54 protein-coding genes (2 of these 54 cut by a window edge) are annotated in these 57,671 nt (G+C 48.6%); 21 read left to right on the plus strand and 33 right to left on the minus strand.

Annotated elements, in window-relative coordinates; translation table 11 throughout:
* The 6 genes from H9Q13_RS15355 to H9Q13_RS15380 form a co-directional block, all read right to left on the minus strand.
* Positions 1-359, minus strand: partial view of a four helix bundle protein gene (locus H9Q13_RS15355; RefSeq protein ID WP_191184687.1) — the 5' portion only. It extends 7 nt beyond the left edge of the window; the window shows 359 of its 366 coding nt (coding positions 1-359); its start codon is at positions 357-359; the stop codon falls past the left edge of the window.
* A 30-nt stretch (positions 360-389) separates the two neighbouring features.
* Positions 390-1,568: an acetyl-CoA C-acyltransferase gene (locus H9Q13_RS15360; RefSeq protein ID WP_191184688.1), complete on the minus strand. Its 1,179-nt coding sequence runs from the start codon at positions 1,566-1,568 to the stop codon at positions 390-392.
* Positions 1,569-1,662: 94 nt separating this feature from the next.
* On the minus strand, positions 1,663-1,959 hold the full coding sequence (locus H9Q13_RS15365) for a GIY-YIG nuclease family protein (protein ID WP_191184689.1): 297 nt from the start codon (positions 1,957-1,959) through the stop codon (positions 1,663-1,665).
* A 98-nt stretch (positions 1,960-2,057) separates the two neighbouring features.
* Positions 2,058-4,460: a 3-hydroxyacyl-CoA dehydrogenase/enoyl-CoA hydratase family protein gene (locus H9Q13_RS15370; RefSeq protein WP_191184690.1), complete on the minus strand. Its 2,403-nt coding sequence runs from the start codon at positions 4,458-4,460 to the stop codon at positions 2,058-2,060.
* Positions 4,461-4,486: 26 nt separating this feature from the next.
* The gene (locus tag H9Q13_RS15375; RefSeq protein WP_191184691.1) at positions 4,487-4,921 is read right to left on the minus strand and encodes a MarR family winged helix-turn-helix transcriptional regulator; all 435 of its coding nucleotides are present in this window, start codon (positions 4,919-4,921) and stop codon (positions 4,487-4,489) included.
* A gap of 211 nt (positions 4,922-5,132) precedes the next feature.
* Positions 5,133-6,890, minus strand: a complete 1,758-nt coding sequence (locus tag H9Q13_RS15380) for an AMP-dependent synthetase/ligase (RefSeq protein ID WP_191184692.1) — start codon at positions 6,888-6,890, stop codon at positions 5,133-5,135.
* A gap of 244 nt (positions 6,891-7,134) precedes the next feature.
* Here H9Q13_RS15380 and H9Q13_RS15385 point away from each other — a divergent pair, with 244 nt between their 5' ends.
* From H9Q13_RS15385 to murQ, 4 genes are all read left to right on the plus strand, one after another.
* Positions 7,135-8,283, plus strand: coding sequence for a formimidoylglutamase (locus tag H9Q13_RS15385; protein WP_191184693.1), 1,149 nt, complete (start codon positions 7,135-7,137; stop codon positions 8,281-8,283).
* Between the two features lie 126 nt (positions 8,284-8,409).
* Entirely contained in the window at positions 8,410-8,667 is a 258-nt protein-coding gene (locus H9Q13_RS15390) for a cytochrome b5 domain-containing protein (protein ID WP_191184694.1), read from the plus strand.
* A 62-nt stretch (positions 8,668-8,729) separates the two neighbouring features.
* Complete coding sequence (locus tag H9Q13_RS15395) at positions 8,730-9,596, plus strand: BadF/BadG/BcrA/BcrD ATPase family protein (RefSeq protein WP_191184695.1); 867 nt, start codon at positions 8,730-8,732, stop codon at positions 9,594-9,596.
* A gap of 49 nt (positions 9,597-9,645) precedes the next feature.
* Positions 9,646-10,467, plus strand: a complete 822-nt coding sequence (gene murQ / locus H9Q13_RS15400; protein ID WP_191184696.1) for an N-acetylmuramic acid 6-phosphate etherase — start codon at positions 9,646-9,648, stop codon at positions 10,465-10,467.
* Between the two features lie 72 nt (positions 10,468-10,539).
* Here the strand turns inward: murQ and H9Q13_RS15405 are convergent, their stop codons facing one another.
* Positions 10,540-11,622: a TPR end-of-group domain-containing protein gene (locus H9Q13_RS15405; protein ID WP_191184697.1), complete on the minus strand. Its 1,083-nt coding sequence runs from the start codon at positions 11,620-11,622 to the stop codon at positions 10,540-10,542.
* Positions 11,623-11,843: 221 nt separating this feature from the next.
* On the opposite strand from H9Q13_RS15405, the gene H9Q13_RS15410 reads away from it, so the two are divergent.
* Positions 11,844-12,413, plus strand: a complete 570-nt coding sequence (locus H9Q13_RS15410; protein WP_191184698.1) for a hypothetical protein — start codon at positions 11,844-11,846, stop codon at positions 12,411-12,413.
* Positions 12,414-12,475: 62 nt separating this feature from the next.
* On the opposite strand, the gene H9Q13_RS15415 is transcribed toward H9Q13_RS15410, so the two are convergent.
* From H9Q13_RS15415 to era, 4 genes are all read right to left on the minus strand, one after another.
* Complete coding sequence (locus H9Q13_RS15415; RefSeq protein ID WP_191184699.1) at positions 12,476-12,655, minus strand: hypothetical protein; 180 nt, start codon at positions 12,653-12,655, stop codon at positions 12,476-12,478.
* A gap of 195 nt (positions 12,656-12,850) precedes the next feature.
* The gene (locus H9Q13_RS15420; RefSeq protein WP_191184700.1) at positions 12,851-13,027 is read right to left on the minus strand and encodes a hypothetical protein; all 177 of its coding nucleotides are present in this window, start codon (positions 13,025-13,027) and stop codon (positions 12,851-12,853) included.
* Between the two features lie 71 nt (positions 13,028-13,098).
* Positions 13,099-14,412, minus strand: a complete 1,314-nt coding sequence (gene der, locus H9Q13_RS15425; RefSeq protein ID WP_191184701.1) for a ribosome biogenesis GTPase Der — start codon at positions 14,410-14,412, stop codon at positions 13,099-13,101.
* Positions 14,413-14,475: 63 nt separating this feature from the next.
* A complete protein-coding gene (gene era / locus H9Q13_RS15430) occupies positions 14,476-15,363 on the minus strand; it encodes a GTPase Era (protein ID WP_191184702.1) in 888 nt (295 codons plus the stop codon).
* A gap of 158 nt (positions 15,364-15,521) precedes the next feature.
* Between era and H9Q13_RS15435 the strand changes: the two genes are divergently transcribed.
* Both H9Q13_RS15435 and hemH read left to right on the plus strand, forming a co-directional pair.
* Positions 15,522-16,049, plus strand: coding sequence for a hypothetical protein (locus tag H9Q13_RS15435; protein ID WP_191184703.1), 528 nt, complete (start codon positions 15,522-15,524; stop codon positions 16,047-16,049).
* Positions 16,050-16,151: 102 nt separating this feature from the next.
* Positions 16,152-17,180 carry a ferrochelatase gene (gene hemH / locus H9Q13_RS15440; protein WP_191184704.1) on the plus strand — a complete coding sequence of 343 codons (1,029 nt, stop codon included), beginning with the start codon at positions 16,152-16,154 and terminating at the stop codon, positions 17,178-17,180.
* 169 nt (positions 17,181-17,349) lie between these two features.
* On the opposite strand, the gene H9Q13_RS15445 is transcribed toward hemH, so the two are convergent.
* The 3 genes from H9Q13_RS15445 to glmM all read right to left on the minus strand — a co-directional run bounded on the left by H9Q13_RS15445 (position 17,350) and on the right by glmM (position 20,684).
* Positions 17,350-17,931, minus strand: coding sequence for an LOG family protein (locus H9Q13_RS15445; RefSeq protein ID WP_191184705.1), 582 nt, complete (start codon positions 17,929-17,931; stop codon positions 17,350-17,352).
* 85 nt (positions 17,932-18,016) lie between these two features.
* A complete protein-coding gene (locus H9Q13_RS15450) occupies positions 18,017-19,159 on the minus strand; it encodes a cysteine desulfurase family protein (protein ID WP_191184706.1) in 1,143 nt (380 codons plus the stop codon).
* A gap of 133 nt (positions 19,160-19,292) precedes the next feature.
* Positions 19,293-20,684 carry a phosphoglucosamine mutase gene (gene glmM / locus H9Q13_RS15455; protein ID WP_191184707.1) on the minus strand — a complete coding sequence of 464 codons (1,392 nt, stop codon included), beginning with the start codon at positions 20,682-20,684 and terminating at the stop codon, positions 19,293-19,295.
* Positions 20,685-20,901: 217 nt separating this feature from the next.
* Here glmM and mazG point away from each other — a divergent pair, with 217 nt between their 5' ends.
* From mazG to H9Q13_RS15495, 8 genes are all read left to right on the plus strand, one after another.
* On the plus strand, positions 20,902-21,711 hold the full coding sequence (gene mazG / locus H9Q13_RS15460) for a nucleoside triphosphate pyrophosphohydrolase (RefSeq protein WP_191184708.1): 810 nt from the start codon (positions 20,902-20,904) through the stop codon (positions 21,709-21,711).
* A 570-nt stretch (positions 21,712-22,281) separates the two neighbouring features.
* Positions 22,282-23,157, plus strand: a complete 876-nt coding sequence (locus H9Q13_RS15465) for a MotA/TolQ/ExbB proton channel family protein (protein ID WP_191184709.1) — start codon at positions 22,282-22,284, stop codon at positions 23,155-23,157.
* An 18-nt stretch (positions 23,158-23,175) separates the two neighbouring features.
* Positions 23,176-23,781 (plus strand): ExbD/TolR family protein, encoded by a 606-nt coding sequence (locus H9Q13_RS15470; RefSeq protein ID WP_191184710.1) that lies wholly within the window; start codon positions 23,176-23,178, stop codon positions 23,779-23,781.
* Positions 23,782-23,798: 17 nt separating this feature from the next.
* Positions 23,799-24,326, plus strand: a complete 528-nt coding sequence (locus tag H9Q13_RS15475) for an ExbD/TolR family protein (protein ID WP_191184711.1) — start codon at positions 23,799-23,801, stop codon at positions 24,324-24,326.
* Positions 24,327-24,329: 3 nt separating this feature from the next.
* A complete protein-coding gene (locus H9Q13_RS15480; RefSeq protein ID WP_191184712.1) occupies positions 24,330-25,154 on the plus strand; it encodes an energy transducer TonB in 825 nt (274 codons plus the stop codon).
* A 248-nt stretch (positions 25,155-25,402) separates the two neighbouring features.
* Positions 25,403-26,245 carry an energy transducer TonB gene (locus tag H9Q13_RS15485; protein ID WP_191184713.1) on the plus strand — a complete coding sequence of 281 codons (843 nt, stop codon included), beginning with the start codon at positions 25,403-25,405 and terminating at the stop codon, positions 26,243-26,245.
* Between the two features lie 368 nt (positions 26,246-26,613).
* A complete protein-coding gene (locus tag H9Q13_RS15490; RefSeq protein ID WP_191184714.1) occupies positions 26,614-27,576 on the plus strand; it encodes a PstS family phosphate ABC transporter substrate-binding protein in 963 nt (320 codons plus the stop codon).
* 38 nt (positions 27,577-27,614) lie between these two features.
* Positions 27,615-29,219 carry a tetratricopeptide repeat protein gene (locus H9Q13_RS15495; protein WP_191184715.1) on the plus strand — a complete coding sequence of 535 codons (1,605 nt, stop codon included), beginning with the start codon at positions 27,615-27,617 and terminating at the stop codon, positions 29,217-29,219.
* A 90-nt stretch (positions 29,220-29,309) separates the two neighbouring features.
* On the opposite strand, the gene H9Q13_RS15500 is transcribed toward H9Q13_RS15495, so the two are convergent.
* The 14 genes from H9Q13_RS15500 to H9Q13_RS15565 form a co-directional block, all read right to left on the minus strand.
* The gene (locus tag H9Q13_RS15500) at positions 29,310-30,347 is read right to left on the minus strand and encodes an RluA family pseudouridine synthase (RefSeq protein ID WP_191184716.1); all 1,038 of its coding nucleotides are present in this window, start codon (positions 30,345-30,347) and stop codon (positions 29,310-29,312) included.
* An 81-nt stretch (positions 30,348-30,428) separates the two neighbouring features.
* Positions 30,429-31,037, minus strand: coding sequence for an OmpH family outer membrane protein (locus tag H9Q13_RS15505; RefSeq protein ID WP_191184717.1), 609 nt, complete (start codon positions 31,035-31,037; stop codon positions 30,429-30,431).
* Between the two features lie 31 nt (positions 31,038-31,068).
* Positions 31,069-31,737, minus strand: coding sequence for an OmpH family outer membrane protein (locus tag H9Q13_RS15510; RefSeq protein WP_191184718.1), 669 nt, complete (start codon positions 31,735-31,737; stop codon positions 31,069-31,071).
* 9 nt (positions 31,738-31,746) lie between these two features.
* Positions 31,747-34,224, minus strand: a complete 2,478-nt coding sequence (gene bamA, locus H9Q13_RS15515; protein ID WP_191184719.1) for an outer membrane protein assembly factor BamA — start codon at positions 34,222-34,224, stop codon at positions 31,747-31,749.
* Between the two features lie 8 nt (positions 34,225-34,232).
* The gene (locus H9Q13_RS15520; RefSeq protein WP_191184720.1) at positions 34,233-34,976 is read right to left on the minus strand and encodes an isoprenyl transferase; all 744 of its coding nucleotides are present in this window, start codon (positions 34,974-34,976) and stop codon (positions 34,233-34,235) included.
* A 60-nt stretch (positions 34,977-35,036) separates the two neighbouring features.
* Positions 35,037-35,807: a type IX secretion system protein PorG gene (porG, locus tag H9Q13_RS15525; protein ID WP_191184721.1), complete on the minus strand. Its 771-nt coding sequence runs from the start codon at positions 35,805-35,807 to the stop codon at positions 35,037-35,039.
* A 49-nt stretch (positions 35,808-35,856) separates the two neighbouring features.
* A complete protein-coding gene (locus H9Q13_RS15530; RefSeq protein ID WP_191184722.1) occupies positions 35,857-36,858 on the minus strand; it encodes a DUF6089 family protein in 1,002 nt (333 codons plus the stop codon).
* Between the two features lie 124 nt (positions 36,859-36,982).
* On the minus strand, positions 36,983-37,870 hold the full coding sequence (locus H9Q13_RS15535) for an NAD kinase (RefSeq protein WP_191184723.1): 888 nt from the start codon (positions 37,868-37,870) through the stop codon (positions 36,983-36,985).
* Positions 37,871-37,883: 13 nt separating this feature from the next.
* The gene (locus tag H9Q13_RS15540; RefSeq protein ID WP_191184724.1) at positions 37,884-39,284 is read right to left on the minus strand and encodes a BamA/TamA family outer membrane protein; all 1,401 of its coding nucleotides are present in this window, start codon (positions 39,282-39,284) and stop codon (positions 37,884-37,886) included.
* Positions 39,281-39,946: a CBS domain-containing protein gene (locus H9Q13_RS15545; RefSeq protein ID WP_191184725.1), complete on the minus strand. Its 666-nt coding sequence runs from the start codon at positions 39,944-39,946 to the stop codon at positions 39,281-39,283. The genes H9Q13_RS15540 and H9Q13_RS15545 overlap by 4 nt, the downstream gene beginning before the upstream one ends.
* The gene (locus H9Q13_RS15550) at positions 39,943-40,719 is read right to left on the minus strand and encodes an alpha/beta fold hydrolase (protein WP_191184726.1); all 777 of its coding nucleotides are present in this window, start codon (positions 40,717-40,719) and stop codon (positions 39,943-39,945) included. The genes H9Q13_RS15545 and H9Q13_RS15550 overlap by 4 nt, the downstream gene beginning before the upstream one ends.
* 42 nt (positions 40,720-40,761) lie before the next feature.
* Positions 40,762-41,334, minus strand: coding sequence for an anthranilate synthase component II (locus H9Q13_RS15555; RefSeq protein ID WP_191184727.1), 573 nt, complete (start codon positions 41,332-41,334; stop codon positions 40,762-40,764).
* 180 nt (positions 41,335-41,514) lie between these two features.
* Positions 41,515-42,033, minus strand: coding sequence for a CvpA family protein (locus tag H9Q13_RS15560; RefSeq protein ID WP_191184728.1), 519 nt, complete (start codon positions 42,031-42,033; stop codon positions 41,515-41,517).
* 105 nt (positions 42,034-42,138) lie between these two features.
* A complete protein-coding gene (locus tag H9Q13_RS15565; protein WP_191184729.1) occupies positions 42,139-42,600 on the minus strand; it encodes a GatB/YqeY domain-containing protein in 462 nt (153 codons plus the stop codon).
* Between the two features lie 168 nt (positions 42,601-42,768).
* Between H9Q13_RS15565 and H9Q13_RS15570 the strand changes: the two genes are divergently transcribed.
* The 6 genes from H9Q13_RS15570 (at position 42,769) to H9Q13_RS15595 (ending at position 47,963) form a co-directional block, all read left to right on the plus strand.
* The gene (locus tag H9Q13_RS15570) at positions 42,769-43,482 is read left to right on the plus strand and encodes a pyridoxine 5'-phosphate synthase (RefSeq protein ID WP_191184730.1); all 714 of its coding nucleotides are present in this window, start codon (positions 42,769-42,771) and stop codon (positions 43,480-43,482) included.
* 2 nt (positions 43,483-43,484) lie between these two features.
* Positions 43,485-44,513: a tRNA 2-selenouridine(34) synthase MnmH gene (gene mnmH / locus H9Q13_RS15575; RefSeq protein ID WP_191184731.1), complete on the plus strand. Its 1,029-nt coding sequence runs from the start codon at positions 43,485-43,487 to the stop codon at positions 44,511-44,513.
* A gap of 4 nt (positions 44,514-44,517) precedes the next feature.
* Complete coding sequence (gene selD, locus H9Q13_RS15580) at positions 44,518-45,570, plus strand: selenide, water dikinase SelD (RefSeq protein WP_191184732.1); 1,053 nt, start codon at positions 44,518-44,520, stop codon at positions 45,568-45,570.
* A gap of 60 nt (positions 45,571-45,630) precedes the next feature.
* Entirely contained in the window at positions 45,631-46,254 is a 624-nt protein-coding gene (locus H9Q13_RS15585) for a hypothetical protein (protein WP_191184733.1), read from the plus strand.
* Positions 46,255-46,300: 46 nt separating this feature from the next.
* The gene (locus H9Q13_RS15590; protein WP_191184734.1) at positions 46,301-47,071 is read left to right on the plus strand and encodes an alpha/beta fold hydrolase; all 771 of its coding nucleotides are present in this window, start codon (positions 46,301-46,303) and stop codon (positions 47,069-47,071) included.
* Between the two features lie 175 nt (positions 47,072-47,246).
* Entirely contained in the window at positions 47,247-47,963 is a 717-nt protein-coding gene (locus tag H9Q13_RS15595) for an SAM-dependent methyltransferase (protein WP_191184735.1), read from the plus strand.
* A gap of 143 nt (positions 47,964-48,106) precedes the next feature.
* Here the strand turns inward: H9Q13_RS15595 and H9Q13_RS15600 are convergent, their stop codons facing one another.
* From H9Q13_RS15600 to H9Q13_RS15620, 5 genes are all read right to left on the minus strand, one after another.
* Positions 48,107-49,612, minus strand: coding sequence for a SusD/RagB family nutrient-binding outer membrane lipoprotein (locus H9Q13_RS15600; RefSeq protein WP_191184736.1), 1,506 nt, complete (start codon positions 49,610-49,612; stop codon positions 48,107-48,109).
* Between the two features lie 34 nt (positions 49,613-49,646).
* Positions 49,647-52,712 carry a SusC/RagA family TonB-linked outer membrane protein gene (locus H9Q13_RS15605; protein ID WP_191184737.1) on the minus strand — a complete coding sequence of 1,022 codons (3,066 nt, stop codon included), beginning with the start codon at positions 52,710-52,712 and terminating at the stop codon, positions 49,647-49,649.
* Between the two features lie 683 nt (positions 52,713-53,395).
* The gene (locus tag H9Q13_RS15610) at positions 53,396-54,679 is read right to left on the minus strand and encodes a hypothetical protein (RefSeq protein WP_191184738.1); all 1,284 of its coding nucleotides are present in this window, start codon (positions 54,677-54,679) and stop codon (positions 53,396-53,398) included.
* Positions 54,680-54,898: 219 nt separating this feature from the next.
* The gene (locus H9Q13_RS15615) at positions 54,899-56,365 is read right to left on the minus strand and encodes a SusD/RagB family nutrient-binding outer membrane lipoprotein (RefSeq protein ID WP_191184739.1); all 1,467 of its coding nucleotides are present in this window, start codon (positions 56,363-56,365) and stop codon (positions 54,899-54,901) included.
* A gap of 10 nt (positions 56,366-56,375) precedes the next feature.
* On the minus strand, positions 56,376-57,671 hold the end of the coding sequence (locus tag H9Q13_RS15620; protein ID WP_191184740.1) for a SusC/RagA family TonB-linked outer membrane protein. It continues 1,929 nt past the right edge of the window; 1,296 of the gene's 3,225 nt are visible here — the last part of the coding sequence; its start codon lies beyond the right edge, outside the window — the gene reads right to left on this strand; the stop codon is at positions 56,376-56,378.

The following is a 57,671-nucleotide window of genomic DNA, read 5'->3' on the forward strand; positions in this document are numbered from 1 at the left end:
TTAGATTTTTTATACACAGCAGTTTTGAAACTATTGATCATTTTTTGGATCTGTTCTAATTGACTCAATACTTCTTCAAGCTGTGTCGTTTTTAATAAACCAAATGAGTTCGCTAAGATTAGCTGTGTTTCGAGCTCAAATGCTGAGCCCAATGCAATGCTTAGAAACTGGCCAAATTCTTTATTAGAATTTCTTCCAGCACCCTCGGCAATATTCGATGGTATTGAAACAGTTGCCCGATTGATTTGGGATGTTAGTCCATATTTCTCGTTAGATGGAAAAGTTGCTGTTATCTCATAAACAGTTTTAGCTAACTCCATGGAACGCTGCCAAATTTTCAAGTCTCTAAAATTGTGCATGAAATATATCTAACATCTAAAATCTAGCATCTATTTCAACAACTCAAATACACCTGCCACACCTTGTCCACCGCCAACGCAGGCCGTGACAAGGCCATGCTTGCCACCGGTACGGCGCAGGTCGCTGAAGAGCTGCACACTCAGCTTGGCGCCAGAGCAACCCAGTGGGTGGCCGAGGGCAATAGCACCTCCGTTAATATTTAGTTTCGCCGGGTCAAACTCGAGGTGACGCATTACAGCGATGGACTGTGCTGCGAAGGCCTCGTTCATCTCGATCAGGTCGATATCGTTGAGTGTCATACCTGCCTGCTTCAATGCTTTCGGAACAGCAGCGATAGGTCCCATACCCATGATGCGCGGGTCTACACCGCCTGTACCGTAGCTTATCAACCTGGCAATCGGCTCTAGGTTCAGCTCTTTCACCATGCGTTCGCTCATCACAATCACAAAAGCAGCCCCATCGGAAGTTTGCGAAGAGTTACCGGCCGTTACAGAACCGCCTGCTGCAAACACGGGCTTCAGACGGGCCAATGCCTCCATCGAGGTATCAGCACGCGGGCCTTCGTCGGTATCGACTACATAAGAGCGGGTTTTCTTCTTGCCATTGTCGTCAATGTAATTCTCCTCTATCGTGATTGGCACGATCTGGTCTTTGAAGTAGCCACTTTTGATGGCGTTGATCGCTTTCTGGTGTGAGTTAAAAGCGAACTCATCCTGGTCTTCGCGCGTCACCTTATAGTCGGCGGCCACCGCCTCGGCAGTTAGGCCCATGCTCAGGTACCAGTTCGGGTTGTTTTTGGCGATGTTATAGTTAGGTACGGTCTTCCAACCAGCCGTCGGCACCATCGACATCGACTCGGTACCGCCAGCGATGATACAGTCGGCCATACCTGCCGCTATGCGGTTGCTGGCAATGGCGATGGTCTCCACACCCGAGCCGCAATAGCGGTTCACGGTCATACCTGACACCGACATTGGCAGCGCCAGCAAGGACACCATACGGCCGATCTGAAGACCTTGCTCCGCCTCCGGCACGGCATTACCCACGATCAGGTCGTCTACGCGCTCGGGATCCAGGGCAGGTACAGAAGCCAGTAGATGTTTAATGACGTCAGCGGCCAGGTCATCGGGTCTGGTGAACCGGAAGCCTCCGCGCCCGGCTTTGCCTACTGCGCTACGAAATCCGGCTACGATATATGCGTTGTTCATTTTGATGCTTTTTATAGTTTATACTATCAGCTATGTTTCATTTTTATTTTGTCATCCTGTAAGGATCTTGGTAGCTAGGGTATAAAGCTGTAATTCAAGGATCAGCTTTCAGAAATCGCAGGTATGGATTTTCACTTTTAATCAGCTCCATTTTCTTTTCGCGACTCCACTCCTTTAACTCTTTTTCTCTATCAATTGCGTGCTGCACATAGGTATAGCGTTCATAGTAGAGAAGCCTGTAACAGAAGTAGCGCCCTGCAAAAGTTTCAGGTTTGCCTCTGTTTTCCCTGTGCTGCTCAAGCCTGTATACTAGGTCATTGGTCATCCCCACATAAAGCACCGTTTTGCTTGGGTTAGTGGTGATGTAAACAAAGTAATTATGGCTTTTCATAGCTGAGGCTTAACCTCCCGGGGGTAGGGGCCCTCTTTTTCTACCAAGTTTCTTTCAGAATGACAAAGAACAAACAGCGAATGCTGCGTTAAACTTCCTTAATTTCTCAGCGGCTTACCCGTAGTCAGTATACTCTGGATACGCTCAAGTGTCTTGCGCTCACCAGTCAGTGACAGGAAGGCTTCGCGTTCCAAATCCAGCAGGTACTGCTCGCTTACCTCGGTTGGGGCAGACAGATCGCCTCCACACATTACGTAAGCCAGCTTATGCGATATTTTCTGGTCGTGCTCCGAAATGTAGCGCCCGCGCACCATGGCGTTGGCCCCTGTCAGGAACATACCCAAAGCGCCTTTGCCCTGCACCTTGATGTTGGTCTTCTTGGCTGGTTGCGTATACCCTGCCTCTGCCAGTCTGATCGCCTGTGCCTTGGCATCCGCAATCAGTCGGTTGTTGTTCAGGGTAATGGCGTCGCCCTGGCGCATAAAGCCCAGATCAAAGGCCTCTTTTGCCGAAGTGGACACCTTGGCCATACCTATCGTCAGGTAGATGTTCTTGAGTGTGTTGTACTCAATGTCGCCTTCCTCATACAGCTCGGCTGCACGAAGCGTCATTTCCTTGGTACCGCCACCGCCAGGTATAAGACCCACGCCAAACTCCACCAGACCCATGTAAGTCTCAGCGGCAGCCTGCACATGGTCGCAATGCAGATTGAGTTCGCAACCACCGCCCAGTGTAAGGCCATGCGGAGCGCCTACCACAGGTATAGCCGAGTAGCGCATGCGCATCATCGTGTCCTGAAACTGCTTGATCATGAAGTTGATCTCGTCGTACTCTTGCTCCAGCGCATACATATAGATCAATCCCACATTGGCCCCGGCAGAGAAGTTGGCGGCATCGCTTCCGACCACCATGCCCCGAAACTCTTTCTCGGCGATCTCAATGCCTTTGTTCAGGCCCTGCACTACATCGCCTCCGATGGTGTTCATCTTGGTATGGAATTCCACGTTCAGGATGCCATCGCCCAAGTCGATAAGCGTTGCGCCAGAGTTTTTCCAGACCACCTTATTGCTGCGCAGGTTATCCAGTATGATGAAGTTCTCTGCGCCAGGTATAGCTTTGTACTCTTTGCTCTGGATGTCATAGTAGCGTCGTTTGCCATTCTCCACAATATAGAAAGACTCTTTGCCGTGGTTCAGCATATCCTCTACCCAGGCTGCTGGTTGGTAGCCTGCTTCTGTCATGCGTTGCACCGCCTCACGGACACCGACCACATCCCAGTACTCAAACGGCCCCAGCTCCCAGCCAAAACCGGCACGCATGGCATCGTCTATACGGTATAGCTCATCGGAAATTTCAGGTATGCGGTTGCTCACATACTGGAACAGGCCGTAAAGCGATTCGTTGAAGAATTGCGCCGCTTTGTCGTTTTGCTTCGAGAAGGTTTTGATTCGCTTCTTCAGGTCATCGATCGGCTTGAGCATTTCCAGACTCTGGAATTTCGGACGCTGCTTTGGCCCATACTCCAGTGTGTTCAGGTCGAGCGTCAGTATCTCCGTCTTGCCTTTGGCGTCTTTGGTTTTCTTGTAAAAGCCCTGACCAGTCTTGTCGCCCAACCATTTGCTCTCCACCATCTTCTGCAGGTAGTCCGGTAACATGAACAGTTCACGCGACTCGTCTTTCTCCCCTGTCTGGTATAGGCCATTGGCCACATTCGCCAAGGTATCCAAACCCACCACGTCCAATGTGCGGAAGGTTGCTGACTTCGGGCGGCCGATGATCGGCCCTGTAATGCGGTCTACCTCGTCCACATTCAGGCCGAGTTTGTTCATCACCTGTAGCCCTTGCATGATAGCGTATATACCTACTCGGTTGGCGATAAAAGCTGGTGTATCTTTGGCGAGCACGGTGGTCTTGCCCAGGTATAGGTCGCCGTAGTGCATCAGGAAGTCAATAACTTGCTGATCTGTCTCCGGTGTAGGTATAATTTCGAGGAGCTTGAGGTAGCGCGGCGGGTTGAAAAAGTGCGTACCGCAGAAGTGTTTCTTGAAGTCATCGGAGCGACCGTCCAGCATCATGTGGATCGGGATACCGGAAGTGTTGGAAGTGATGAGAGTGCCTGGCTTGCGGTGCTGCTCTACCTGATCAAACACCGTCTTCTTGATTTTCAGGTTCTCCACTACCACCTCAATGGTCCAGTCGGCAGTGGCGATGTCCTTCATGTTGTCGTCAAAATTACCGGTCTGGATGAGGCGGGCATCGGCCTTGCGGTAGAGCGGCGACGGATTGGAGTTGATGGCCGTTTGCAACGCACTGTTCACAATGCGGTTTCGGACGTTCTTGTTCTCCAGCGTCAGCCCTTTCTTCTCTTCGTCCGGCGTCAGTTCACGTGGCACGATGTCGAGCAGCAGTACCTGCACACCAATGTTGGCAAAGTGGCAGGCGATGCGGGAGCCCATTACGCCAGAGCCCAGCACGGCTACTTTCTTAATAATTCTTTTCATAGAAAAAGCTTGATGGTCTACTATGGTTAGAAAATTTCTTTGTTTTCGATCATGTTGATAATACGGCCTGACACCCTGAAGAATACATCCAGCTCCTCCTGTGGAATGGCTTCCTGCATTTTGTGATTGAATTGGCGCACGGTCTGCCGCGACACCTCTTTCTTTTCCAATCCCTTCTCTGTCAGAAAAATGCGCACCAGGCGCTTGTCCCGGTCATCAGACACCTTATAAATCAGGCCTTTCTCTTCCATGCTCTTCAATATACGGGTCAGGCTGCGCGCCTCTAAGCCAAGCAAAGGAGCTATTTTGGTAGCAGGCGTACCTGTTTCCTGGTTGATGTTGAGCAATACGAACCCAATGGAAGTGGTAATGTCGTTTTTGGCCGCCTCTGTGTTATACATACGGGAAATGGCATGCCAGCATACTTTTACATTATAGTCTACAGTTTCTTCAGGCTTCATGCTTTACAGTGTTTATACCAAATATAGAAAATAATGTTATGCTTGCATACTATTTTAACGAAAAATTAATCTCCGCTCCCGTCTCTTATCAAATAGAGGGGAATCGCAGTAAAGTACCGTTTGCTATAGTTTATGTATAATCGCCAGAATGGTTACAAACAAAAAACCCTTTCCGGATAGGAAAGGGTTTTGATACTCAGTTGAAACCGTTTTAAAACATGCTGTCGATCTCTTTTTGATAATTGGTCGTGATGTTTTTACGCTTCACTTTAAGGGTTGGCGTTAGCTCTCCGCTCTCTACAGTCCACATGTTAGGTATAAGCTTGAACTTTTTGATGGTTTCGTATTGCGCCAGTCCTTCGTTCGCCTTTTCCACTTCACGCTTATATTTATCAAGAATCTCCGGCTTAGTAATCATCTCGGCATCGGAGGTATACTTTATACCTTTGTGCGAGCACCAGTCCTGTAGCCCCAGGAAGGCAGGCACGATCAGAGCGGCAGCGTACTTCTGTCCGGCTCCTACCACCATGGCCTGCTCTATTACAACCGATTCTTTCAATTTATTTTCGATTGGCTGCGGAGCCACATACTTACCACCCGAGGTCTTGAACATCTCCTTCTTGCGGTCAGTAATCTTCAGGAACTTGCCCTCCACCAACTCGCCGATGTCGCCGGTATGGAACCAACCGTCGGCGTCAATCACTTCAGCAGTCAGGTCAGGCTTCTTGTAGTAGCCTTTCATCACGTGCGGTCCGCGAGTCAGAATCTCCCCGTCTTCGGCTATTTTAACTTCCACGCCGTCGATAGTCATACCTACCGTACCGATCACGTTGTTCTCCGGCTCGTAACGGTTTACGGTGATCACCGGCGAGGTTTCCGTCAGGCCGTAGCCTTCCATCACCCGGATATTGGCCGACCAGAATACACGGGCCAGTCGTGGCTGCAGCGCTGCGCCACCCGATACGATTGCAATCACGTTGCCGCCCAGCGCCTCGCGCCACTTGCTGAAAATGATTTTATTGGCCAGTTCCAGCTGTTTGTTGTACCACCAGCCCTGGTCTTCCCGGGTATCATATTTCAAACCGAGGTCCAGCGCCCAGAAGAAGAGCTTGCGCTTCACGCCGGTCAGTTCCATGCCCTTGGCCACAATCTTGTCATATACCTTCTCGAGCAGGCGCGGCACAGTGGTAAACACATGCGGCTGCACCTCTTTCAGGTTGTCGGCCACCTTCTCGATACTCTCAGCATAGTAGATCGACACCCCGATACGCATGTACAGGTATAGCAGCATGCGCTCAAAGATATGGCAAAGCGGCAGGAAGCTCAGGGCACGGTGCGAGCTGTTCACCGGCACGTAAGGCAAAGTGCCGGTTACGTTGCTCACAATGTTATTGTGTGTCAGCATGACGCCTTTCGGGTTGCCGGTCGTGCCAGAGGTATAAATAATGGTCAGGATATCGTCCGGGGATACGCCTGCTTTCATCGGCTCCAGCTTTGCCACGTCTTCGCCCTCAGCCATTTTCACTACTTCCTTCCAGTGTGCGGCGCCATGTATCTCGTCGAAGGTATAAATCTCCTTGATGCTCTCCATGCCCTCCGTGGCTGCCACTACTTTGTTGTACAGCTCACTATCGGACACAAACACCGCCTTCACCTCCGCATCGTTGAAAATGTAGCGGTAGTCCTCTATGGTAATGGTTGGGTACATCGGTACACTGATTGCCCCGATTTGCTGTATGCCAAAGTCGGCAAACACCCACTCCGGGCGGTTCAGGGAAATGATGGCCACTTTGTCGCCCTTTCCTATACCTAGTCTCAGCAGCCCCAAACTTACCTGGTTGGCGATGTCCTGCACGTCCTGCGTGCTATATTTTACCCACTGTCCATTTATTTTGGAGGCCAGGCAATCTGGCTTCGGCGAGTTCTGCAACTGAAAGGGCAGCAGATCAAGAGTACGGGTTACGTTCATTGTGCTTGCTAGTGTTAGTGTGAGTCCTCTTATTTATAAAACCGTCCGATGTCGGAACATGGGAGTTAACGGCTGTATATAACTGCATTTTAATTATTTTTTCCTGAAATCTCTACTCCCAGGCCTACAAATATTTACTATATATTATATTTATAAGACTTTTTACGATAAAAAGTGATGCGTGGCTTAGGGCTGCCCACAACACCTGCATTTTTGTTATATTTGAATTTTCAGCTGTGACCTTATGAATCTCTCTATCTTCTTTGAGCCTCTTAACGAGGACATTTTCGCCTTGCTGGACAAACCCCGTACCTTGGGCGCCTACATCGGCCGCTTCACGGGCAAGTTCCCGGATTGGCGGTCGGCAGATATCGCCATCCTGGGGGTAAGCGAAACCAGAGGCCGGGAGGAGGAACCACACGAGACAGCCCCGGCCCGTGCCGTGCGCAAAAAACTCTATAGCCTGCACAAAGGCGCCGGTCGCTGCCATATCGTGGATTTGGGTAACCTTAGACCGGGCATCACGCTCGAAGACACTTATCTGCGGATTAAAGAGATAGTGGAGGTTCTGATCTCACACAACACCATACCTGTGATCATTGGTGGTTCGCATGACCTGGAGTACGGGCAGTACATGGGCTATGAGCACATGGATCGTGTGGTGAACATGGTGACAGTAGACAGCAGCGTGGATATGGCCGAAGACCCTGAAGTGCCGGCCAACAAGAAACAGCTGCGCCAGATCCTGATGCACGAGCCGAATTACCTTTTCAGTCTGGGCCAGATCGGTTACCAGTCCTACCTGGTTGACCCGGAGGTGATGGCTACACTCGAAAAGCTGCATTTTGAAGCCTACCGTGTGGGCGAAGTGCACCGCAACATCCAGGAGATGGAGCCAGTGGTGCGCATGGCCGACCTGCTTACGTTTGATATCTCCGCCATACGACATCAGGATGCCCCGGGCTATGAGCCCGCCAATCCTTTTGGGATTACTGGCGAAGAGGCCTGTCAGCTGTGCTGGTACGCTGGCCTAAGCGACAACATGACCTCCATGGGATTTTATGAGTACAACCCGGCGCTGGACGCGCATGAACTGACGGCAGCCACCATGGCCACCATGATCTGGTACTTCATCGAGGGTTTTTATCATCGTAAGAACGAGACGCAGTTCAATACCAGCAAATTCACTAAGTATGCGGTGGCCTTTAACGACAACCCAGACCGAATGATATTTTATAAGAGCAGGCAGAGTGAAAAATGGTGGCTGGAGGTGGAGGCGCTCTCCAATGAAAAAGGTGCCCGTATCGTGCCCTGCAGCTACGAGGATTACCTGCAGGCCATCAAAGGCGAAGTGCCTAATCGCTGGATCCTGACCCAGGCCCGCATTGGCTGATGGACGGGTTTTTTCCCTTATCCGTAGCGCGGGCAGCAGCAAGAAACAATCCTGAATCCTTATCGTTTGCCCCAATCACTGGGGCGCTATGCTTATATTTGTAATCTTGTCCCGAAATTCGACAGCATGATGGAAAATCTCCCGGAGTATACGCTGCAGCAACTGGCTTCCCGCAATGGGCAGGACCGGGACGAAGTATGGGTGGGCTACAAAGGCCTGATCTATGACGTAAAAAAGTCGAGGCTGTGGCGGAGCGGCAACCACTACGAGCACTGGGCCGGGCAAGACCTGACCGAGGAGCTCAAGGACGCACCGCACACCGAATATGTTTTTGACAAATTTGAAGTGATCGGTTTGATCAAAAATTCAGTATACCGAAAATAAAGGCTCAGAGCAAGGCGCATGTTTTCTTGCAGACTCTCTGATTAACTAATAACACAAACACTATGATTCTGATAGCTGATAGCGGCTCTACTAAAACAGACTGGCGTGTGATCAATGCCAACCAGGAGTACGAACAGGTAAACACCACCGGCATTAATCCGCAGTACCTCGAAACGGAGAAGATATACGCCATATTTGAAACAGAGCTTTTGCCGCAGCTGAAAGAGAAGAACATCAGCACAATCTACTACTATGGGGCAGGCTGCAGTTCCCCTGAGCGTAACAAGCGGGTGGAAGACGCCCTGCGCCGCGCCTTCCCTGGCAGTGTCATTTTTGTGGACCACGACCTATTGGCGGCGGCCCGTGCCATTTGCGGCCATCAGCCAGGTATAGCCTGTATCCTGGGGACCGGCTCCAACTCCTGCCTCTACGACGGGAAGAATATTGTGGACAATGTGCCATCGTTGGGTTTCCTGATGGGGGACGAGGGCAGCGGCGCTTACCTGGGCAAGCTCCTAATCAAAGCATACCTGTACCGCGAACTCCCCGACGAGTTGGCAACTTCACTGAAAAACAAATACAGCCTTACCAAAGATGGCATACTGGATACGGTATACGGCTCGGATATACCAAGCCAATACCTGGCCACCTTCGCCAAGTTCGTGTATGAAAAGCGCAAGAACCCAGTGATCAAGGAGATGATCTACGAGAACTTTGAGGAGTTTTTTGAGCGCCATGTGAGCAAGTACGAAGGCTTTGGGGAACTGCCCGTAAACTTTGTGGGCTCTATCGCGTTTCATTTTGCCGACACCCTCAAACTGGTCGCCAAGAAATATGGGGCGCATATCGGCACCATTATATCAAGCCCAAGCGAAGGGCTGATCAAATACCACCAGGAACTCCTGAATATGCAAGATGCCCAGGCCTGATTTTCAGGCGAGAACCAAATTTTTGAAATCAACTTATTTTTGAATAGCAGTGTCCACTACCACCGAATCTGAATCAAACTATGACAGCCTGGAGCGAATGCCCGTGCTGAAACTTCTGCAAAGTATAAACCAGGAGGACAAAACCGTTCCCTTCGCCGTGGAGCGTGCCATTCCCCAGATCGAGACACTTGTAAAAACCACCGTTGATCGCCTGAGCCGGGGTGGACGTTTGTTTTACATTGGGGCCGGGACGAGCGGGCGCTTAGGCATAGTGGATGCATCCGAGTGCCCTCCTACCTACGGCGTGCCACACGGCATGGTGATCGGTATCATAGCCGGGGGCGATGGGGCCATACGCAAGGCAGTAGAGTTTGCCGAAGACGACACGACCCAAGCTTGGAAAGATTTACAGGAACATCATATAACCCCCAAAGATATTGTCGTGGGTATTGCGGCATCTGGCAACACGCCTTATGTGGTTGGCGGACTCGAAGCATGCCGACGCCAAGGTATAGCTACTGGCTGCATCGTATGCAACGCTAACAGCAACGCCGCTGCCACTGCCGATTGCCCGGTAGAGGTAATCACAGGGCCGGAGTTCGTGACAGGCAGCACCCGCATGAAGGCCGGTACCGCACAAAAGCTTGTTCTGAACATGTTGACGACGGCTACCATGGTGCAGTTGGGACATGTGAAAGGTAACAAAATGGTGGACATGCAACTCTCTAATACCAAACTGGTGGAGCGGGGCATTCGCATGGTTATGGAAGAGCTACAGCTTGCCAAACCGGAGGCCGCAGCGCTTCTCAAAAAGTATGGCAGCGTTAGGGCCGCTATTGAGGCTTACCGAAACGGAGACTACCAGGTATAGCAGCATCCTGCAGAAACTAAAGCGGCGCATCAGGTATAAAATCTGATGCGTCGCTTTAGTTTGTACCCTCCTCTACTCCACTGCTACCAAAGATTCCGTCAGCACCTTGGCGGCCTCCTTACTGGGGACTTTGTAGTTTATAACGGCCCAATCATAGCCTAGCTTGAAACGTCTGTCTTCCAACGCATATCGCATTTTGTTTCTATAATCTGCGATGCTCTCTAGCCCCAGGGCGGCTCGCCGTTCGTTCACTTTTTCCTCTTCTTCCTGGCTTATCTTGTGGGTTAGGTAACGGCTGGCCATACCTGCCAACTCCTCATCCTCCTCACACTCTTTTGGTTTGTCGCAACTCACCTTGGCAAGCACTTTGGAACGGTACAAGTTTTTGCCCTGCTGCTGGTCTATCAGGTAGGCAGCGGCATGCGGATCCAGCTTGCCCTCATGCACGGCTTGAACCAACACAGGCGTAAAGTCGAAGCCGTTTCGGGCCGCTGTCTGGCGCTGTATCACGATGCTGAAGCGTGGCAACTGCTCTAATGTGTCGGGCACCCCGATCAGTCTCTCGCCCGGATAGCCATGCTGACTGATCCAAGCCAGCAGGTTTTTCACATTGTCGGCCTCTATCTTGCGAAGCGTGTCGCCGTGTACTTTTAAGCCTCCTTTTGCTTGCCGGAAGTACTGATCACGGGCCCACAACTCGTCCAGGTCCGCACGTAGATCTATGTTCGTCTTCTTTCTGAACTCTTTGCGGCGCTTCGGGTATTTCTTCACGAATTTCTTCCATACCTTATGCTCGCGCAATGGGGCAAACACCTCCTGCTGTTCCAGGTACTCCAAGCTCACGCCGGTCTCAACCAGGTTTTCAAGGTAGCCTATAGCCTGCTTCTCGTTATTGGTCAGCGTGGCGCATATGGCTGCATTGTAATAGTCCCGGGCAAAGCCGTGCGGCACCGCTCCGAAAGCATGCCGGTAAGACTCCAGCGCACCTGCATAATCCTGCGCCATAAGGAGGGACTCGGCTTGATTGATATGCGGATGGTACGCTTTCACATAATCTGCGTTTGCCTGCGCCTTAGCGCCAAGACTTAGCATGAAAAACAGCAGCAAGGCTGGCAAAAAACATTGGGGGATGCGTGATCTAAATTGAAACTGCATAGGATGAAGGGTATTTTCAGAAAGAAAGTGCTATGTTATAACGTGCCACGGAAGCACTTAGCATGACTAGGCCACAATTTGTACCCGCTTATACCTGTAACAGGCAAACAGAGTTGAGAAACAGGCAGGTTTCTTCCTGAAATATAGCCAACTTTGTCCATATTCTTTGAGTAGATAGACAAAAGCCGCCCGAATGCGCAGGCAGCTGAATCAATTGACTTATGCATACCATCGAACCGTTTTACAATTGGCTGGAACTGTACTCTGCTACGGACGACCCGCGCTCCCCACTCTATGGCGCCGAAAACAGCCTGATGCAATACACTAACACCATCTACGGGTACTACATTCACCCGCAATGGGACGACATAGACTCTGAGACGCTTTTTCTGAAGATACTCTATGTCGACTATGAGCTGGGCTTCGTCGTGATTGAGTTTATCGGGGAGTGGAACGACACGCTCAATAACGACATCATGAAGCTGAAGCGCAACATCATCGACCCACTTATACAGGAAGGCATCAAATATTTTATCCTGATCGGCGAGAACGTGTTTAACTTCCACGGCTCGGAGGACGACTATTACGAAGAATGGTTTGATGATGTGGAGGACGGCTGGATCGCCGCCCTCAGCTTCCGGGACTTTGTGCTGAGCGAAATGCGCAGCTATAACCTCGACTACTACATTAACTCAGGCGGTACTCTGGATGACCTGCACTGGCGCACCTATACGCCGAAGCGGCTCTTTGCGCTGGTGAACAGCATGATCCAGAAACGGCTTGGGCCTTAGATATAATAAAAATGGCAGGCCTGTAAACAGACCTGCCATTTTTATTATGGTCATTTGAAGGATTACTGCACTACTACGGTCGTGTCGTCTTCCATATCATCTGCCATGTCTTCCATTTCGTCAGCTCTATCTTCGGCAGCGTCTTCCATCTCTTCCGCTCTGTTTTCCTGCGGAGAGTCGCATGATGCGAAAGTGAAAGTAAACAGACCGGCTGCTAATAATAAGTAAATTGGCTTTTTCATGATAAAACAGTTAAGGTTGTAAAAGAACTTTTAGTTTGAAATTCCATCGGACTGGGCAGCAACCGCCACCCTAAGTATGAAGTCCAATACGGCAGCTACATGTATAGGTTTTGGCATATATAAAAAAAGCACTCCGAAGAGTGCTTTTTTTATTAGCCCGGCCATGCGCCAGGTAGTACTAGGTACTGCTGTTGACTACTGGATGTTAGTAGTGTCAGGAGTAGCAGTAGTATCAACTTCCATTTCAGTCTCAACTTCTACTTCTTCTACAGTTTCAGTAGTTTCAACTTCAGTTGCAGTTTCTTCAGTGTTGTTGCATGAAGCAAATGCGAAAAGACCTGCAACGAATAGTAAACCGAATACTTTTTTCATGATGTTATAATTTTTTATAAAATGAAGCCTCAAATATACCACTATATTTAAATATACGAATGCCGAGGCCTCTATTTTTTCTTAAATAAAACTTTAATCGGCACTCCGTCAAACCCGAAATGCTTACGGATGCTGTTCTCCAGGTAACGCGTATATGACTCTTTTACGTACTGCGGCAGGTTGCAGAAAAACGCAAACGTCGGGTTGTGCGTCGGCAGCTGCGTCACGTATTTGATCTTGATGAACTTGCCTTTAACAGATGGCGGTGGATAGCGCTCGATATCCGGAAGGATCTTGTCGTTGAGCTTTGAGGTAGGGATTTTACGCGTTTTCTGCTCGTATACCTCCATTGCCGTCTCAACCGCCTTGTGCACACGCTGTTTCGTCACTACCGAAGTAAAGATAACCGGCACGTACTTGATCGGAGCGATGGCTTCAAAAATTTTCTCCTCAAATTCCTTCGTCGTGTTCGTCTCCTTTTCCACCAGATCCCACTTGTTCACCAGGATGACAATACCTTTTCTGTTCTTCTCGGCCAGTGAGATAATGTTCACGTCCTGCGACTCAATCCCTCGGGTGGCATCCAGCATTACGATGCACACATCAGCATCCTCCAGTGCACGCACAGAGCGCATCACTGAGTAAAACTCGATGTCCTCGCTCACTTTGCTCTTACGGCGTAGTCCGGCCGTGTCGACAATGATAAACTCTTTGCCGAAGGCGTTATAGCGCGAGTCGATGGCATCGCGGGTAGTACCGGCAATATCGGTTACGATGTTACGCTCCACACCCAGCAGCATGTTCACGAAAGAAGACTTACCTACGTTCGGGCGACCCAGTACGGCCAGTCTAGGTATACCTACATCCGGGTCTTCCGTACCTTCCGTTTTGAAGTGCTTCACCACCTCATCCAGTAAATCGCCGGTACCGGAACCGCTCTGCGACGAAACCGGGAAAATGTCTATGCCTATACCTAGCGCATAGAACTCGCCCATCTGGTGCGCACGCGCATTGGTATCGGCTTTGTTGGCTACCACATAAATAGGTTTGTCGGTACGGCGCAGCACGTTAGCGAATTCCTCATCGAGGCTGGTTACGCCAGTTTCTACATCTACCATAAACAGAATCACATCGGCCTCTTTAATGGCCAGCTCTACCTGTTTGTTGATCTCTCCTTCAAAAATATCGTCGGACCCGTGCACATAGCCACCCGTGTCGATTACGGTATAGTACTTGCCGGTCCAGTCGCCGTGCCCGTAGCTACGGTCGCGGGTTACGCCGCTCTCGTTGTCCATGATGGCTTGGCGGCGCCCTACAAGGCGATTAAAAAGTGTAGACTTGCCCACGTTCGGGCGACCTACGATTGCAATGATGTTGGTTGACATCTAATAAAAATAAAATAGTTAAAGTGCCCCCGGAGCACCTTGCCCCGAAGCTTTAATAGTGCGCTACTCGCTGTAGCCGAATCGGCGTAACAGCTTCTGGTCGGTTCGCCAGTTCTCGTTCACGCGCACGTATAAATCAAGAAATATCTTTTTCTGGAAAAACTGTTCCATATCCAGGCGGGCCTGCGTGCCTACTTTTTTCAGTGCCTCGCCTTTGTGGCCGATCACTATACCCTTCTGGCTTTTGCGCTCCACACTGATCTCAGCACGGATACGAATAATGTCCTCTTCCTCTTTAAACTCCTCTACCACCACTTCGCAGCTATAGGGAATCTCCTTTTTGTAATTGAGGAAAATCTTCTCGCGTATGATTTCCGACACAAAGAAACGCTCAGGCTTGTCAGTCAGTTCATCTTTGGGATAAAAAGCCGGGTGCTCTGGCAACAAAGCCATCAGACGGGCAAACAATGGCTCCACCCCGAAGTTATGCAAAGCCGAAATCGGGTGGATCTCGGTCGGGTTCATCTTCTCCTGCCAGTAGGCTACTTTCTCGTTCACCTCCTCCTCTGTCGCTTGGTCGATCTTGTTGATCAGTAGCAGAATAGGTACCTGTGCATGCTGCAGGCGTTTGATCACATCGTCTTCGTCGTGCTTCTCATAGATGTCCGTCACAAACAGGATAATATCAGCGTCCTCCAACGAGGTGCGCACAAAGCTCATCATCGACTCATGCAATGCATATTGCGGCTTAATGATACCGGGCGTGTCAGAGTAAACGATCTGGAAATCGTCTCCGTTGAGGATGCCCATGATGCGGTGACGTGTGGTCTGCGCCTTAGAAGTAATAATCGAAAGCTTCTCGCCCACGAGGGCGTTCATGAGCGTGGACTTCCCTACGTTTGGCTTCCCTACTATACTTACAAAACCGGCTTTGTGCGGAGCTTGAGACATACGCTAAAATTTGAGGTTGCAAAATTACTCCTTTTTTACGACACTCAGCCGGAATATGTAAATATTTGTAAATGAGCCATTGGCACAATCAGTCGGCTACCGATAGAGGTAGTTGCCCGATTTAGTCTATATTTATCCCTAAATGAATGACTTCTGTTATGAAAAAGAAAATGCTCCTGCTTCTTATCCCGGTCCTTGTTTTGCCAATAGCCTATCTTATACTGCACAGTCCTAACCAGATCAGGCAAGGATACAAAGGTGCACTTCTAGGAGCTTATCCGGAAGATATCTCCGGCATGGAGCTTTCATGGGAGGATGAAGAAGATATAAATTTCCCAAAGTTCTATCAAAGAAAGCAGGATAATACAAGAAGCGCTGATGGATCCCAGCACATCCAGTACATCTTTTTTGATAACCGGCTTTACCTGATCAGTATGGACATAGAGACATTGCCTGCCACTGACACTGTCTATACCTGGCTTCATAATACGTATGGAGCCCCGTCTGAAGGTTCGAATGCGCTGAGCACACATCAAATTCAGGTATGGGAGCAGGACCACTACGAGCTAAGAGTTTTGCAGGAAAGACTCGATGAGGGCAATGTTTTAAGATACAGTATAGAATACCGCGACAAAAATTTAGAAAAGGAAGTACATTCCTACGAAAAGAAGAGACGGGAAGAATAATTCCGCTTGAACATTGTACCTCTATTATGGTATAGAAATTATCAATCTTAACAAAAGGCTTATACTTCGTATCTTTGTAAGGCAACAGCACTATTGACATAAATGAGTAAGAAGACCAATGGAAAGATCGGCGTCTTGCTGGTGAACCTGGGAACCCCGGACTCGCCTGAAACGCCTGACGTAAGAAAATACCTCCGTGAGTTCCTCTTGGATCCACGTGTAATTGATATGAACGCAGTGGGCCGTTATGCCTTGGTAAATGGCGTGATCGCTCCTTTCAGAGCGCCAAAATCGGCTAAGGTATACAAGCAGCTATGGACAGAGCGTGGCTCGCCTCTCCTTTTCCACGGACTGGACCTTCAGAAAAAACTGCAGGAAGCCCTGGGCTCAGGTTACCACGTCGCCTTTGGCATGCGCTACCAAAGCCCTAGCATAGCCAGCGCCTTGGAGGAACTGCGCGAAAAAAGCGTGGATCGTATTATCGTGCTCCCGCTGTTCCCGCAATACGCCGCCGCCTCTACCGGCTCAGTGCAGGACAAGGTGATGGAGATCGTAAGAGAATGGTGGGTTATCCCTAGCATTAACTTTATCTCCTCTTTCTGCGACGACCCGGGCTTTATCAACGCCTTTGCGGAGTTGGGCAAGCAGCACATGGCGCAGGACAACTACGATCACGTAATCTTCAGTTACCACGGCTTGCCGGAGCGTCAGGTCCTCAAAGGCAGCGACAAAGGTTACTGCCAGCTGGGTGCCTGCTGCAATTCTTATAACAAACGCAACAAATACTGCTACCGCGCTGCCTGCTTCGCCACATCGAGGCTATTGGCCGAAAAACTTGGCCTGCGCGAAGACCAGTACACGGTTTCCTTCCAATCGAGGCTCCTGAAAGACCCGTGGCTGCAACCGTATACTGACGAGGTGCTGAAAACCCTTCCAGCTAAGGGCATCAAAAAAGTGCTGGCATACAGCCCTGCATTTGTTGCCGACTGCCTTGAAACCACGATAGAAGTTGGCGAGGAGTTTAAGGAAATGTTTGAGCACGCCGGTGGAGAGAAATGGCAGTTGGTAGAAAGCCTGAACTCCAATCCAATGTGGGTGGAAGCTGTAAAAGAGATGATTCTCCAACATTAGAACTTAAAAATTTGAAGTCGTGAAGATTTGAAGAAGTCTTCGCAGGTTTAAAACAGAAGCGCCGCTGCAACTATGCAACGGCGCTTCTGTTTTGAGTTAGACTTGTTTATTCGCTATACCTAAAATCAATTTATACCTGGATCAACAAGTAGCAATTAATAGCCGACAATTAAATCCGCTTAAAATCTACCCAGTAATCTGACGTGGCATCGGCATAGCTTTGCAGTTTTTGCAACAGCATTTCAGGATCGCTTTCAACAATCAGGTTCTCGCGCTGGTCGAATTTCACAAAGCCTTCGGCCACGGTATGGTCTATCATTTCGAAGAACTTGTCCCAGTAGCCGTTGATGTTGTAGAATGCCACTGGCTTTTTGATAATACCAAGCTGATTCCAGGTGATGATCTCGCAAATTTCATCGAAGGTACCGAAACCACCTGGCATGGCTACAAAAGCATCGGAACGGGCCGCCATAATTGCTTTGCGCTCGTGCATACTCTCCACCACGATCAATTCCTGCAAACCGGTATGCGCCACTTCCCTATCGACCAGGCTCTGCGGAATCACGCCTATCCCTATACCTTGAGCAGCTAGCACCGCATCCGCAATTATGCCCATCAAGCCTACGTTGCCACCGCCGTATACCAGCTGTATACCTTGTGCGGCCATCTTTTGGCCGAGTTTAGTTGCCCCTTCGCTATACGTTGGGTTTACACCGGCATTGGCTCCGCAAAAAACGCCTATACTTCTCATTGCTATACCTTGATTTTTATTGATAAAGAAAGGCTTCAACATTACTGCTGAAGCCTTTTTATAATGTTACTAAACCCGGCTATACCTAGGCCAGCTCTTTTTTATACATTTTAGCAAGGGTCTCGGCCACATAATCGATTTCAGCTTCCGTGTTATACTTGCTGAACGAGAAGCGAACCGAACCACGGCTTGGGTCTACACCCAGCGCACGCAGCACATGCGAACCAGCGTTGGCACCACTGCTGCAGGCGCTTCCACCGGAAGCAGAAATTTTGGCGATGTCCAGACTAAACAGCAACATCTCGTTGATGTCGGAGGCTGGCAGACTCACGTTTAGCACAGTATACAGACTCTTGCCACTGAACTCCGACATGCCGTTAAAGCGCACATCTTCTATCAGCTCGCGTAGCCTGTAAACCATACGATCTTTCAGACCCTGCATATGTTTTTGGTGCTCCTCCATATCGCGATAAGCAATCTCCAAGGCTTTGGCCAGACCGATGATTCCGTACACGTTTTCGGTGCCGCCACGCATGTTGCGCTCCTGGGCCCCTCCGTGAATCAGCGGCTGAATTTTGGTGCTTGCATCGCAGTAGAGGAAGCCTATACCTTTCGGACCGTGAAACTTGTGCGCTGAACCGATGATAAAATTTGCCCCCAACTTCTGCACATCGTGCTTGTAGTGGCCCATCGTCTGCACCGTGTCAGAGTGAAAAACGGCATCATACTTTCTACAGATTTCTCCTATTTTCTCGATATCATTCAAGGTGCCCATCTCATTGTTGGCATGCATGATGGAAACAATCGTGCGGGGCTGATTCGCAAGGATCTCCTCCAGATGTTCCAGATCGAGATTGCCACGCTCGTCGTGACGCAGGTAGCTCACCTGCATGTCGCCGTTCTTCTCCAGCACTTCCATGGTATGCAATACCGCATGGTGCTCGAGCTTTGTCGTCACGGCATGCTTTATACCCAGGGAGCGGCAGGTACAGACAATGGCTGAATTATCGGCCTCTGTGCCACCAGAGGTAAAAAATATCTCGGCAGGCGACGTGTTTAGTAGGGTAGCAACAGTCCGGCGTGCTTTCTCAATGGCGGACCTCACCTCACGCCCATGCGAATGGATGGACGACGGGTTACCGAAATGCTCCAGCATAAACGGGGCCATGGCGTCAAAAACCTCTTTGTCTAGAGGCGTGGTAGCTGCATTATCTAAATAAACACGCATGATATTTTTGTTGTATTCTCTTAAACGAACTACTAAAGTATAAAAAAAAGTTGCGCCAAGGGAGAAAAAGGCTTCATTTCTCCTTTGGCGCAACCTCAGTCTGCAACTGGCAATATGCTACAGCAACAACACATTATGCTTTGGCCGAGATGACCTCTTTGATGTCAGCAATGATTTTGTTGGCCAAATGCTCGGCCGTGGCGTTGCTCTCCGACTCTGCATAAATCCGAATGATCGGCTCGGTGTTAGACTTGCGCAAATGCACCCATTCTTTGTCAAACTCAATTTTCACACCGTCAATCGTATTGATGGGTTGCTTGGCATAGCGCTCCTGTATCTGCGTCAGCACGTTGTCCACATCGATACCTGGTGTAAGCTCGATTTTGTTTTTAGAGATATAATAGTTCGGATAGCTGGCACGGAGTTGCGTCATGCTCATGTCTGACTTGGCAAGATGCGTTAAGAACAGCGCTATACCTACCAGGGCATCGCGACCGTAATGCAACTCTGGATAGATAATACCTCCATTGCCTTCTCCACCGATAATGGCGTTTTCAGCCTTCATCATGTTCACCACATTCACCTCGCCCACGGCTGCAGCATAATAGCTCCCACCCGCCTTCTCGGTCACATCGCGAAGTGCTCGGGTCGACGACAGGTTCGAGACGGTATTGCCTACCTGGTTCTTGAGCACGTAGTCTGCCACGGCCACCAAGGTATACTCTTCGCCGAACATGCTGCCATCTTCGTTGATCAGCGCCAGGCGATCCACATCCGGATCCACCACTATACCCAGGTCAAACTTGCCTTTCTCGATGAGGCGGGAAATATCGCGCAGGTTCTCTGGCAGCGGCTCCGGGTTGTGCGGGAAATTACCATCTGGCTCACAAAACAGCTTTTCAACTTTGTTGACACCGAGGGCCTCCAGCAGCATAGGCAAAGCTATACCTCCAGTGGAGTTTACACAGTCGATCGCCACACTGAAATCTTTAGCTTTGATGGCCTGCACATCAACCAAAGGCAATGCTAGTATGGCATCGATGTGCTTTTGAAAATAAGTATCGTCGATTGTGTAGTTCCCCAGTTCAGTTACCTGAGCAAAATTGAAAGCTTCTTCCTGGGCAAGTTCCAGTACCAGTTTGCCTTCCACATCCGAAATAAATTCTCCTTTCTGATTGAGGAGCTTTAGGGCATTCCACTGCTTCGGGTTATGGCTAGCCGTTAGAATAATACCGCCACCGGCTGCGTAGTCCGGCACGGCCATCTCGACGGTTGGCGTCGTAGACAAGCCCAGGTCGATTACGTTTATACCTAATCCTTGCAGAGTAGCGCAAACCAGCTTGTTGACCATATCGCCCGAAATACGTGCGTCACGGCCCACCACAATATTATTATTGTTAGTTGTCTGCAATACCCAGGTGCCAAAAGCGGCGGCGAACTTCACCACATCCAACGGCGTAAGTGCTTCACCTGCCTGTCCCCCGATCGTACCCCTTATTCCCGAAATTGATTTTATTAAAGCCACTTGATCTCTGTTTTTTTCAGCTGCAAAAGTAATAATTTAGATCGAAGGTAAAGCGGATAATCTATTTTTCAATGTCACTCTTCCTGTAAGCTGGGTATTGGTTGCGCTTTAAAGTTTGCAAAGTGCCTCTCCGGTCAATCATGGCGCCTAAAAAGCCATTTGTATATCATAATTCCTATACAACACTCTCACAGAGGAATTTATTATATTTGCCCTTATGGATAATCCGAATTTTGAAGACACCCCCCGTGGACGGCAACTCCAGGCATTCAACCGTGTGCTGGACGTAATGGATGAACTCCGCGAAAAATGCCCCTGGGACAAGAAGCAGACAATCGAAAGCTTACGCCACCTTACCATTGAGGAAACATATGAACTTTCTGATGCTATCATCCGCCAGGATTTGCCGGAGATAAAGAAAGAAATTGGAGACATTATGCTCCACATGGTGTTTTATGCCAAAATCGCCTCTGAGCAGGACCACTTCGACATAGCCGATGTACTTAATTCTCTTTGCGAGAAACTCATTTTCCGCCACCCACATATCTACGGCGATGCGACAGCCAACACAGAAGAGGAGGTAAAACAAAACTGGGAGCGCCTCAAGCTAAAGGAAGGCAACAAGTCTGTACTTGGTGGCGTGCCCACATCGCTTCCGGCATTGGTTAAAGCCATGCGCATACAGGAGAAAGCCCGTGGTGCCGGGTTTGACTGGGATGACAAGACACAGGTATGGGAAAAGGTACAAGAGGAACTAAATGAGTTCGAATCAGAGTTTAACATACTGGACACCAGCAAAATAGACCACCGAAAGGCAACAGATGAGTTTGGCGATCTGTTGTTCTCGCTCATTAATTTTGCCCGTTTCATAGAGATCAATCCGGAGGAAGCTCTGGAGAAAACGAACCTGAAATTTATTGACCGGTTCCAGTACATTGAACAAGAGGCGGCCAAAGCAGGCAAAAGACTACAGGACATGACCCTAAAAGAGATGGATTTTTACTGGAACGAATCAAAAAAAAGGTAGGCATACATACAAATTCGCGTTTGATCCAGTATATTTAAGCCTTTATTCGCCACAATCGCCCACCAAACAAGCTTAACGCAGATTTCGATCATTAATTTAAGCAGTCTGGATGGCATGTTCCTTTCACGTTGCTATTGCCGGCTCTCGTAGCCAAGACGGTTCGCCCAGCTTTACATGTTACCTTATCAGCATCATCTCGTATGACGATAGGCATATGACATCGGCCGGCCAGATCGCTCTTTTTGCGATTACTTCGCGTGAAACAGAATAATGGACGAGAGCAAAGTTTAAACTTTGATAAAAATCAAAAATAAAATATATTTGTAAAGGCCAATTTTTCGTCTCAAATGCTCTACCGGAAAATTGATTTTAAAAAGACTATTAGGTATTACGGATAGAATTTTGAAAATTTAAAGCTTCAAAGCATTTGAAAATTGAAGAAAAAGCAGAAATTGCAAAACCATATAAGAACTAAATCCGAAACAATTACATTCTTATATTACACAAACATATATTACACAAACATTTTTATTACAACACAAACAGCTAAACTTTAAACTTTTAAACAAAATGGAAAAAAAGACTGCAGTAGTGAGCAAAGATGCTAATGTAGAAAAGAAGAGCGGTACCACATCCTCTTTATTTGCCACTATCGTAATTCCGGTAGCATTCATTGCGTGTGTACTTATCTATATGTTCGTATTTGGCAACCCTGCCAACTTTGAAGGCGGCGACAACGCGAACCATCCACTTCCTGAGAACTACTTGGGTATCGTATACAAAGGTGGTTGGGTAGTGCCTATCCTATTGACATTGGTGTTATTGGTATTCATTTTCTCAATTGAGCGCTCTTTGACTATCAGCAAAGCAAAAGGAAAGAAGAACATTGCCAACTTCGTTCGCTCTATTTCTCAGAAACTGAACCAGCGTGACATCAACGGCGCTATCGCTGCCTGCGACGCACAGCAGGGTTCTGTTGCCAACGTGGTGAAGTCTGGATTGATCAAGTACAAGGAGATGCTTCACGAGCCAGAATTGCTGAAGGCTGAGAAAGTAGCCGCTATTCAGAAAGAAATTGAAGAGTCTACATCACTGGAGCTTCCAATGCTGGAGAAAAACCTGGTGATTATCTCAACAATTGCTTCGATCTCTACACTGACTGGTTTGATCGGTACGGTACTAGGTATGGTGAAGGCGTTCTCGGCTCTTGCAACTGCAGGTTCTCCAGACGCAGTAGCTCTTGCAAACGGTATCTCTGAGGCCCTTATCAACACGGCTCTTGGTGTAACTGGTTCTGCAATCGCGATCATTGCCTATAACTTCTTTACTAGCAAGATTGACGAGTTGACTTACAGCATTGACGAGGCTGGCTTCAGCATCATCTCTACTTTTGCTTCGCAGCACGAAACTGCAGCAAACACGGTAAGACCGCATACAACTATCTAATCGCTATAACCCAAGAAAATGCCTAAAGTAAAAGTAAAAAGAACCAAACCTACGTTGGACATGACGCCAATGGTGGACTTGGCCTTCTTGCTGGTTACTTTCTTTATGTTGACAACAAAGTTTGCTCCTGAAGAGGCGGTGGTTGTAGATACTCCATCCTCTGTATCAGAGATCAAGCTTCCAGACACCAACATCATCACCATTACGGTTGACAAAGACAATCGGGTGTTCTTCGGTGTTGACGGTCAGGGAACTAAAGAATCGTTACTCGACAAGATGTCAGCTAAGTACGGCGTTAGTTTCACGGAGGAAGAAAAAAAGACCTTCTCTCTGCTAACTAACTTCGGCGTTCCGGTGAACCAATTGAAGTCTTACTTGTCTATGGAGCCAAATGCCCGTAAAGAAGTAAACCAGCCAGGTATACCGGTAGACTCTGCCAGAAATGAACTGGGTGACTGGGTGCACCAGACACGTCTTACAAACCCGAAAGTGGCTATCGCCATTAAAGGTGACGTGGATGTAGATTACAGTGTGGTGCAGAAGGTTATACAGACGCTACAGGACAGAAAGATAAACAGGTTCAACCTGGTTACCGATATGGAAAATAGACCTACTAACCTATAAAAGAAAGGAGCTAAGAAATGGCAGAAGTACAAGAAAAAGCCGACTCCGGTAAAGGTGGTAAGAAAAGATCCAAGAAGATGTCTGTCCACCTGGACATGACACCAATGGTAGACCTTGCGTTTCTTCTATTGACGTTCTTCATGCTTACTACCACGTTCAGCAAGCCACAGACCATGGAAATAAACATGCCTGTGAAGCCGGACAACCCTGATGAGCAAATTGCTTTGAAGGCAAGTAATGCCATGACGATTATCCTGGGTGAGAATGACAACCTGTACTATTATTTCGGTCTTGGCGACCCAGCTGAGAATCCGGAGGTGCTGAAGTCAGATTACTCGGCAAACGGAATCAGAAAAGTTTTAATCTCGCCAAAAGTTCGTGGCAACGATAAGATGACAGTTCTGGTAAAGCCAATGGAGAAGTCGCGCTACAAGAACGTAGTTGACATTTTGGATGAATTGAAAATCACTGACACTAATCGCTTTGCAATTGTTGAAGTATCTGACAATGACAAAGAATTGGTTAAGAGTAAATTTGGAGAGTAATACATGGAAACTAGTAAGTTAGAAAAAGCATCGCTCGACGACATCGTCTTTGCCGGACGAAACCGGGCGTATGGCGCCTACCTACTACGTCAACTGTACAATAAGCACGTTACTACGGCAGCTATTATAGCTATCGGCATCTTCGCCCTTTTGATAAGCATCCCTTTGATTGGACGCCTGCTGGAGGATGAAGAGGAAGTAGTGCCGGTTGAGCGAATTGTTACAGAGGTAGAGTTAGCCCCACCACCACCAATTGATGAAGCTACGCCGCCGCCGCCGCCGCCGCCACCAGATCTTCCGCCACCACCACCACCAGTGCGTGCACAGGTAAAGTTTACGCCTCCTGTTGTGAAGCGTGACGCAGAAGTTGTGGAAGAAGAGAAAGTGCCTGATCAGAAAGAACTCGAAGACATAGATATCGGAACCAAAACGGTAGAAGGTGTTAAAGGAGCTCCACTTGATTTGGGCAATATCGACGGTACAAGTGATGTTGTTGCGGAAGTAGTAGAGGAGAAGCCATATACTTACGTTGAGCAAATGCCTGAATTCCCAGGCGGTGAAAGCGAAATGTTAAAGTACCTTGGTAAAAACATCCGCTACCCAGCAGCCGCACAGCGTGCCGGAGTAGAAGGCTTGGTAGTTCTTTCGTTCGTTGTAAGCCGTACAGGCGAAATTTCTGAGATACAGGTTGTGAAAAGCTTGGGCTCAGGTACTGACGAAGAAGCAATGCGCGTTGTGAAGACAATGCCAAAATGGTCGCCAGGCAAGCAAAATGGCAGAACGGTACCAGTTCGCTATACACTGCCAGTGCGATTCGCTATCAAGTAATCACACATCATGCTAAATAAAAAAAGGCCCTGCTAGTCAGGGCCTTTTTTTTTTGTGGTTGATCCTAGCTTAAACAGAATCACAAAAGCAAAAGTATAGCAGCATACATAGATCTTAAAGAATCATACAGGCACAAAACTGTTAAAGAAAAATTATTCGAAAAATTTTATGGAAAAAGTGCTGAGGGGTCATCATGAATAAAAGCGCATTAAGTGATGCGTAATGTTCACCTCAAAACACGAAGTACCATGAAAGAGAGCTATTTATTCGACATGTCTTTCAACAACATCATATTTGAAAGACGAAATCAGGCATATGGGGCATATGAATTGCGCAGGGCCTATGGTAAACACGTTGTATTAGCAGCCACTCTGGCAACAACAGTATTTCTTAGTGGATTGGGTTGGCCACTATTAAAACAAAGCAATGCAACTGTGGAGGGTCCTGTTGCCAAGAATACTAACAAGGACAAGATTACCATAATAGATGCAGACCGGATCTTTCCACCTCCCCCGAAGATGGAAAGCACGCCTCCGACTCCTATTGTAGAGCCTCACCAAGAAAAGGTAAAAACTGTAGCACATGTTGCCACCAAAGTGGTATCCAATGACCACCCGGATGACACTAGAGAGGTGCCAACAGTGGAGCAGCTAAGAGGGGCTATTATTGGCACACGAAACCAGGAAGGTGAACAGGCCCAAAACCCAAACTTAACAGGTATAGACCCCTCGACTAGTAACAGTGGAAATGGAACTGGCGAAGTCAATACCAATAGCGTCTATGAGTTTGTAGCTGACATGCCATATTTCGAGGGTGGTGAGGAAGGACTGCTTCGCTACATCAGTCGAAAGATAAAATACCCGAGGCAAGCTGTCAATGAAAATATTGAAGGTGTGGTTATACTAAGTTTCGTCGTGAACCGAACAGGCCATATTACTGACGCAACAATTCTGAAAGGACTCGGTTTTGGAACTGACGAAGAAGCCCTGCGGGTTATAAATGAAATGCCACCGTGGACACCAGGCAGACAGAACGGAAAACCTGTAGCGGTCAGGTATACGCTCCCAATAAGATTCAGCATGAAACGATAAGCAAGTGAATATAGTATAAAGCAGAAGCCAATCTGTATATAGAAAAGCTTCTGCTTTAATTTTTGAAGTTTATACGTTAAATTTAAGGCAACATATATAGCTAAAATCATTTATGCTCAGATCAGATAGGGAACGTGAAAAGCCAACGGTAGCTTTCTTCAATAAGTTTGCACGCTACTTTGGCATGCTCATGACATTAATTTATGTAGCACTCGGCCTATTTATCATTTTCATGGATGCCGAAACCTATAACCTGGATATGCCGGAGACCGCACGCGTCTTATTTGGAGGAACACTGATATTGTATGGAATTGTTAGATTTGTGAGAGCATATCAGCTAAATTCCAGATCTAAGCGTAACAGACACCATGATTAAAGCAGCAAAAACCCTTGTGGTGTTCTCCCTTACTGCTCTTGCAGCATGCGGAGGAGATCCAGAAACTAGCCGGGATACATCTACTACAGGCACGATCAGTATCAGTGTGGATGAAACCTTCAAACCTATTATTGAAAGTCAGGTCAGTACCTTTGAAGGCATATACAAGTATGCCAACATAGAGGATCATTACAAAACAGAGGGTGCTGTATTCAGAGACCTACTCGACGACAGCACCAGAGTCGCAATTGTATCCCGCAAACTTACAGATAACGAAAAAGCAGTATTTGATCAGCGCAAGCTGACGCCTAGGTATACCAAAATCGCGATTGACGCCGTTGCCCTAATTGTAAACAGTAATAACCGTGATACGCTCCTCACCATGAATCAGGTGCGTGACATTTTCACAGGCAAAATATCGAATTGGAAGCAGTTAAATTCCGAAAGCAAACTTAGGGATATAGCCATCGTGTTTGACAATAATAATTCAAGTACGGCCCGTTATGTGCGGGACACACTCATGGCAGGCCAACCATTACCAAAAGGCACTGCTGCCAGCAACTCACATGCGGCTCTGATTGACTATGTGGCTAAGAACGAAAACGCAATTGGTGTGATCGGTGTAAATTGGATAAGCGACCGGGATGACACAACATCACTTAACTTTTTAGGGAAAATAAAAGTAGTAGGTCTAAGCTCAGAAGAAAACCCGATAACTACTGACAGTTACTTCCAACCCTACCAAGCTTATATAGCACAGGGTGAATACCCGTTAAGAAGATTTCTGTATATCATTAGTACTGAGGGCCGTGCAGGACTTGGCACAGGTTTTGCTTCTTATGTAGCCAGTGACAAAGGCCAGCGTATAATACTGAAATCAGGACTTGTGCCTGCCACAATGCCGGTTCGTATTGTAGGTTTTAACAACAAGGCTAGAAAATTCAGACAAGAGTAACCAAAGACAATAATAACACAAACTAAACTTAATTAACAATGACAAATAATTGGAAATATGCTTTACTGATTGCTGCTATGTTCCCAACTGCTGCTGCTTTTGCGCAGTCTGGCGACCAGGGCAGAAGAGCTGTAGACCTAGAGCGCTATCAGGAAGCTAAATCTGTTTATAAATCACAGCTAAATAACAAAAACGCCGATAATGCTTATTTCGGATTAGGTGATATATACCTCCGCACTGAAAAATTAGACTCAGCTGCTTATTACTTTAATCAGGGCTTAGCCAAGAACTCTAAGTCTGCCATCAATATGGTAGGATTGGGCAAAATTGAGCTCGAGAAAGGTAACAAAGCTGCTGCTGAGAAACATTTCGCGGATGCCGCCAAGAGAGGCAAAAAAGACGCTTATGTGCGCGCCATGATTGCCGAAGCTTACATTAATCAACCTGAGGCTTCGGAGCAGGATCTTAACAAAGCAATTGAGCATTTGAAAGAAGCGGCCAGCCGCGATAAAAATAATGCCATGATCCATGTATTAATGGGTGATGCTTATTTGAAAATGAAAAATGGTGGCCAGGCAATGAGCAGTTTCGATCGCGCTATTCAGCTGGATGCTAAGTCTGCTCTAGCACATTTAAAGAGAGGCCAGCTTTATACTAGCTCACGTAACTACAACGAAGCAGAAGAGGCCTACAAAAAAGCCATTGAGATTGACCCAAAATTCGCCCCTGCGTACCGTGACCTTGGTGAGCTTTACTACTTCGCTGGCCAATACGACAGAGCGTTGTCTACCTTTAAGCAGTACGTTGATATGTCTGAGAACACTCCGGCTACCCGTGCTAAGTATGCGTCATTCCTTTTCCTGACCAAGGACTATGAAGGGACTCTTAGAGAGGTGCAGGAAGTTCTGAAGACAGATCCTAACAACAAGACGATGAACCGTCTGTTAGCATACTCATACCTGGAACTTGGGAAGCCTGAAGAAGCTCTTAAGGCCATGGAGAATTACTTGAGCAAGGTTGACCAGAGCAACATGATTGCCAGTGATTATGAGTATTATGGTAAAATCTTAGGCAGAAACAATCAGCCAGCTAAGGCCATTGAGAATCTGGAAAAAGCTCTGGCCATGGACCCAAGCAAGCCGGAGTTATACTACGATCTGGCCAACCAGTATGCACGTGAGCAGAAGTTTGATAAAGCGGTTGAGGTATATACCAGAAAACAAGAGAAGCTGGGTACTTCAAATACAGATTATTTCCACTTAGGAAATGCTTATATGATGGCTGAGAAGTTTGATAAGGCAGATGAGACTTACAAAAAGATCACAGATGCTAACCCAACTTATGCCTATGCTCATATCTGGAGAGCCCGTGCTCAGTCCAACCTGGACCCTGAGACAGAAAAAGGTCTGGCAAAACCGCATTATGAAGAATTCATTAAGCTTACTAATGGTGAGAAAGATAAGTATAAGAAAGAGCTAATTGAAGCCAATACTTATTTAGGTTACTATTACTACCTGAAAGGTGAACGCGACAATGCCGTTAAGTACTGGACTGAGGTAAAAACACTTGATCCAACAAACGCACAGGCTGAAACAGCCTTGGCTGAAATCAACAGAACCAGTGCTCCTAAGAAAAAACGTTAGTAGCAAGGTTTCATAAAAGAAATGGCCCGCTTCAAATGAAGCGGGCCATTTCTTTTATGAACTTATCCATTCCAGAAACTCAGTACATAGTTACTGATTCTCATAAAGAGCCCATTTATCCAGGGCATTCTGGAAGTCGGTGGGTAGCTCAGTACTAAACTGCACAAACTCCTTCGTCACGGGATGTTTAAAGCCTAATGATTTGGCGTGTAGGGCTTGTCTGGGGATTATCTTAAACGCGTTCTCTACGAAAGTCTTATAGGAGCCCGTTGGCATGCCTTGAAGTATTTTATCGCCTCCATAGGTTGCATCTGAAAACAATGGATGTCCAATATGCTTCATATGCGCCCTAATCTGGTGTGTTCGTCCAGTCTCCAGGTTACACTGCACTAAGGATACATATTTGAACCTACGCAACACCTTGTAGTGCGTAACTGCGTGTTTGCCATACTCGCCCCCAGGGTAAACAGACATCACGCGTCTATCTTTTGCGCTCCGCCCCACATGGCCCACGATTGTACCTTCATCTTGTTTTGGAACACCCCATACCAAGGCATAGTAGGTGCGTTCAATCGTATGCTTAAAAAACTGCTTCGCCAAATAGGCCATACTATACTCAGATTTGGCAATTACAAGCAGCCCAGAGGTATCTTTGTCGATGCGGTGTACTAACCCAGGCCTGCCTTCCCCATTCCGTGCTGTAGGCAAATTCTGAAGATAATAGGTCAGCGCATTGACAAGCGTACCTGTCCAGTTGTTGTAGGCAGGGTGCACGACCATACCTGCTTCTTTGTTCACAATAAGCAGTTCATCGTCTTCATACAGGATATCCAACGGAATATCTTCCGGCACAATATCGGTATCGCGGGGAGGATTGGCTAGCGTAATCGTTATTATATCCAGCGGCTTTACTTTGTAGCTAACCTTCACTGGTTTCTGATTCACCTGCACAGACTCTGAGCGTATAGCACCCTGTAGTTTGTTCCGGGTTACGTTAGGCAAACGATCCATCAGAAACTTGTCTATGCGAAGCAGCGCCTGGCCTTTATCCACCACTATGCGATGGTGCTCATATAATTCGTCCGAGTCTTCTATACTGTCCTGCTCTTCTTCTTCAAAGTCAATCACGGTATACTAGCTTTAGGTATAAACAAAAAGAAAGCCGAGGTATAGAACATCGGCTTTCCTGAACTCACTAAGGAGTACTTCTTATTTTTTCTTCTTGGCTGGAGTCGTAGCTGCTGGCTTCGCGGCAGGCTTCTGCTGCTGTGGCTGAGTTTGCTGGGCAGCAGCTGGCTGCTTCGCAGGGTCTACGCCAAGCTTCTTAAATACCAGGTTGTTGATGTTACCGCTGTCAGGACCTTCCAGAATAGCCTGCTCGCTTAGGATGTACAAGTAGCCGTTCTCTTTTGCTACTTCTTTGATCGCATTCTCAATCTTTACCAAAACAGGCTGAATAAGAGACTGCTCTTTCTCGCGAAGTGACATCTGGGCATCGTACTGGAACTTCTGAATAGACTGCTCCAGGTTTACCAACTCACGCTCTTTGTCTTCGCGAACAACTTTATCCATTGTGGTGGCACCTTTCTGGTAAGCCTGAAGCTTTGTGTTATACTCGTTTTCTTTTGAAGCAAACTGCTCCTGTAGCTTTTGGCCATATGTTTCGAGCTCTTTCTGCATTGCTGTTCTTTCAGGCATTTTGCTCAGGATCTCTTCTACGTTAGCAAAACCGATTTTAACAGCCTGATCATTTGTTTGAGCAAATGACGCGAAGCTAATAAGTAAAAACGCTGCTACTAAAGTTTTGATTTTGTTCATGATTGGATGGTTAATTTGTGATTCTTGTAGTTTAGTTGTTAGACTTCTTTTTGGCAGGCTGCGTCTTTTGCCTGTTTTGCTGTGTCTGGTTCTGGCCTTCCTCACTTTCTATACCTGTTTCAGGAAGGTTTGCGGGATCATCCACAATGGCATCAGCCGGACGTTTGCCAGGCATGTTTTGTTTATCGGTGGCTAATCCAAGTTCCTCCAGCACATACTCCGTGTAATCATGCACCGGGTTGGTATAGATCATTACCAGATCACCTGACTTGTCGAATACTATTTGAAGGCCTTTTGCCTTTGCTACTTTTTCGACAGCAGTGAATACTTCATCCTGAATAGGCCGTATCAGGTCCTGGCGACGCTTGAACATCATTCCTTCGAATCCGAATATCTTGCGCTGGTAATCCCTGACCTCATTTTCCTTGCGTGTTACATCGGCCTGACGTTTTTGCTTCATCACGTCAGTAAGCAGCACCTCCTCGGCTTTGTAGTCCTGCTTCATCTTTTCTACAGCCTGATACATACCCTCTATTTCTTTCTGCCACGCTTCGCTATGCTTGTCCAACTCAGCCTGCGCCTTGGCATAAGCCGGCATTTTACTCAGGATAAAGTTAGAATCAATATAGCCAAACTTCTGCGCCTGCGAAACAGTCGAAAGCAAAAAGCCCGCTAAAAAGATGAACAAAAACTTTTTCATACTAATTCCTTATCGTAACTGCTGTCCGATCATGAAGTGGAACTGTCCTCGTTTTGCATTTGGCTGACCAGGCAGATCGTCGAATCTCCAGCCATAGTCGAATCCAAGCAAACCAAACGCAGCCATAAAGATTCGCACACCCACACCGCCTGAACGGTAGAGCCTGAATGGATTGTAGCGGTCATATGAACCAAAATTATTACCTGCCTCCAGAAACGCGAGACCATAAATGGTAGCACCCGGATTTGGCGAGATCAATTGTCTGGCTTCCAACACGAATTTGTTATAAGCTATACCTCCTGTACTGGCCAATGTCGGATCAGCAGTATCAATCACGCTCTCATCATCATAGCCACGAAGACCGATATAGTCCGTTCCCACAAATATATTCTGCCCACCCAAGCCAGAACCGCCTAGCCTGAATCGCTCAAACGGGCCGATACTTGTCTTTGAGCTATACTTACCCAGGAAACCGAAGTGTGCTCTTGTGTTTAATACCAAATTTCCTGCCAAATTCATGAACCATGATGCATCGAACATCCATTTGTTGAATTCCACATACTCATAGTTGTTTCTTTTCTCTGTGAACAACGAGTATGGTGGCGTTAGATTTACACTTAACGAGATTTGAGAACCCCTTCTCGGGAAAGTTGGATTGTCGATGCTGACACGAGCCAGGGTGTTATTGAGCGAAATGCTATTGGAACTACCATTGTCAAAATCGCCAAACAGTCTGAAGTTTTTCAAGGTATAGCGATTATACCCAAGCGAGTGACTTAACTGGAAGAAGTTATCCGGCCACTGCAATCGACGACCTAAACTAACAGACGCACCATCTACATTCAGGCGGCTGTCAATTTCAGATCTGCTGTCGCGACGTATTGTCTTGAATAAGCTAACTGTTAAGGCGTTCGGCTTGCGGCCTCCCAACCATGGCTCAGTAAACGAAAGTGAGTAGGACTGGTAGAACTTACCGTTCGCCTGTACGTTCAGTGCCAGACGCTGCCCGTCGCCGCTTGGCAATGGCCTCCACTCCGACAGGTTAAAGAGTTTGCGGGTAGAAAAGTTATTCAACGTAAGGCCAACTGTACCTACAGCCCCGATCGGTCCACCCCAACCACCAGACAAGCTGATCTGGTCATTCGGACGCTCTGAAACAGTGTAATTGATATCCACAGTTCCTTCCGCAGGGTTAGGGATTGGGTTCAAACCGATCGTCTCAGGGTCGAAGTAACCTAGATTGGCCAATTCGTTTCTGGAGCGAATCAGGTCTTCGCGACTATACTTCTGCCCTGGCAAAGTACGGATTTCGCGAAGCACTACATGGTCGCTCGTTTTGGTGTTACCGGTCACGTTTACTTTGCTGATCGTAGCCTGCGGCCCTTCCGATACGCGCATTTCGATATCAATGGAGTCACCTTCTACCTTTACCTCTACCGGGTCGATGTTAAAGAACAGGTAACCATCGTTTTGGTACAAAGCTGACACATCCACACCAGCTGGGTTGTAGTTTAATCGCTTATCAAGTTCCTGCTTATTGTAGACATCGCCTTTTTCTATACCTAGCACACGTGTGAGGTATGCATCGTCATAGAGGTAGTTACCGTTCCAGGAGATATTTCGGTAATAATAGCGGTCGCCTTCATCCACTGTAATGCGTACTGCCAGTCTGTCTTCACTGATATTATACACCGTGTCCGAAACGATTACTGCATCGCGGTAGCCTTCGGTACTGTAAAAGTCCAGCAACAGCTGTTTGTCATTCTCATACTCTGAGCGCTGGAACTTAGAAGAGGTGAATATTTTGTAATAGCGCTTTTCCTTCGTTTTCTTGAGCTGACGGCGCAGCTTCTTGTCGGTAAAGGCCTCATTTCCCTCAAACGCGATCTCGGCGATCTTTACTTTGTCGCCTTTGTCGATATTGATGTTAAGTACCACGCTGTTAGGAAGCAGCGAGTCTGGCTTCTGAACAATGTTGATCTTCGCATTCAGGTAGCTTTTCTCAGCGTAATATTTGCGTATTACATTTCGGGTGCTGCTTAGAACGGCATCCGTCACTACTTTGCCTCTGATCAGGTTAATCTTTTCACGCAGGGCATCCTGCTGGGTCTTATTAATGCCAGAGAACTCAAAGCGAGACAGGCGGGGACGCTCCTTCAGGTCGAAGTTCAGAAAAATCTGGTTGCCCTCGACACGGGTCACGTATACGTCTACATCGCCCAGTATACCCTGATCCCAGAGTTTCTGTATAGCGCGGCTGATGTCCTCTCCAGGCACTGTTATCTCGTCTCCTACTTTCAGACCGGTAACGGCCGTAAGCGAGGCAGGATCCAGGAATTTGATACCGGTAAACTCAATGCCCCCGAGGCGGTACTGCTTAGGCTGTGCGTAGTCTACTGTATTGTTCTGTTGGGGATTTTTTAGAACCTGTGAAGAAGCTGTGCCTGTAATTAGCAGAAACACAAGCACCCAAATGCATCTTGTCATTAATCTGTTCACTTTGTTAGTTGTTCACTTGTCTTGCCAAAACGGCGTTCCCTGCTCTGGTAGGATACAATGGCCTCGTACAGATGCTCCTTCCGGAAATCGGGCCAAAGCAGTTCTGTAATGTATAGCTCCGTATAAGCTAGTTGCCACAATAAGAAATTACTGATCCGCTGCTCTCCGCTCGTACGAATCAACAACTCAGGGTCTGGCATTCCGGCGGTGGAAAGATACTCTCTTATAGTTGCTTCATCTATCGCTTCAGGGGCTATAGTTCCATGACCCACATTGGCGGCTATACGTTGCATAGCCTGCGTAATATCCCAGCGGCCACTGTAACTCAAGGCTACCACTAAGGTCATGCGGGTATTTCCTTTGGTCATTTCCATCGCCTCCAAAAGCTCTCGTTGGCAGGCAGCTGGCAGACTGTTCGTGTTTCCTATTGTCTGGAGACGGATGTTATTCTTGTTAAGCGTAGCTGTTTCTTTTCTGATCGTTGAAACCAGCAGTTGCATCAGCGCCGACACTTCTGTTTCTGGTCTTGACCAGTTTTCAGTAGAAAAGGCATATAGGGTCAGGTACTCCACACCCAGTTCAGCGGCAGCTTCTACCGTTTCACGCACTGCCGTGATAGCGTTCTGATGGCCGAATATCCGTAAGCCGCCCCTCTTCTTTGCCCAACGTCCATTTCCGTCCATGATAACGGCAATATGCTTTGGCAAATTGTCTAAATCTACTTGTTCCCTAATATTCATTAAACCACAATTTCCTTGCAAGTTACAAAAAGCAAGATAATTTAATGAAATTTTAGCTTGTTAATCTAACACACCGGCTTTGCGCTTGTACACAGGGGGGCAATTAATTCGGTAGAAGGTATAAGATAGGTTGATTCCGTTATAGAAGTACATGTCCTTGTTAAAGGGATTGGCGACACTCAGATCGTCATCTTCGTTCAGGTAATCGATTACGTCGTTGAACATTTTGCGGGCGCCAAACTCTAGACCGAGGTTCCATTGCTTGCTCAGCGCATATTTCACACCTACTCCAAATGGCACCGCTACCGTAAACTTGTTATCAAATGCTTCCAGTATATCACCCTCACGTGACAGTTGGTGATTGTAGTTAAGCAAGGCCACGCCGGCGAAGAAATAGGGGGAAACACGATGAGGCTGTCGTATATCGGCATAATAGTCCAGGAAATTGTATTCCATTCCTAGTGAAAACTCGATCATACTCAGCTTTAGGTCCATGTTACGCCAATCATGATACGGCAGTTCCTGCGACTCGTCCTTGAAGGCCTTATCGTTGAAGATGCGGTGGCTTCCCATGAGAGCAGCTTTGAGAGAAAGAGGCGCCGAAATGTTATGGCGATAAAAGACGGTCATGGCAGGCTGATTATTCAAAAATCTATAATTGGGAGATATTTCCCCTTTATAGTTGGCCCCGCCTATACCTATACCAATCTCGCTGGTGGTGATAGGTTTTATTTGCTGTAGCTGTGCGTACGCAGCGCTATTAAAAAAAGCACTCCCTATTTGCAAAATAAGACAAATAAGGAGCGCCTGCTTAATCGTATTGAAAATCATGTGTACCAATTTCGGAGTTTAGGTGAACAACGAACCGCTCTCCGATCTATTATCTAAACTTCGGACTTCTTACGCGTGGTGACAGAATATAGTTCAGTCCAAGGCTTGTCTGGATGTACCAATCGTTGTCAGAGCTGTTGCCTCTTGTGCGGTTGTTGTTCGTACCGTATTTTGGCAATCGGGAGTAGCCAGACGGATCTTTTACCAGTTCGCTGTTGAAACCAGCCTCAGCGCTTCTGTCAGAGAAAATTACAGAGGCATTGCGGTTGCTGCTTCTGTTGCCTTCGCTCAAGAGGTCGCTTTTGTTCACGTGCGCTGTGCTCACATCGTCCAGATAATCCGTGAAGGTCGCTCTCCAGCCCATTTCGAAGCTGAAGTCCCAGTTTCTGTCTAGCTTATATCTTACTCCAAGTCCAAAAGGAATGGCTATCTGAATGCGCTTGTACGGGTCGCTTACAGTGCCTTCTACATCCAGATACTGGCCTTCTGTACCGAGCGGCTGCAAGGCATACCAACCTGTGGCAATGTCAAGGTCAGGGCTCAAGCCCGGATGTGAGCCATTCTCATAATAGGCTTTTGGATTATGATGAAACACAGCGATACCGGCGTAGGCATAAGGAACAAAGTCCGGGCGACGACGGTAATAGTGACGGTTCTCAAAAAGGTCGATGATGGCTACGGCACTCAACTCTTTGATGTCGTTTCTGAAAGAGAGGTTTCTTCTGTAGCGGCCCATGTTTTCTCCCTCATCAGGACCAGCGGCCTTGGCGTCGTCGCCAGCAATGCGGTTCCACTGAAAAGAATAACGGGAAGAAACTCGAGGGAAGTGGCGAAAGGTATAATTTATACCCACGCTCGGTCGTGTCGACTTGAGGCGCATACTGGTAAAGTCTGCCTGAGGAACTAGATCCCCAAAGTAGTTAGATGCGCCAAGCGTCACCCCTACGGTAGCATACCTCTTACGCTTTGTAAAACGCTGAGCTTCAGCCTCTGTGGAGACTACAGCAAATGAGACCGCAAGCAATAATAAGAGAGTAACAAATTTCTTCATAGCGAAACAATTTCTTTTTAAGCGCATTACAACAGGCTTATACCTCTGCCAAAATAAACGTCCGAGACAAAAATAGGGATTATTTGTTGGTATAAAAATATGTATATCAAATATTAAATATAATTTATCTGAAAATAATATTACGTTTATCCAATCCCCAGTTCAACTTACCCCTTAGTGTGGTCAGAAAGTTAACGTGGTGCAGTTTCACCAACCTGGCAACAAAATTTTCTCTGCGTACTGCAATCTGAACCGCCATGTCTACAGGCATAGACCTCGAATCGAGGGAGGCAAGGTAAGTGCTGCTGCGGCCTTCCACCTCAAAAGAGATCACGCTCTTGTCAGACACGATCATGGGCCGCACATTCAAATTATGGGGACATACGGGTGAAATAACGAAATTGTTGGTCTGTGGCAGCACCAGTGGACCACCGCAGCTAAGCGAATAGCCTGTCGACCCGGTAGGGGTCGCGACCACAAGCCCATCGGCCCAGTACGTGTTCAAATACTCACCATCTATATACGCATGGACGGCTATCATGGCCGATGAATCCCGCTTCAGAAGGCTAAACTCATTCAATCCGAAGTTGATGCCATCAAATATCTCCTGATCGGAGTCTACTCGAATCAATGCCCGGTCGTCCAACGTGTAATGTCCTTTGAAAAGAGCGTCCAGCGCCAGGTTGATGCTGTCGTGGGCAATGGTCGCCAAGAATCCGAGCCGCCCGGTGTTGATGCCCAGTATCGGAATCTGCAGTGCCCCTACGTAAGTCACCGTGTCTAACAGGGTGCCATCTCCGCCAATGCTCAGCACAAAATCCACCCCATCCAAACTGTCGCCCCGGTTAAAGACAGGTATACCGGCAGGCAAATTGATCCTGTTCTGAAGAAACAGGCTGAAGTGCTCTACTACGATTACCTCGGCGTCTCGGCGATGCAGCTCGTCAAACAGGTTCTGTATAAAGGGACCGTATTCCTCATCAAAGGGCTTGCCTAATATAGCTATTTTCATATATTTTATCTGCTTAAAAAGGGAACCGACCGCTCAGGTAAAACCCTTTGGTGCCTTCCCGGTTGATGGCATACTCGGCTCTAAACACAAAATCATAAAATGTAACCAGATGCAGCCCGGCTCCCGCGCCCAACAGAAGCCTGTTGGATAATGGGTTGCCTTCTTCGAAAACATCATCCACCACATAGCCGGCATCTGTGAAGGCATTGGCATACAAAGCGACAGGTATCTTATTGAACTTAGGACTCTTGATAAATTTCAGGTGAAGGCCATCTAACTGAAGCAACTCCCGTGTCAGGCCCTGTTTAAGAAGTGCGAAGTGCTGCCCTCCCACCACATTCAGTTCATAACCTCTTACCGAAGACCGGAATCCCAGCGCCACGTTATCGGCATAGGCATAGCGCCCCGAAAGCCGGGTTTGTGCCTCGCCACCCACAAAATAATAATATTTACCGGCTACGTGGCGATAGTCCACATACTTAGCCCGCAAGGTCGTCATGGGTGCTCCACTGCCTCCTATAAAAAAGGTCTGGGCCGCCGTCGCTTCAAAATAGCTTCCCGTGAGGGGGTAGACAAAGGAGTTGCGCAGGTTCACCACCTTAGAAAGTTCCACACGCAGGTATTGCCTTTCCTGAGCGCTGTAGTTATAGTAGTCTGGGTTGAGCAACAATACTGTATCCGACACTTGCTCCTGCACATAAGTTAGCCGCAACCCCTCCTGTCGCTGCACACTCTGCCGGTGTATAAGACCAACGGTAAGCAATGTGCGCTGGATGGGCACACCCTGATCCTGCACAAGAAAGCGCTGCCGATTGCTCAGCGTACGGTAGTCAATGGCCCTGCTGCGATAGTCTGCCACTCCTACGTCCAGGCCCAGCCTGTGACGACGGCTAATGTAGGGCACCCGGTACACAAATTCAAGCCGCTTGTTAAACCCTTGCTGCAGGCGGAGCCGAACTTCCTCATTGCGCCCCCTGAAATTACGACGGATCAGGTTAATGCCATAATCCACGCGCCCCCAGTCTCTGCGCTCTAGCCAGGCATTAAAGTTACGGTCGGCCAGGTCGAAAATAGGTATCGGGTACAGGTACCAGCGCTCCTGTAAGGTATAGCGTACGGTTACTCTCCCTTCGTGGCAGGTATAGGTATAGCCGACTTCATGAAAAAGACGCAGATTATAGAGCCGTTTTCGGTTTTCTTCCAGTCGCTGCTCCAACGTATGACTTTGCAGCGTATCGCCAGGGGCGATATTCAACTCAAAGAGCAGCATACGGGCCTTGCTGGCCTCGTTGCCTACAAAGTTGACACTATCGATGGTAACGACGACCGTATCGCAGGGCTGGGCCGCCGAAGCGTAGCTCAGTAAGGCAAAGAGTAGAAAAATGGCAACACGAAGCAGCACTGCCGAGGTCAAATATCCAGGTATTTGAAAAGCATATCCAGGCGATCGCGGCCCACATCGTATTTGGATCCGTCTTGAAACTGAGCCGTCACGCGGTACTCGAATCGCTCCAGTGTGGCAATAATGCGGGTAAGATCCGTTGTATTAAGTTTGAGTGTGAGCTTGATATTGTAAGGGTCTACCTCATCCGGCGACACATAGGCGCTCAGTATCTTGGTGTTCTCCTCTTCTATCAGTCGGCTGATCTGACTCAGTGAGTAGTCGCGCTCCGGCATGGTGAGCACCAGGATGCTACCTTGTCCTTGCAGGGCCGACATTTGGCCAAAAGCTGCCAGGGTATCGTTGATAGTGATAATCCCCATGTACTCCTGCTCTTCGTCGAGCACGGGCACTACTTGTATTTTGTTTTTGATGGCCGCCTCCATCACATCGTAGAAGTGCTGGTGATGCATGACGAACACATCCTGAAAGTCGAGTTTGACATGCTCCAATGTTTGGGCGCGGTCGGGCAGCTCAATCAAGTTGTTTTCGGTGGCCAGGCCCATGTACTTGCGGTTGCGCGACACAGGCAGTTCGTTTACGCGGAACTCATCCATCCAGCGCAGGGCTTTGTCGACGGTGTCGTAAAGCTTTAGCGGCGGTATCATTTGGTTGATGAGCTCTTCTGCGATCATGTGGCTGTTTCCCTTGCTTTTGTGTTGGCCAAAAATTTATCTAAGATACTGTTAAACCTCTCCGGATGTTCCATCATGGGCGCATGGCCGCACTTATCGATGAAGTATAGCTCTGAGTGAGGTATAAGCCTGTTGAACTCGTGCGCCACCAGCGGTGGGGTGATCGTATCGTTCAGTCCCCATATCAACAACGTTGGCACCTTTATGTTTGTGATATCCTTGGCCATGTTATGGCGTTGCGCTGACTTGGCGATGGCAATGATGCGCAAGCATTTGGCATTGCTGTTGGTGATGTCAAACACCTCATCCACCAGTTCTTTGGTGGCTGTTTCCGGGTTATAGAAGGTATACTCTACCCGCTCCTTCACATACTCGTAGTTACCGCGCTTCGGGAACGACCCGCCCATGGAGTCCTCAAACAGGCCGGAGCTTCCGGTCAGGACCAGGCGCTTCACCTTGGCCGAGTTCTTCAGGGTATAGACCAGGGCCACATGGCCTCCGAGGGAGTTGCCCAGCAGCGAGAGGTTACTTAGTTGCTTAAATTTAACGAAATCTTCGATAAAAGAAACAAGGCCTGGAACACCCGCTTTGTGCAAAGCCATTTCATAGATCGGCATCAGCGGAATAACGACGCGGTACTGTTTGGAAAAGTGGTCCACCACGCCATGCCAATTGCTCAGGGCTCCGAACAACCCATGCAGCAGGAGCAGCACTTCTCCCTCCCCCTCGTCAATGTACTGAAATTCGCCTTCTTGTTTGACCTGTAGATTCATTTCTGAAAACTCTAAAAGTAATGCTTACTATAAAAACGGATGCTATTGATCTGCAATATTAGCAATACTAACCCAATTTCGCAGCATATCCAGCCCATAAGTCGTGAGAGCGGCCTCCGGATGAAACTGCAGCGCGTATAGCGGCAGGACCTGGTGCCGGAAAGCCATCAGCTCCTTTTCGGCTGTATACGCAAGCGGAATAAGGCAGTCGGGAATTTGCTTTAGCAGAAGTGAGTGGTAACGCACTACTGGCATTTTTTGAGGAAGCCCGGCAAAAATAGGATCGTCCTCGCAGGCGATCTCTGATATCTTCCCGTGCATCGGTTTTATACCTTTTGCCAACGTGGCACCAAAAAACTCACCCAGCGCCTGATGGCCAAGGCAAATTCCCAGCATAGGCACCTGATCATGGTAGTGGCGGATCACCTCTATCATCACGCCCGCCTTCCCCGGCTCTCCCGGCCCCGGCGACAGCACTATACCTGTTATAGGCAGCTTTTGCAATTCTTCCAACGCCACGTCGTTACGCACCACCTGCACCTCCACCCCTAGCTGACCAAAGTAATCCACCAGGTTGTATGTAAAGGAGTCGAAATTATCGAGCAGAAGCAGCATTGGGAGTTAAAAAGTTTAGGAGTTAGAAAGTTTGGAAATTAAAAGTTTTAGTAAAAGTCAGAAGGAGCGAGCATGAATGCTTCGTATAGGTCAAAAGCTGATGCTTTATTTTGAAAGACACACTTCTATCTTCCCAATTACCCAACTTTCTAACTTCCTAACTTATTAAATTTCTAACTATTAAAAGTGATCCTTAAGCGAGAGCAGCAGTGACTTGACAAAAGGCAGCACATAGCTTATAATGCTGAGCGCATAGGGGGTGGTTTTCAGTACGATCGGGTATACGGACGAATCGGCAGCTGTTTCCGCTGTGATCGAGATGCCCGCCATCTCCGCCACGTATAGCAGCAGGCTGAGCGCGAGCGTCCATTTGAACGCACCCAACAAACCGCCCAGTATATTGTCGAACAAGCCGAATGGCGTGAAATCAATCACTTTTTTGAGCAGGAGCCCCAGCACCCGCACACCCAGTATAATCGCCACAAAAATGACCAGAAAGGTGACGAAAGGCAGCAGCCCGCCGGCGTCGCCTATATACTCTTTCATGACAGGCAGGCCGGAGTCAAGTAGTTTAAGGCCCAGCAAAATACCTAGCACCAAGGCAAAAAGGGAAATCAACTCCAACAACAAGCCCTTCCGGAAACCCATAAAGGCACCGAAAAGGATAGGAAGTGCCAGAAAAATATCGAACGTACTCACGCTATAAAACAGTTAAGGCAGGAGCGAGTACTTTTCGCCCCTGCCTTCAAATATAATCCAAAAGCTGCATTCCTCATAACCCGGCGGGCCAGGAAAATACTATACCTAGAAATCGGTGTTGTTGAGCAGATCGCCCACGGCCTTGGAGATGGCACGCCCATCGGCTTGCCCGGCCAGTTCTTTGGAGGCCGCGCCCATTACCTTGCCTAGGTCCGATGGCCCGGTAGCACCTACCCGCTGGATGATCTCAAGCAAGCGTATGCGCAGGTCACCCTCATCGAGCTGCTTGGGAAGGTACTCCTCTATCACAGCCAACTCAGCCAACTCGATCTGCTCCAGGTCGGTGCGCTGCTGCTGGGCGTATACCTCCGCCGACTCGCGGCGCTGCTTGGCGGCCTTCGTCAGTAGCTTCATTTCGGTGTCCGGGGAGATGCCTTCTGTGCCACCCTTCTCGGTCTCGGCCAGCATGATCAGCGACTTTATACTCCGGAGCGCCTGCAGGCGTGCTTTTTCTTTGGCCAGCATCGCCTGCTTGATGTCAGCTTCAATGCGTTGTTTTAAACTCATAGTCTTGTTGTTGATTGATCGTTAACGGCTCGCGGCACATGCCCTGCCTCTACCCTATACACTACTACGGCAAAAGCCATAGGTTATCATCTTAAGCAAATTTCCACTAATTTAGTCACTCCTTAGACAACACGTATAACAAGCTTAAGGGCTCTAACACGCATACCCATGACCAAACTGAGTGTAAATATAAACAAAATAGCCACGCTACGGAATGCCCGCGGCGGCGACAGACCAAATGTGGTACAGGTAGCCAAAGACTGTGAGCGATTCGGGGCCGAGGGCATTACCGTGCACCCCCGACCAGACGAGCGCCATATCCGCTACCGCGACGTGTACGATCTGAAAGAAGTCGTTACGACAGAGTTCAACATTGAGGGAAACCCCACACCGGATTTTTTGAAACTAGTGAAAGAGATCAAACCGGCCCAGGCGACTCTCGTGCCGGATGCCCCGGACGCCATCACCTCCAACGCCGGCTGGGATACCTTGCAGCACAAAGATTTTCTGACGGATGTGATCCAGGAATTGAAAGAACTGGGTATACGCACCTCCATTTTTGTAGATCCGGATGTGCGCATGATCGAAGGCGCATCGTTGGTAGGCACTGACCGGGTGGAACTGTACACAGAGGCTTATGCAAAAGGCTACCTGGCCAACCGGGAAGATGCCATCCGGCCATACCTGGTGGCAGCCCAGAAAGCACAGGATTACGGCATCGGTTTGAATGCCGGCCACGATCTGGACCTCGACAACCTCAAGTACCTGAAAGACACCCTGCCGGGCCTGTTGGAAGTAAGCATCGGCCACGCCCTGATCTGCGATGCCTTATATTATGGGCTGGAAAATACCATCCAGCTATACCTGCGTCAGCTGAAATAGCCGTGATAAATAACATCACGATTGAGGAATTCCTGCAGAAAGCGAAGCAACTGCCTGTGCTCGATGCGCGTGCACCCAAGGAGTACGCTATTGGTCACATCCCGCAGGCGCTTAGTTTTCCTATATTCTCGGATGAGGAACGCGCCCGGATAGGCACGGCCTACAAGCAGCAGGGCCACGACCCGGCCGTGCTGATCGGACTGGATTTGTTTGGGCCCCAAATGTCGGGTTTTGTACGGGAGGCTGAAAAGCTCGTTCCAAACAAAGAGTTGCTGGTACACTGCTGGCGCGGCGGCATGCGCAGCAGCGCCATGGCCTGGCTCCTCGACTTTGCCGGATTTGAGGTATACCTGCTACGGGGCGGCTATAAAGCCTATCGCCATTTTATGCAGGAGCAGTTCGATAAGCCAAGGCCCCTTCTGATACTTAGCGGCTTTACGGGCAGCGGCAAAACAGACTTGCTCCCGTACCTGCAACAGCAGGGCCAGCAATGCATAGACCTCGAAGGTATAGCCAGTCACAAGGGCTCGTCGTTTGGAAGTATAGGAATGGAACCTCAGCCCAGCACCGAGCATTTTGAGAACCTGCTGGGCATGGAACTGCTGAAACTGGAGGAGCACGAACCCCTGTGGCTGGAGGATGAGAGCATCAGCATAGGTCGGGTACAGATGCCAAAGCCTTTGTTCGACCGTATGCAAGCTTCCACATCTATAGTACTGGAGGTGCCCAAGCAACTGCGTATACAAAAGCTTGCCGAAGAATACTGCCGTACCGACCCGGCTATATTGGAGGCGGCTATTCTCCGGATCAAGAAACGCCTCGGCGGACTGGCCACCAAAGAAGCACTGGAGGCTATTGCCGCAGGTGATATGGAGAAGATGGTCGATATTGCCCTCACCTATTACGACAAAGCCTATACCTACGAACTGGCTAAAAAGAAACAGGTGCTCACGCTTCCCCTCGAAAGCCTCCACCCGGAACAAAACGCCCTGCGCGTGATTGAATTTGCAAAACAGCACAAGCTGATCTAATACCATGGAAGAAACGACCCAACAAGACATAAAACTGACCCAATACAGCCACGGTGCCGGATGCGGATGCAAAATATCTCCCAAAGTGCTCGACACGATTCTGCACACCGACATCCACTATCCCGAAAATGACAAGTTACTGGTGGGCAACAGCTCACGCGACGATGCTGCCGTGTACGACATCGGCAACGGACGCGCCGTTATCAGCACCACCGACTTTTTCATGCCGATCGTGGATGATGCTTATGACTTTGGCCGCATCGCCTCAGCCAACGCTATTTCGGACATTTACGCGATGGGCGGCACCCCAACCATGGCTATCGCCGTGCTGGGCTGGCCCATCGACAAGCTGGCACCCGAAGTAGCCAAGCGCGTGATCGAGGGAAGTCGCAGCATTTGCCACGAAGCAGGTATACCCCTGGCAGGCGGCCATAGCATCGACAGCCCCGAGCCAATCTTCGGACTGGCTGTAACGGGTATGCTCGACATCCCAAACCTGAAGCGAAACGACACCGCCACTGCAGGCTGCGAGCTATACCTGACCAAGCCGCTGGGCGTAGGCATCCTGACAACGGCACAGAAAAAGGCAATCCTGAAGCCGGAGCACGCCCACCTGGCCCCGCAGCAGATGATGCAACTCAACAAAATCGGCGCCGACCTCGGCCAGTTGCCGCAGGTAAAGGCCATGACCGACGTCACCGGTTTCGGCTTGCTGGGCCACCTTTCGGAAATGTGCGAAGGCAGTAACCTGACCGCAGAGGTATACTTCAACAAAGTACCTGTTATACCTGAGGCACTTGAGTATTTGGCGCAGAAAGCTATACCTGGCGGCACACACCGCAACTTCGACAGTTACGGCCACAAAATAGCTGAGCTTACCCCGGACCAGAAGCACCTGCTCTGCGACCCGCAAACCAGTGGCGGTCTGCTGGTAGCCGTGGACTCGACCGGCCGCGAAGAAGTGCTCCAGGTGTTTGAAAGCTATGGCCTGAAGTTGCAACCGCTTGGCGTTCTGAAAGAGCGTGGAACTGAAGAGGCACTGATTCGAGTATTGTAAGAGATGCATCCAAGAAGGTATAAGAAGCTGTATTATGTACCAGGTTTACTTAGTTTACTTTTGGCGGCAGTACTGTTTATACCTATCGCTCTGGAGCAAAACCGCAAGCTTGACAAGAGTGTTCTGGAAGTGAACGCCTGGCATCCAAACCTTGAAGAGCACTTCCCTTTTCCGGAAAGAAATTATAGAGAAGTTAGTCTTACCGGGAATAGCCTACAAGATGTGCCTTCCATTGAGAGTGCTCAAGCATTTATCAGGCAGATGTATCAGGAAACAGACACTATCAATGGCATTCGCTTCATTTTCCAAGACTCTGTATCGTATGGCACCTATGTAGGGATTTTAAATTCCTTTAAGATAGATAGCATTACTTATTTTGCTGTCTATGATAATAGCATTTGGGTTTTAAACAGGCCAAAACCGAAGGAAGACACCCCATACATGTTTATTTGTGGCACTTCAAATTTGACTAAGTATTATGCTTCCTCTACTTATTTTGATTCATACAATGACATGAGCCTCTCCCAAAAGTTTGAATACCATTTTACCCCTTACCGTTCAGGCGCTATCAAATTATGGCCTGCACTTACTTTATTACTTTTACTTGCCATACTCAGTATGCGGCAGATATCAAGTAAAAGTCTATACCTTAATCACCCAAAATCACCTTCTCCCGTAAGCTAGAAACTGACAAAGTTTACTGATAACTGATCATTGTTAACTGAAAAACATGAAGCTACACTACAAGGAAATGGGCCATGGTCAGCCGCTGCTGATCTTGCATGGCCTGTTTGGCACATTGGATAACTGGCAAACCCTGGCCAAGCGACTGGCAGAGCATTACAACGTCTTCCTGGTTGACCTGCGCAACCATGGTCGCTCCCCACACAGCGAGCAGCACGACTACGACGCCATGGCAGAGGACGTATTGCGGTTGGTGGACGACCTCCAGATCCCGACGCCCGCTATCATGGGCCATTCCATGGGAGGCAAAGTGGCGATGAACTACGCACTGAAGTACCCGACCCGCCTCACCAAACTAATTGTGGTAGACATCGCCCCCAAAGCCTACCCGCCGCACCACGACGAGATCATAGATGCGCTGCAGTCTGTGGATATAAACAGCGTAACGAGCCGTGGCGATGTGGACAAACAATTGGCCAAAACTATTTCGCAGGATGAGGTAAGGCTTTTCCTGATGAAGAACCTGTACCGAAAAGAGGACAACACCTTTGGCTGGCGCATGAACCTGGATGCCATAGAGAAGAATTACGAGAAGATCGCGGCTCCCATCACATCAGACACGCCCTTCAAAAAGCACACGCTCTTTATCAAGGGTGGCCGTTCACGGTACATATTACCAGAAGACATTTATACCTGCATTGAGCACTTGTTCACGCTCGTAGAAGTGGAGACCATACCGAATGCCGGCCACTGGGTGCATGCCGAGGCACCGGATGAGGTATACGACCTGGTGACCAGGTTTCTGGAAACCGATTAAGCCTGAATCTATACATAGGGCTCCTACCCAAGAATTTTAAAGTATACTAAGGATCGAACCCAAAGCCGCAGCCCAACACTGCGGCTTTGCTCTTAGGATATAAGCCATTGTCAGGTATAGCTCCACAACCATTTAACAATTCAGCAATCCAGCAATTTACTTTTACCTTTGCACCATGAAGAAAACCGGCACGCTATACCTTATCCCGACCATACTGGCAGACGGCACTGCCGACCAGGTGATATCGCCACAGGTGAAGGACACGGTGCGCAACCTCACTTATTTTATAGTGGAAAATCTGCGCACTGCCCGCCGATATGTCAAAAGCATTTGTCCGGAACTGGTGATCGAGCAGCTGAACTTTGTGCAGGTCGATAAAGACGCTACACCCGCTCATGTACAGGCTTCGCTGAAACCGCTTCTGGAGCAAGGTATAGATGCCGGCATTATCTCAGAGGCAGGTTGCCCAGGTATAGCCGACCCTGGCGCAGAGGTCGTAAAGTATGCGCATCAGAAAGGTATAAGAGTGGTGCCTTTTGCCGGGCCTTCGGCTATTTTCATGAGCCTGATGGGAAGTGGCTTCAATGGGCAGCGCTTTGCTTTTCACGGCTACCTGCCCATCGAGAAGCGAGACAGGCTGCAGGCACTGCGCAACCTGGAGAAGGAGATGCAACAGCATGACCAGACCCAGATTTTCATGGAAACACCCTACCGCAACAACAAACTGCTCGAAGACCTGCTGCAGACTCTGAGCGGGGGCACCCGCCTTTGCATCGCCGCTAATATCACTTCTCCCACCGATGAGTTCATCCAAACCAAGACCATTGCCGAGTGGAAAGGCAAGCTGCCGGATATACACAAGCAACCAGCTGTATTTCTGATTTATAAGTAAGCTATACCTATCACCTGAATCAATATCCTTCAAAAGCAGAAAAGGCCCCCGGAAACCGAGGGCCTTTTTCAATGAAGAAGACTACTACCTAGTAATTTATAATCTACTTCTAATCTATTATTATCAACTGTTAAGGCTGGATGTTAGTTAACATCCCACCATACTGGCTTACCAAACAGGAAGTCAACGATACCCGAGCTAGCGGCTTCCACGTTGGTTCTGTTCGTGCTGCGCTCCTGGTCTGTGTAAGAGAAACGCAATGGAACACCTCTGCCAGGGAAGGCCGATGCAGGCACCTCTTGAATCGTGCTTGGATAACCCGTTCTACGGAACTCAGTGAAGGCTTCGATGCCGTTGGTGAATAGTGAAATCCATTTCTGTACACTGATTGCTTCACGTTTGTTAGTCTGCAACGAATAAGCAACAGAAGGCTGCAGCAGGTAAGCGGCTATAGCAGCTTCATCAGTGATCCCATTCTGATTCATGCTCGCAACGATACCAGCATTATAAGCTGCTTCAGCGGTCATACCAACGTTCCAGCCACGCTCAGCAGCTTCTGCCAGTATAAACATCACCTCACTGTATGTCATGATATACATTGGCTGTGTAGGATTTTGCTTAGCTGCTTCTTGTTTATTATCACGATATCTATCCCCAATACGAGACACAGTGGGCAATGATGGCTGAGCCGCTGCACCATTTGGTTGACCTACATATGTTTTGCCATCAAGTGTAACACCTGCTCCGGCAGCTGGTTTCTCTGCCGGCCTTGCATAGACGTGCAAACGAGGGTCTTTTCTTACTCCGAGGATGTCTACCATTGTTTTGCTGATCGCATGGTCATCACGCGTCTTTGAATTCTCATACCATGGGTTACGATACGGCTGAGCAGCCAGGTATGCGAGCTCTGCATTGTCTGCGTTGCTCATGAAGATTGGATTAGCGCTAGGGTTAGCCATAATCGCCTCTATACCGGCTTTTGCTTTCGCAGGGGCAACATTGGCCATGTGGATGTAAAGACGCAAACGCAATGAGTTTGCAAACTTCTGCCAATTAGCGGAGCTTCCACCATAGATCAGGTCGCCCCCAACCGTCCCACCAGATGCAAGCAGCGTATTGGCTGTTTCCAACTGCTTCAGCATATCCGTGTAAATGGACTCCTGGCTATCATACTTCGGCGTCATATTACCTTCAGTACCTTTCAGGGCTTCAGTATAAGGGATGTCACCCCAAAGGTCAGTGATGTTCTGGAAGATCCAGGTCTGCCAGGTGCGTCCTACACCTTCCATCGCTGCGTTTCCAGACTCGGCTCCTTTCTCTACCACCAAGCGGGCGTCCAGCAACGGACCGGCATAAAGCGCGTCCCAATGTGTGGAGAAATCCGATGCTCTAAACTGGTAACGGTCTTCGTCGATGTACTGTATTTTGGCAACCTGCTGTGCCCAGGTACTGGCGTAGGTCATGTTTACGCTGGCACCGAACAGACGGCTAACCGCAGATTGCTGCGAGGCTGGCAGGATTACGTTTGCCGGAACGTCTTCAGGAGCATTCGGGTTTTGGTTAATCTCCTCGAAGTCTTTGTCGCATGAGCTCAGACCGAGACCGAGCAATAGCGCGAAGCATAATTTATATTTTGAAAATCTGGTCATTTTGAAATCTTTTTGAGTTTGAACTCTTAATAAATTATAGTGTCAGTCTCAGGTTAACGCCCCAGCTCTTAGTGGAAGGAAGCGCACCGAACTCGAAGCCCTGGCTAGCAATGTCTGCACCGAAAGCTGTCTCCGGATCCACGTGCGGGATGTTAGAGTGAATCAGCCACAGGTTACGTCCAATCAGGTTGATGCTGGCACCTCTCAGTTTCACTTTGCTTGTGATAGAAGTTGGCAGGTCGTAACCCAACACTACCTCACGCAGCTTGATGAAGCTACCGTCGAATACGTGCGCCTCGTGCAGGCCATACAGGCCTTGGTTGTAGCGCTGCGCAGCAACTCTCACCGTGTTAGGGTTACCGTCAGGACCGATACCTTCGATCAGCAGACCTTCTTCACGACCTTCCAGTGATTCTTCAGTCACACCGGCATAGCGACCGAACATGTGCGTTACAGAGAATATATCGCCACCTTTACGGCCATCGATCAGGAAGTTAAAGTTGATTCCTTTGTAAGAGAATGAGTTACGAACACCACCTGTCCAGTCTGGCACGATGCTGCCCAGCACTTCAGTCGGACCTCTTCTAGGGCGGCCGATTGCGTCAATCAGCAGTCTGCCTTGGTCGTCACGCAGGTATGTAGTACCTACCAGTGAACCAAATTTCTCACCTGGTCTGGCTTCAAGGCCTACGCCCCAGTACAGACCCAACTGATAAGCGTCCAGACCTTCAGTCAACGACACTACTTCGTTTTGAATCTTAGAGTAGTTTACCAATACATCCCAGGTAAAGCCATTGGCAGCTCTTACCGGAGTACCACCCAACTGCAGCTCTATACCTTTGTTCGTGATCTCACCGATGTTAACGATCTGGCTTGTGAAGCCTGAAGCACCTGATCTTGTCACGTTTACGATCTGGTCAGTGGTGCTCTTATCGAAGTAAGTCAGGTCAATGTAAGCTCTGTCTTGCAGGAAACGCATGTCAGTACCTACCTCAAACGATGTAGTCTGCTCAGGCTTCAGGTTAGCGTTAGCCAGCGTGTTGGTATAAGACAGGTTAGGACGGCCATCCCAAGGATCGTTGGCAAAGAAAGTACCGGCTGTTCTGTAAGGGTCAGTATCATTACCTACTTGTGCCCAGCTTGCTCTCACTTTACCATAAGACAGGATATTGGAGTTCATGTTGAAAGCATCTGTAAATACTAAGCTAGAAGATACAGATGGGTAGAAGAAGGAGTTGTTGGCAGCTGGAAGTGAAGAAGACCAGTCGTTACGAGCTGTTACGTCCACAAAGAAGAAGTCTTTGAAGCCGAAAGTACCAGTACCATACAAGCTGTTCACCTCTTTCTCGCTTCTGTAGTTAGATGGCGATGGGTTTCCTTTTGCGTTAGATATGTTGTAGATACCAGGCACGGCAAGAGCACGTACCAGCACATCGTTCATTCTGTATGTGTTACGACGCTTGTTACCACCAAACGAGGCGCTTAACGAGATGTCTTCTGTAAGGTCTTTGTTAGCATTCAACAGGAAGTCGAAGTTCGTCTCGTTGCGATATATGCTCTGCTCATAGAAGCTACCCTCTGGGTAGTCCAGTGTACCTACAGCCCATACACGCTTACGGTCATCTGTGTAGAAGTCGCTACCGCCACGCACCATCAGGTTCAGCCAGTCAGTGAAGTTATACTTCAGGGACGCATTACCAATAATACGGTCACGCTGGTTAGAATTCAGGTTCTCGTTAACAATCCAGTATGGGTTGTTGTGGTAGTTATAGTTCCAGTTGTACTGCGAACCATCTGCGTTTTTGTAGTTCTTCAGCTTTTCGATATCCACCTGACGGCCGAACCATACAAACTGCTGCATGATGTTGTCACCAGAGTAACCATTTGCAGGACGGTTATCACTGATGTTCTGTACGTAATTAACGCTTGCGTTGGCGCTCAGTTTGTCGCTCAACTGCATGCCCGCGTTTAAGCCTACAGAGTGACGACGCAGGTCTGTGTTAGGTATAATACCTGTCTGGTCGATGTTGCCCAAAGAAAGGCGGATGTTTGCTTTCTCAGATCCGGCAGTGATACCTACGTTTGTGTTGTGAGTAACACCGGTCTCGAAGAAGTCTTTCACGTTGTCAGGGCTAGCCACCCAAGGGCCGCTTCCGAAGAACTGGTTTTTGGTGCTGCCGTCCAATTTCGGACCCCAGCTTTCGTCCACACCATCCATCGTACCGCCACCGGCACCATCTACGTACTCAAACAAACCGTTCAAGCCCTGGCCGTATTCGTTCTGGTAATCAGGCAAACGAAGCGGCGTGTCCATTGTCGTACTGTGGTCAATTGTAACGCCCAGACCCTGTGTGCCTTTACCAGACTTCGTTGTGATGATGATCACACCGTTGGCAGCACGCGAGCCGTAAAGAGCGGCCGCGTTCGCACCTTTCAGTACAGAGATCGAAGCGATATCGTTCGGGTTGATATCCGAAGCAGCGTTACCGTAATCAACGCCACCATAACCACGGTTAGTGTTTGTAGAGTTGCTAATCGGAATACCGTCCACTACGAATAGCGGCTGGTTATCACCAGTCAAAGAGTTGTTACCACGCAGCGTGATACGGGAAGAAGCACCAACCGCGCCGCTTGAGTTCACGATCTGAACACCGGCTACTTTACCGTTCAGGGCGTTTACCACGTTCGTTTCGCGAGCCTGGTTGGCGCTCTCGCCGCTTACTTCCTGTATAGCATAACCCAGGGCTTTCTTCTCACGCTCGATACCGAGGGCAGTTACCACTACCTCACCAAGCTGCTTGGAGTCAACACCCAGAGCTACATCCATTGTAGTAGCAGTCCCGATTGCTTTTTCCACTGTACCATATCCTATAAATCGGAATACGAGTGTTTTGCCGCCTTCCGGCACATTAACAGAATAAGTACCGTCCCCGCCGGTTGCAGTACCTACTGTAGTTCCTTTTACCAGTACCGTTACACCCGGCAGAGGTTGGTTCGTAGTTGCATCTGTCACCTTACCGGTGATCGCTCTAACTTGTGCCATGGCCTGGTGCAGCAGAGCCGACATAAGTAACAAGCATAGCATTAGAATTTTTTTCATTGCGCTGTTTGTTTAGGTAATTGTTAAAAATTTAAAGTTTAATTAAGGTACTGTCTTTACCCTGCCCTTTGCCCGGGCAGGCGATTATCATCTCTTTATGCTACATTAGCTTATCAGATGCCTAAAATCATTTCACCTCCTTTTTCTTTACCGCCGCCCTTAACATGTAGCGACCGGTTAATAACCTGTGTTGAAATATGAAGAGAACAGGAAACACGAATGGTGCGCCCTGCCTCTTTGACAATAGATATTTGTACTTTGCCTGGAAATAGGCAAAAAAGTGCCGTGCCGGACAAATACTGCCCGACAGAAATAAACACGATAGACTGAATTTCAGCCTATGCTAAAAAGAATGCATTAAGACGCCGCGAAATTTTTCGGAATGGAAGTGCGACAATGGATGCGATGTGACTGAATAAGATGTATAATTCTATTCATTACTTTATTTGTTTAAGGTGAGAGAAATCAATTTTAAGGAAAATTTTCGGTTTTAACAAATATTTAACACGTTTTTTGCTTTTCACGCTGTGCTAAAAGCTTCGTTATTACCAAAAAAACAACTATAGATTCTCAATTACGGTCGTGTAAATACCTAGAAGTAAACAACTTGTAATCTATATGTCTGATCCTTATACGCTCACAGTTACAAAAGGATAGATTTATACAAAATTTTATTTAAATAGTTAAAAATCAAACATTTTCACCTGTACTCCTATTCCGCCATACACTTGCTCGAGGTCCATATGGAAACTGCCCTCCACAATATCGGGGAAATAAGAACTGGCGTCGAAGTGATTGACGCGTCTGTATAGCTCCACAAATAGCATAGTACGTCCGGAGGCCTTGTATTTAACCTTCCCCCCATAGGAGTAGGAATACCTATCCAGGAAGTAATCGTTGAGTTTGGCTTCCCCAAAAACTTTGAAAGGGTGTTCGGTGAGCAGGTTGTAGCGTGTGTAACTTACTTTAGGGGCAAATTTCAAAGTGCGGTTAAGCGGGATGTCATACTCTGCAAACACTGTGAGGTTAACACGCGTGTAAGGCCAGCTGCCCTGGTTGTTCAGAAACTGCTGGGCAGGCTTGCCAGCCTTCTCATACCTGGTAGTCAGGTTCTGCTCCCCTACCTGCGACAGTTCATAACTACCGCTTCCGCCGATGTATAGATTTCGGTACGAGAGGGCCAAGCCCAGGCTTGTCTGGAGCGAGGCGAAATACTTGGCTGAATAGGTATAGGACTTATTGCGCTCATCTGAATCAGGCTTGTCCTTTACCCTGTAAAACATGGTGGCATTGCCAGAACCGGAGGAAAGACCGCCGATGAAGTGTACGCCAAATTTTTTATTAACATCAGTTTCGTTGACCGACCAGCTGCGTGTGCTCTTTTTCTCCGACTCGAGGGTTTCAACTATAGGCGTAGGAGCCAGGTTCTGCAGCAGCAGGGAAACCTCACCAACCCGATTGTCCCTTATCTCTACCTGCCGCTGTTTCTCGTCTGGTTTGAATTCAAACGGCTTGCCATCGTCCATGAAATTACCGTTGTTATTGCTGTCCACAAAGTACACCAGCCCCCCGTCAGGCTTCTGAGCAATCATCATGACATTCACCACGCCCACGCTGGGCCGCAGCGGATTTCGCAAATACCAAAGCACAGCCACAGTGTCGATGTAAGCCGAAAGGTTGGGAAGCGCCACAGGCAGCAGCAAAGAAGGGATCCTATATTTTGGAAATGCCTGCGCCAGCGGGCTGGTATCGACGTTGCTGCCCTTGCGTATCTTCGTGAGAAGCACAGGCACATCCGCTGAATCTTTGGCGGCATTATAGGCTTCGTCAAAAAGCTTGGAAGTGGCAGAAGAGTATTTGTCGCCACCGATAGGGTAGATAACCTGTGCATATGAAACACCTGTTCCGATTAAAAGCAAGGCTGCAACTAAAGCATAAGGGCAAATAGAAAGTAGGCGTTTTTTCATATTATATATAAGTTGGCTGATTATTACTCTAAACTAAAAAAAATTAACCAAAAACAATGTGATAACAACATTATACATGGACGCTGTTATTACTTACGACGCAAAGCGAGTTACAGCTGGCATCTTCTCATCGCAACCAAAGAAAAATGCCCTTGACAACAAGGGCATTTTTTGCAAATGAACTACTACTAAGCTATTTCAAATCACAAGCTACGGTTTTTACAGCACGTCCCAGAACAGCTTGGTCTCCCGCAGGTCGCCCCCGATAGCAGATGCCGCTGCTGCACGGTTAGATCCGTTCAGGGTTTGCTCATTGATAGGATAAATCAAACGGGTCGGTATAGTCAGTGAACCTACCCCCTCGCCCATGGGTGGCTGTAGATTAGGGGCGTCCAGTCTTCTCCACTCCAGCCAGGCATCGAAACCGCGGTTGTAGAGGGCAATCCATTTCTGCGTGCCGATCTTTTGGCGCCAGTCGCCTGGCGCAGTGCTGTAGTTCACGCCCGGCTGCGCCAGGTAGGCCGCTGCTTCCGCCTGGGTTCTGCCCCAGTAGGTGATGGAGGCGGTAATGGCTGCGTTGTAGTGCTCCTGCGCTGTGCCTGGCACACTAAAACCCCTTTCTACCGCCTCGGCCAGCAGAAACCTGACTTCTGAGTAGTCCAGCAGGAGCGCCTCGAAAGTTGGGTCCGCGATTTTGTCGCTCACCGTCGAGAAGTTAGAATAGACATTGGTAAAGCCATACCTGCCCCCCACAAACTGACCGTTGACATCTGAAAAATACTCCGGCCTTCTGGGGTCGTTCAGGTTATTCATCACATCTACCAGCGTATTGGCGGCTACAAAGTCCTCTCTGGAGGTAAGCGGGCCTTTCACGTTGGAGGAAATCGGGTTGTTGTTTGGCGGAGCGCCCAGGTATGGGAAGGCTGCATTGTCATTGTTACTGGTAAAGACGTTATTCAAATCGCCGCCGACCGCTTCCTCCACCAGTGTCCGGGCCTGCGCCGGATCCACATCTGCGAGTACCATCCCAAGTTTCAGCTTCAAGGAATGCCCGAACTTCCGCCATTGCTCCATGTCTCCGCCATAAAACACGTCACCGTCTTCAAATCCTGCAACAGAGGCACCGCTTGCGTCTGTGGTAGTGATCAAACCGAGGGCCATATCCAGACTGTCCAGAATGCTGTTGTAAACGGTACGGGCATCGTCGTAGGCTGGCAGCGAGTTGGTCGGGTCGAGCGCCTGGGTATAGGGAACATCTCCAAACGTATTTACCAGCACAGACCAGGCGTATACCTCCATCATCTCGATCTGGGCCAGTTGGTTGTTCTTCTCAGCCTGAGGGGTAACCTGATCTGCCACCACCAGCCTTCTGGACTCTTTGAGGTCGTTGAGCACGTCCCGGTAGAGGGTTTGCCAGATGTTCTGCGGAATCAGGCGCGAGGTCATGTTATACCTGGGCTCATCCAGGTATTGGGTAGATGCCCAGTACTGCACATAAAACCGGTAATTGTTGACGTTAACATTGGGTGTCGTCAAGACATCCGCCAGGTTTTTCACCGCATTGGTAAACAGCGTGGCGGGCGGCACATTCGTCGCCCGCTTCTGGTCCACGTTGTAGTCATCCAGGTCATCCACGCATGATGCCACCAGCACCAGCGTCATCAGGTATATAAGAATCTTTTTCATCTTCTGCGCTTTAAAAGTTTAACCTAACATTGAACCCGAAATTTCTCATCGCCGGGTAAGCCCCGCTTTGGTAGCCCCGGGCAGCGTTGCCCGAACTCAGGCCCTCTTCCGGATCTGAGTATTTCATGTTCTTATGGATGATCCAGAGGTTACGCCCGATTAGTTGTATATCAGCTCCTTTGATAAAGCCAACTTTCTCCAGCAGCGTCTGCGGCAAGGCGTAAGTCAAGGCCACTTCCCTCAGTTTCACAAAGCTTCCGTCGAATACATACCAGGCGCGGGGCGCCCCTTCATAGAAATTGGCAGCGTATCCGAAGGGCGTCTGTCCGTTTCCATCCTGGTTCTCGGCATAGATGTCGTTCGGACTGCCGTCCTCCTTTACCCCTTCGAGCAGAATACCGCCACCCTCCGATACCGGCAGGCGCGATGGATTGCCTCGGGCATTCAGGCCGGCGCTTTCCGGGTATAGACCGGTTGCCTCGCCATACCACTGGTCCAGCGAGAAGATGTCGCCGCCTTTGCGTACATCGATCAGGAAGGCCAGGGTTATACCTTTGTAGGTAAGGGAGTTGTTAAAGCCACCGAGCCAATCCGGGTTCGGGTCGCCTATGATCACATCGGCCCGGTCGGACAGCATGTAGTAACCATCTGAGTTGACGGTGCGCTGCCCGTTCGTGTACACGAAGTCGTTGCCCCGGATCACGCCGTATGGCTCGCCAACGGCGGCGTTGAGCGACACACCGCCCTGGAAGGAGGCGATCAAAACGTTCAGCACCTCGTTCTCACCCTCACCGTACAGGCTCAGCACCTCGTTTCGGTTGCGTGAGAAGTTAAGGTTCATGGTCCAGGTCCAATCCGCGGTCTGCAACGGCGTCACAAAAGCCGACACCTCGAAGCCTTTGTTTTCTACCTCCCCCGCATTTACAAACCGGCTTGTGTAACCGCTTGCCGCAGTAGTGTTGACAGGTATAATCTGATCTTCGGTGTTGGACTTGTACCAAGTGAAATCGAACCCGAACAGGCTGTTGAAAAACTCGGCTTCCAAGCCTGCCTCCAAGCTTTTTTGCCTTTCCGGCTTCAATTCGCTGTTGTTTCTGGTGTTAGGAAGCGAGAAGAGCGGAACAGAGCCAAAACCCGTTGGCTTGGTATAGATATCGAAAATACTCAATGGCGGGGCATCGTTACCTACCTCTGCGTAGTTCACCCTCACCTTACCCAGCGACAGCCACGACATATCCATCATTTCGGTGAAGACGTAGTTGGCCGCTATGGCTGGGTAAAAATATGAGTTGTCGCTTTCGGGTAA

The sequence above is a fragment of the Pontibacter aquaedesilientis genome (genome assembly GCF_014773225.1).
In the GTDB taxonomy this organism is placed as follows: domain Bacteria; phylum Bacteroidota; class Bacteroidia; order Cytophagales; family Hymenobacteraceae; genus Pontibacter; species Pontibacter aquaedesilientis.

Bases quoted from the DNA above. Each gene is read 5' to 3' on its own strand.
- H9Q13_RS15360 (WP_191184688.1), bottom strand. From the start codon at position 1,568: ATGAACAACGCATATATCGTAGCCGGATTTCGTAGCGCAGTAGGCAAA.
- H9Q13_RS15365 (WP_191184689.1), bottom strand. From the start codon at position 1,959: ATGAAAAGCCATAATTACTTTGTTTACATCACCACTAACCCAAGCAAA.
- H9Q13_RS15370 (WP_191184690.1), bottom strand. From the start codon at position 4,460: ATGAAAAGAATTATTAAGAAAGTAGCCGTGCTGGGCTCTGGCGTAATG.
- H9Q13_RS15375 (WP_191184691.1), bottom strand. From the start codon at position 4,921: ATGAAGCCTGAAGAAACTGTAGACTATAATGTAAAAGTATGCTGGCAT.
- H9Q13_RS15380 (WP_191184692.1), bottom strand. From the start codon at position 6,890: ATGAACGTAACCCGTACTCTTGATCTGCTGCCCTTTCAGTTGCAGAAC.
- H9Q13_RS15385 (WP_191184693.1), top strand. From the start codon at position 7,135: ATGAATCTCTCTATCTTCTTTGAGCCTCTTAACGAGGACATTTTCGCC.
- H9Q13_RS15390 (WP_191184694.1), top strand. From the start codon at position 8,410: ATGATGGAAAATCTCCCGGAGTATACGCTGCAGCAACTGGCTTCCCGC.
- H9Q13_RS15395 (WP_191184695.1), top strand. From the start codon at position 8,730: ATGATTCTGATAGCTGATAGCGGCTCTACTAAAACAGACTGGCGTGTG.
- H9Q13_RS15405 (WP_191184697.1), bottom strand. From the start codon at position 11,622: ATGCAGTTTCAATTTAGATCACGCATCCCCCAATGTTTTTTGCCAGCC.
- H9Q13_RS15410 (WP_191184698.1), top strand. From the start codon at position 11,844: ATGCATACCATCGAACCGTTTTACAATTGGCTGGAACTGTACTCTGCT.
- H9Q13_RS15415 (WP_191184699.1), bottom strand. From the start codon at position 12,655: ATGAAAAAGCCAATTTACTTATTATTAGCAGCCGGTCTGTTTACTTTC.
- H9Q13_RS15420 (WP_191184700.1), bottom strand. From the start codon at position 13,027: ATGAAAAAAGTATTCGGTTTACTATTCGTTGCAGGTCTTTTCGCATTT.
- der (WP_191184701.1), bottom strand. From the start codon at position 14,412: ATGTCAACCAACATCATTGCAATCGTAGGTCGCCCGAACGTGGGCAAG.
- era (WP_191184702.1), bottom strand. From the start codon at position 15,363: ATGTCTCAAGCTCCGCACAAAGCCGGTTTTGTAAGTATAGTAGGGAAG.
- H9Q13_RS15435 (WP_191184703.1), top strand. From the start codon at position 15,522: ATGAAAAAGAAAATGCTCCTGCTTCTTATCCCGGTCCTTGTTTTGCCA.
- hemH (WP_191184704.1), top strand. From the start codon at position 16,152: ATGAGTAAGAAGACCAATGGAAAGATCGGCGTCTTGCTGGTGAACCTG.
- H9Q13_RS15445 (WP_191184705.1), bottom strand. From the start codon at position 17,931: ATGAGAAGTATAGGCGTTTTTTGCGGAGCCAATGCCGGTGTAAACCCA.
- H9Q13_RS15450 (WP_191184706.1), bottom strand. From the start codon at position 19,159: ATGCGTGTTTATTTAGATAATGCAGCTACCACGCCTCTAGACAAAGAG.
- mazG (WP_191184708.1), top strand. From the start codon at position 20,902: ATGGATAATCCGAATTTTGAAGACACCCCCCGTGGACGGCAACTCCAG.
- H9Q13_RS15465 (WP_191184709.1), top strand. From the start codon at position 22,282: ATGGAAAAAAAGACTGCAGTAGTGAGCAAAGATGCTAATGTAGAAAAG.
- H9Q13_RS15470 (WP_191184710.1), top strand. From the start codon at position 23,176: ATGCCTAAAGTAAAAGTAAAAAGAACCAAACCTACGTTGGACATGACG.
- H9Q13_RS15475 (WP_191184711.1), top strand. From the start codon at position 23,799: ATGGCAGAAGTACAAGAAAAAGCCGACTCCGGTAAAGGTGGTAAGAAA.
- H9Q13_RS15480 (WP_191184712.1), top strand. From the start codon at position 24,330: ATGGAAACTAGTAAGTTAGAAAAAGCATCGCTCGACGACATCGTCTTT.
- H9Q13_RS15485 (WP_191184713.1), top strand. From the start codon at position 25,403: ATGAAAGAGAGCTATTTATTCGACATGTCTTTCAACAACATCATATTT.
- H9Q13_RS15490 (WP_191184714.1), top strand. From the start codon at position 26,614: ATGATTAAAGCAGCAAAAACCCTTGTGGTGTTCTCCCTTACTGCTCTT.
- H9Q13_RS15495 (WP_191184715.1), top strand. From the start codon at position 27,615: ATGACAAATAATTGGAAATATGCTTTACTGATTGCTGCTATGTTCCCA.
- H9Q13_RS15505 (WP_191184717.1), bottom strand. From the start codon at position 31,037: ATGAACAAAATCAAAACTTTAGTAGCAGCGTTTTTACTTATTAGCTTC.
- H9Q13_RS15510 (WP_191184718.1), bottom strand. From the start codon at position 31,737: ATGAAAAAGTTTTTGTTCATCTTTTTAGCGGGCTTTTTGCTTTCGACT.
- bamA (WP_191184719.1), bottom strand. From the start codon at position 34,224: ATGACAAGATGCATTTGGGTGCTTGTGTTTCTGCTAATTACAGGCACA.
- H9Q13_RS15520 (WP_191184720.1), bottom strand. From the start codon at position 34,976: ATGAATATTAGGGAACAAGTAGATTTAGACAATTTGCCAAAGCATATT.
- porG (WP_191184721.1), bottom strand. From the start codon at position 35,807: ATGATTTTCAATACGATTAAGCAGGCGCTCCTTATTTGTCTTATTTTG.
- H9Q13_RS15530 (WP_191184722.1), bottom strand. From the start codon at position 36,858: ATGAAGAAATTTGTTACTCTCTTATTATTGCTTGCGGTCTCATTTGCT.
- H9Q13_RS15535 (WP_191184723.1), bottom strand. From the start codon at position 37,870: ATGAAAATAGCTATATTAGGCAAGCCCTTTGATGAGGAATACGGTCCC.
- H9Q13_RS15545 (WP_191184725.1), bottom strand. From the start codon at position 39,946: ATGATCGCAGAAGAGCTCATCAACCAAATGATACCGCCGCTAAAGCTT.
- H9Q13_RS15550 (WP_191184726.1), bottom strand. From the start codon at position 40,719: ATGAATCTACAGGTCAAACAAGAAGGCGAATTTCAGTACATTGACGAG.
- H9Q13_RS15555 (WP_191184727.1), bottom strand. From the start codon at position 41,334: ATGCTGCTTCTGCTCGATAATTTCGACTCCTTTACATACAACCTGGTG.
- H9Q13_RS15565 (WP_191184729.1), bottom strand. From the start codon at position 42,600: ATGAGTTTAAAACAACGCATTGAAGCTGACATCAAGCAGGCGATGCTG.
- H9Q13_RS15570 (WP_191184730.1), top strand. From the start codon at position 42,769: ATGACCAAACTGAGTGTAAATATAAACAAAATAGCCACGCTACGGAAT.
- selD (WP_191184732.1), top strand. From the start codon at position 44,518: ATGGAAGAAACGACCCAACAAGACATAAAACTGACCCAATACAGCCAC.
- H9Q13_RS15590 (WP_191184734.1), top strand. From the start codon at position 46,301: ATGAAGCTACACTACAAGGAAATGGGCCATGGTCAGCCGCTGCTGATC.
- H9Q13_RS15595 (WP_191184735.1), top strand. From the start codon at position 47,247: ATGAAGAAAACCGGCACGCTATACCTTATCCCGACCATACTGGCAGAC.
- H9Q13_RS15600 (WP_191184736.1), bottom strand. From the start codon at position 49,612: ATGACCAGATTTTCAAAATATAAATTATGCTTCGCGCTATTGCTCGGT.
- H9Q13_RS15605 (WP_191184737.1), bottom strand. From the start codon at position 52,712: ATGAAAAAAATTCTAATGCTATGCTTGTTACTTATGTCGGCTCTGCTG.
- H9Q13_RS15610 (WP_191184738.1), bottom strand. From the start codon at position 54,679: ATGAAAAAACGCCTACTTTCTATTTGCCCTTATGCTTTAGTTGCAGCC.
- H9Q13_RS15615 (WP_191184739.1), bottom strand. From the start codon at position 56,365: ATGAAAAAGATTCTTATATACCTGATGACGCTGGTGCTGGTGGCATCA.